Below are 56,790 nucleotides of genomic sequence, written 5' to 3'. Positions count from 1 at the left end.
AATGGGGCTGATCCCACCCTGGGAGCGCTGGTCCTGTCACCGCCTGAACGCGGCACGCGCATGCGTTTCGTGGACATCCCGGTCGATACCGAGGACTTCCTTGCCAGCGGCAACAGCAAGATGCACGAAGCCTTCAGCCAGATCGGCGAGGCTTCGGCCTCCACCGTGCAGGCCGACTCCCCGCACCCGCTGATGCACCGGACCGAATCGGTGGACTATGGCATCGTCATCGAAGGCGAGATGACACTGGTATTGGAGCGTGGCGAAGTTGCCCTGAAACCCGGCAGCGTGGTGGTACAGCGCGGCACCAACCACGCCTGGGCCAATCGTTCGGGAAAGCCCTGCCGCATGCTGTTCATCCTGGTCGATGGCGAGTATGACCCGGCCATTGCCGCGCAACTGGGCAAGGGAGCATAAGCCATGAAGTTCGCTACCCTGCGCGACGGCTCGCCTGATGGCGCGCTGGTACTGGTCGCGCGTGATGCCGCCACTGCCTTGCCGGTGCCGCAGATTGCGCGCACCCTGATCGATGCGCTGGCACGCTGGGACGAGGTCAAGCCTGCACTGACCGAGCGTTATGAGGCCCTCAATGAAGGCCGGGCCGAGGGTGTCATCAGCTTCGATGCGCAGCTGTGCATGGCACCGCTACCGCGCGCACCGCAATGGCTGGACGCATCCGCCTTCCTCAATCACGGACGCTTGATGGAAGAAGCCTTCAAGACGCCGCCGATTCCGTATTTCGATACCGTTCCCGTGATGTACCAGGGGGCCAGCGATGATTTCCTCGGGCCGCAGCAGGACGTGCCGCTGCGCTCGGAAGCCGAAGGCATCGACTTCGAGGGCGAGTTCGGTGTGGTGGTCGGCCCGGTCGCCATGGGCGCGACACCGGACGAGGCCCTGCAGGCCGTGCGCCTGGTGGTGCAGCTCAATGACTGGAGCCTGCGCGCACTTGGCCCGCATGAGATGAAGACCGGTTTCGGTTTCCTGCAGGCCAAGCCCTCGACGGCATTTGCACCTATTGCCGTCACGCCCGATGAACTGGGCAAGGCCTGGCGCGATGGCCGTGTGCACATGCACTTGCATGTGCAATGGAATGGCGCGCGTTTTGGCGAACCGCACGGCGGCGAAATGAATTTTTCCTTCGGTCAGTTGATTGCCCATGCGGCGCACAGCCGCCGTCTTACGGCGGGTTGCATCATTGGCTCGGGTACCGTTTCCAATGTTGCGCGCGCGGCCGGTTCGGCTTGCATCGCCGAGCGGCGTGTGATCGAGAAGATCGATCACGGCGAGATCCGTACCGGCTTCATGCACTTCGGCGACGAGGTGCGCATGCAGGCGCATTACGAGGATGGCAGTGCCGGTCCCTTCGGCATCGTGCAACAGCGCGTGGTGCGGGCAGCATGAAGGTCCTGGTCACCGGCGCGGGCGGCTTCATCGGCGCGACCCTGCTGCGGTTGCTGCAGCAGACGGGGCAGGTCGGCACGCGACGCATTGCGCGGCTGGCGGCCATGGACAAGCACTTGCCATCGCTGCCAGATACCGTTGAAAGTATCGAGGGGCAATTGCAGGATGCGCAGGTGCAGTCACGTCTGGCGCAGTTCGGTGCTGATCTTTGCTTTCATCTGGCCGCGGTTCCGGGTGGCGCGGCCGAAGCCGATCCGGCCTTGAGCCGCCGCGTCAACCTGGATGCCACGCTCGATCTGTTCAACTTGCTGGCTGAGGGCAGGGCCGCAGCAAGTGCAGCGCCGGTGGTGGTGTATGCCAGCACCATCGCGGTGTACGGTACGCCCTTGCCCGACCCGGTCGTTCCGTCGACGCCCACGCGACCGGCCCTGATCTATGGCGCCCACAAGCGGGCCTGCGAAATCCTGCTGGCCGATGCCACGCGGCGCGGTGTGCTCGATGGTCGTTCGTTGCGTTTGCCGGGCATCGTGGCCCGCCCGCGCACTGCATCCGGACTGGTCTCGGCCTTCATGAGCGAACTGCTGCATGCAATGGCAGCAGGTGAATCAGTGACCCTGCCGGTGGGGCCGCAAGCGACCGCGTGGTGGATGTCGGCGCAACGTTGTGCAGAAAACCTGCTGCATGCGGCGACCATGGATCCGCTGCTGGATAAGGAAGGCCACATGGACCGCACCTGGGCCTTGCCGGTGTTGCGGCTGTCCATGCAGGAAGTGGTCGAAACGCTCTCGGCCTTGTATGGCGTTGATGGCAATGCGCTCGTGCGCTATGCACCGCAAGAGCCGGTGGAGGCGGTCTTTGGCCGCTATCCCGTGCTCGATGACCGCATTGCGCGCAGGCTTGGCTTGCGTGATGACGGGACGGCGGCGGAGTTGGTGCAGCGAGCCCTGACCTTCCTCTCCTGAACCTCAGGGACGGCCCCTCTCCGCCGTCACGGTTCTTGTCCCTGCTTGCCTGCTCTGGCGGCTCCCTTCTCCACGGATCAGTTGAGACAAATAATGTCTCTTCCCGGTGCGATCATTCATTCCTTCAGCAACAAGGAGGCCCCTTGCAATCCGATTGCCAGGGACCGGGACATGAACCGTAAAAGGAGCCAGAAGATGCCGGTATTGATTGAACACATTGATGCGATCGCAAGGAAACGTCAGCGTGATGTGCTCTACCTCTCATTTGTCTTGGAACGCGATTCACACAGGTATTTACAATAATGTTGGCCTGATCGGGCTTGCTGGTGAAGAGCGGGCTGACCCATAGCGCGATCGGGAAGTGAAAGCATATCCTCGATGACACAACGTTTTGAACAATTGCAGAGGGCTGCAGGTTGGATAAAGGAGGCAGACGGGCTTCTGATCACGGCCGGGGCAGGTATGGGCGTCGATTCGGGGTTGCCGGACTTCCGGGGAGAGGAAGGGTTCTGGGCTGCGTACCCGGCGCTGGGCCGGGCCGGTCTCTCCTTTGAAGACATCGCCAACCCGCAGGCATTCTTGTCCGATCCTCGGCGCGCATGGGGCTTTTATGGACACCGGCTGGCGCTCTATCGCGCAATCGTGCCGCATCACGGTTTTACCCTGTTGAGACAGTGGGCCGACAGGATGCCATCTGGCGCCTTCGTCTTCACCAGCAATGTAGATGGTCATTTCGGAAAGGCTGGTTTTTCCGATCCTCATGTTTGACGATGTAGACTGGCATCATACGTCGGCAGTGCAGCAGCGATGGCGCCTGGAGCAATGGATCGCTGCCACACGGCACCTTGTGGTCATCGAAATCGGAGCGGGCTCCGCACTTCCGACCGTGCGACGCTTCGGCGAACGATACGGTCCGCGCGTGATCCGTATCAATGCACGCGAAGCAGCCATTGCCCCGCACATCGGAACGGGAATTGCCGGTTCGGCGATAGATGTGCTGCGCGAGCTGGACAGCTTTTCCCAGGAGAGATCCTAGCGCTTGAGAGTGGCAAGGGCGTTGAGGACCTTCAGAGCGTTGAACAGCGCTAGTGGTCTTGTTCATAGAGTCGCGCGCTGGCCTTGGCCTCTGCAGCGAATTCCTTGCGCAGGCTCCGGGGTTCCAGTATTTCGGCATGGGGGCCGAAGGAGCGCAGCCACCAGCGCAGTCTTTCGCTGAGAATGACCGTCGCCTGAACGGTGATACCGCCATCCGGATGTGTTTCCACGGTCTGGTCGCCTGAGATGGGGGCTTCCAGAACGGCGTGGTTGCGCCCTTTGGCAAAGCGAACGGCCAGTTTGATATCTCCTTTCGGAAGGAAATCGAATTGCCTCTCTTGCGCGATGTATTTCTCCAGGGAGAAGTCGCGGGGATAGGAGAACGGATCCGGACAGACCTGTGCGCTCTTCATGCGGTCGAGCCGGTACATGGCCGGATCGGGCTTGGAGGTCCGTTTGGCCACCAGATAGACGAACGAGGCCATTTCGACCAGGCCCAGCGGCATGACCAAACGGGCCTCCGGCGTTTTGTCCGGGCTGGACCGGGCGTGATAGACGATCTCCAGAAGCTGCTCGGAAAACAGCGCTTCGGAGACGGACAAGAAGATGGATTCCGGTATCACCGGAGCCAGTAACTGAAAGCCGCTATCGACGATGGCCACTTTCTTGTTCCAGCTGGCATGTCGCCGGGTATTCGATCCCATCCCCTGTTTCAGCCGCTCTTGGGCGACATCGAACAGTCCCGCCAGGGAATTGGCCACTAGCGCCGGGATCTGGCGACTGGCAAAGCGTTTGAGCGCCTGCAATGCAAGGGCCTCGTCAAAGGTCATCATGCCGCCCGCTTTGGCGGCCACGCCGCTGGCTCCTTCCTTTTTCTGCCACGCCAGCGCATTGCCGATCTTGTCGCTGATCACCACACCCTCATCGCGAAACGCCTCCAGGCGGCGTTGAACGGTCTTGTTGTGCTGAACGCTCAGGCCACTGCGTCTGAGTGCATCCGCGACTTCAGGCGTGGTCATCCAGGGATCAGTCGATTTCCTGGTTGGCAGGAGGGCAAGAATGGGGTAGTCGAGGGGGGACATGAGAAAGCAAGGAAATCGAATGGGACATAAAATGTCTCATGGATGAGGGACACTGGCAAGGCTGGTCAGGGGACGAGCAAGAAATGCCGATGCCGATCCCTTCGCTTCATACATTTTCGGGTCAACCACATCAAGGAAAGAGAACAATGAGAGAGCTGATTTCCAGTCTTCAACAGGCGATCAAACAGAACACGCTTGATTCACGTCGTATAAACGATGCGATTGGTCAGCTCCAGGCCCTCGGCCACAAGGCGTATGACGCACACAAGTTCCCGGCGCTCCCCGCGAACACTGCAGAGTTTTCCGGTGACATCGGTGATACCCCACAGAACCTGGCAGAAGCGCTGCTTTGGAAAATGGGCAAGTGGAATACCTACAAAATATTCGTGGAAAATTTCAATGATCTCGACCGGGAAGTCTCATCCGACGGCGGCGTCGTTTTCTCTGCCTTCGCCAGGTATCTTCGGGATCCTGATGCGCCGATTTATGATCAACATGCGATGCGCGCGATTTGGGCGTTAGGCTCGCTGGATGCAACCGAAGAGGAAAAATGCAGGAAGTTTCTTTTCACGGGGAGCGGCGGCTGGAGGCAGACCGGAACTGGCGACAATGACGCCTCCTGCTACCGGCTGTTCGTTAAACATGTCAACGCGATCTGCGACACCAACCAGGTGACGCACGCCGCGCTGGACAAGCTGCTCATGCCGTTGGGGCAAGCACTCAAGGCGCGTACGGGAAATGCGAATGTCAGCGACAGGCAGGCCTTCGTCGAACTTTGCTGGCCAAGCTGAAGTGCGACACTTTGGTACGTTCCGGGAGCTCACGTTTGAATGAACGCCGGGTGGCCGGGGGGGGGGGGCTGCGTGCCCCTGGTTCTCGACGTCGCAAGGCGCGCGTGGGGCGTCAGTTCACGCCGCCAACCCGAATTCCTCCAGCGTATAAGGCCGCCTCTGCTGCAGCACCTCGTTCAATTCCATCGCCTTGCTGAACAGCCATCCCTGCGCATGAATCTGCGGTGCGATGCTGCGAATGAGCTGCAATTGCTCTTCCGTCTCGATGCCCTCGATGACCACCTTCAGCTCCAGCTCGGTGGCCAGGCGCAGCAGGTTGGGGACCACCGAGCGCAGCGGCGATCCGGTGCTAAGGGCGCTGGTGAAGAGCCGGTCAATCTTGATGCCGTCGAACTGCGCATACGACAGGTGCGAGAGATTGGCGCTGCCGGTGCCGAAGTCATCGATCCAGATCGCAAAGCCGGCCTTGCGCAACAGTTCGATGTTCTGCGTGAAGGTGGCCGAACGGATGTCGGCGCGCTCGGTGACTTCCAGGTGCAATTGCGAACGTAGCCCCGGCGTGGCCGCCGTCAGTTCCAGGGCGAACTCGATGAAATCCGCATCCTCGATGTCGGCGACCTCGGTATTGATAGCCAGCATCAGCGCCGGATCGGCCTGCAGCAGGTCGTGCATCTCGCGCACCGCACGCGCCAGCACCACCTTGGCCAGCGCCGCACTGAGCCGGTTCTGCGCGGCCAGCGGCACAAAGATGTCCGGACCGATCTCGGGTTCGCCCGCCGGTCTCCAGCGCGCCAGCGCTTCGTAACCCGTCAGGCTCAGATCCCGTACGCAGACGATGGGCTGGTACAGCAGCACGATCTCGTCACGAGCAATGCCCTCGCGCAGTTTCTCCAGCACACCCTGGTTGCGACGCAGGCGCAGATACATCAGGCAGGCCAGCGCCCCCAGCAGGAAACCGCCAGCCAGCAACGCCAGGAAGCTCAAGGGATGCGCCAGCGCAAACCAGTGCAGGCGCGCCGTGGCATGGGCGCACAGGGCCATGTCGCGACTGCACTCGGTAATGTCGATATGGGGCAGCAGATCCATCGCTCCGGCTGGGTTGTAGCGCAGACCAGCGCGTTGGGCATAGGTGTGCGTGCCATCGCCGTTGGTGATGCGCAGTGACACATCCTGATAAAAACGGTTGAGCTCGAAGGTCGAGGGCGAGGCGATGACCAGGCTGTGATTGAGAGCGACCAGATTGCTCTGGTAGTGCGTCTGCAAGACTTCCTGGTGGCTCCATACGTCGAAGCCGCCGCGCGCGCGATAGTGCGGTGCGGGCAGCCGGGTCGGCTGCTCCAGCTTGCCCCACAAGGCCGTACAGCGCACCACCCCCTGCTCGATGCGACCCAGGTCGGCCACATAACTGTTGGCATAGGCGATGTTGCGCAGCATGGTGAGATCACCCTCGGAACAGGCTTCGAACGGACTGGCCTCGGCCCGGCGCAGTGCATCGGCAGTGGCCCGCCCGGCGTCTTCCGCACGCTGCAAGGCCTGCATCGACGAGGCGTCGATGTGGACAATCTCCGAGACGGTCAGCGCGAGCTGCGCCAGAATGACTCCCCCAAGCATGCAGCTGCAGGCCCAGAGAAGGATTTTCCAGGAGGAAACGCGTCGGAAGACTTTGCGATTCATTGCTCAGAAAGTAATTATGTCGCGCAAGCTTAATTTAAAACGCTGCTTCCTTATCCGGTTTTTTTCGTGGCCGCTTGTTTTGCCTCGTGTTTTGCGGCCATTTCCCAGCGTGCGGTAGACACCCCCATCGCAAGTGATGTGCGCTATCCACGAATCTCGCCAGTCCTCGCGTTGGCGAGGGATGGCTCATCTCATGCGCTATCGGGGAGAACTCAGGATGTGACCTTGACCGCGCGCCCGATGTAGAGAATGGGGCCGGTCGGACGGCCTGTGGGGGAGCCGGTTCCGGGCTCCAGCGTGATCTCGAAGAGCTGGTCCGGCTGCAGTGGCGGCAACTTGTCCAGGGCCACTTCCTGGGTCTTGCCCGGCTTGACGAGGCCCAGCGAGACCGGTCCGTTCCAGTTGCTGCCCTTGGTCCAGAATTGCAGCGCCTTCTCCTGCGGCACCGTGGCCACGCCCAGCGGGATCAGATTGAGACGTCCGCTGCCGCCGGTCTGTACCACCCAGCCAGGCGCCTTGTCCTGCGGTGCGACCAGCACCACCATGTAAGCCGGTGCTCCGGTGGGCGGCCCGGCACGCAACATGATGACGGCCAGCAGGACCGAGCAGGCCAGCGCCGTGGCCGTACTCCAGCGCCAGAATTGCACGCTCTCCCACCAAGCGCGCCAGCCACCGCGCTGACGCACGGCTGCCGGTGCGGGCAGGCTGCGCTCGATGCGCTGCCACAGGCTGGTCGACGGCTGTACCGGCTCTGCCAGCGCGGTCAGGGGGTGCAGCTTCGCTTCCCAGTCGTCGACGGCGGCGCGCAGGGCAGGGTCCGTGGGCAAGCGCCGCTCCACCTCCTGGCGCTGCGCGTAGGGCAGCGTACCCAGCACGTACTGGGCGGCCAGCCATTGCAGATCTTCGTGTGATGCGTTCATCCGATACACTCCCGCAGCGCGGCCAGGCCACGCTTGATCCATGCCTTCACCGATCCCAGCGGGGCCTGGAGACGCTCGGCGATTTCTGCGTGGGTACAGCCATCGACATAGGCGTAGACGATGCTGGCGCGCTTGGCATCGCTCAACTGGCCCAGGCACTCGTCCAGCCGGCCGAGGTCGGCCTGCCACTCGGGCGCTTCAACGGCGGGCTCGGCGCGCTCAGCCAGTTCTTCCAGGTCGTCACCGACGGCGACTTCGTGCTGCATGGCGCGGATGCGATTGAGGGCGGTATGGCGCACCACCGTATAGATCCATCCGCGTGCCGCACCGCGCGCCGGGTCGAAGCTGGCGGCGCGGTTCCAGAGGTTGAGGAAGGCGTCATGCAGGACGTCCTCGGCCAGTGCGCGATCACGCACGATGCGCAAGGCCACTCCCAGCAGAGTGCGGCCCTCGTGCTCGTAGAGCGCCTGCAATGCACGACGCTCGCCGTGCGCGCAGGCGAGCAGGGCGGCTTCATGATCGAACGAGGCGGGGACGTCAGTCACGCGAAAGCAGGCTCCGGGCGATGGTTGCCCGGCCGGAACCTCCGACCGGGGTAAACAGGCCTTGGATTATAGCCAGGGATGAGCCCGCATCAGGATGCCTTCCAGAAAATATAGTCGGCCTGGTAGCCCACCTTCTGCTTGGCACCCGCCGAAGCCATGTCGCAGCGATCAGCCGGGGCCACGCCGCCCTTGGTGGCGACGCGCTGGATATAGGTCGTCTGCGTCATGGCGCCCATGCCGGTGGCCGGATTGGCCTTGACCAGCTGATGCGGGATATTGCCGGTGCCGGCCGGTGCGACCGCCACCTGGGCGCCCGTCACCTTGGAACCGTCGCTGCTCTCCCAGGTGGCCGGCGGGCCATAGTAACGTCCGACCTGCATGCCGTTGCGATCCTTGAGCACGGCATCCGGGCCGACGAAGCTCCACTCGAACTGGCCGGGCATGTCCTTCTTGGCGCGGCACTCGTAGAGGATCTCGCCCACGCCCACGGTCTGCAGCACGACCTTGTTGCCGGCCGGAACCTTGACGGCCTCCGGCAGGCCGTCCTGCGAATACATGGTCGACATGGGCGCGCAGGCCGCCAGCGCCACGGCAGCAGCCAGGGGCAGGGCGATACGGAGGGAACGGGAAGACAGGACGGCAGTTTGCATGATGGGCTCCTTGTTTCTTGAAAGGGATGTTGTCTCGTGCAGCCCGCCGCCGCATGCGCGACAACGGGGCTGACATGAGGTACTACCCGCGAGGAGCCGATCTGGATGCAGTAATCTGAAAATATTTTTTCCGGCCCGACAAATGCGCGTCGGGCCGGCATTGCATCAGTTGCGGGTGGCGATGGAAGGATAGTCGCCGCAGCCTTCCGGCCAGGGTGTGAGGATTTCATAGCCCTTGGCGGTGACCACCACCATGTGTTCCCACTGGGCCGACAGCGAGCCGTCGGCGGTCAGGACGGTCCAGCCGTCGTCGAGCTGGCGGGTATGGCGCTTGCCGGCGTTCAACATCGGTTCGATGGTGAAGATCATGCCTTCCTTGAGCGGCAGTCCGCTGTTGCGCTGGCCGTAGTGCAGCACTTGTGGTTCATCGTGATAGATGGTGCCGATGCCGTGGCCGCAGTATTCGCGCACTACCGAGAAGCCGTCGCGCTGGGCCACGGTCTGGATGGCGTGGCCGACATCGCCCAGGGTGGCGCCCGGACGCACGGCGCGAATGCCTGCACACATCGCCTCGTAGGTGGTGTTGACCAGCTTGCGCGCGGTGGCGTTGGGGGAGCCGACCAAGTACATGCGGCTGCAGTCGCCGTACCAGCCATCCTTGATGACGGCCACGTCGATGTTGATGATGTCGCCATCCTTGAGCACCTGGCCACCCGGGATGCCATGGCAGATCACGTCGTTGACGGAACTGCAGATGGTCTTGGGGAAGCCGTGGTAGCCGATGTTGGCGGGGGTGGCCTGTTGCACCTTGACGATGTGGTCATGGCAGATGCGGTCCAGCTCGTCGGTGGTGACACCGGCCTTGACGTGCTCGGCCACGATGTGCAGCACTTCGGCCGCCAGTTGCCCGGCCACGCGGGCCTGGGCGATTTCTGCGGCGGTGCGCAGCTTCACTTTTCTCATGCTTGTCTGTTCGGTGGGTGCCGCGCGGTGCGCAGCGGTCGTTCGGGCGACTATTTTAGCCGGGCTGGCAGGCGGCTGCCGCATCGCTCCTTGTTCCTGGCGATTTTTCGAGGAGGGATGCAGACTTTTTCAGACAGCGGTGCTGGCGCAGACTTGTCAGTAGAATCGATGCAAACGGCATGATTCATTCATTGCATTGATCAATCCCACAGCATCACCGACCACAACGGACTCCATGGAACTGAGGCAACTGCGCCAATTCATCGCGCTGGCAGAAGAAAAAAGTTTTACCCGGGCGGCCACGCGCTGCCATGTCGTGCAATCGGCGCTGTCGTCCTCGATCCGCCTGCTGGAAGAAGAACTGGCGGCCGCATTGTTCGTGCGCACCACGCGCCGGGTGGAGCTGACGGCGGCTGGCGAAGCCTTCCTGGAGAGTGCGCGCCGTTCGCTGGCGGCCCTGGAGCAGGGGGCTACCGACGTGGCCGACGTCAATGCCATGCGGCGCGGCCGGCTTTGCATCGGCACGGTACAGAGCCTGCCCTCCTTTGTTGATCTGCCGGCGCTGCTGGCACGTTTTCACCGTCGCCATCCGGCGGTGGAGGTGCGGCTGTGCCAGGGGGCGGCGGGCGAGCTGAACGAGAAGATCGATGCCCGCCAGCTGGACCTGGCCATCCTGCCCATCGAGGAAAGCGGGGAGGGTTTGCAGCAACACATCATCGCCTGCGACGAACTGGTGCTGGCCTGCCACCCCGGCCATCGCCTGGGCAAGGCGCGTTCGGTGACGCTGGAACAACTGGCCGGCGAGGGTTTCGTCGATTTTGAAACCGGGTTGGGCACGCGTGCGCTGGTCGATCGCGGTTTTGCCGAAGCAGGCTTGCGGCGGCGCGTGGCCTTCGAGGTGAGTGACCTGGTGACCTTGCTCGATCTGGTCGGCCATGGGCTGGGTGTGGCGCTGTTGCCGCGCGACCTGGTGCGCTCGCGGCGGGGCAAGCTGGCTTGCATCAAGCTGCGCGGGGTGGAGTTGTGCTGGGAACTGGTGGTCACGCACAAAGCGGCGGCCCGCAATGGCGTGCTGGTGCTCGATGCGGCACCGGCGGCGTTTCTTGCCTTGTTGATGGAGCAGGCGCAGGCCCGGGAAAAAAGCTGAATCAGCGGCCCGGCAGGATTGCGCCCTGCTCGGCGCTGCATGTTGGATGACCGGCCCGCGTCCTCGAACAAGGCCGCATGACAACGCGGCGCTACCATCAGCACGCGATGTCCTGCGCTTGGGTGGTTTCAGGGCGATATGAAGACAGCTTCAGGTGGGGGCGCCACCGTAGCCGGTTTCCGTCGCCCCTGTGGGCGTCAGATGAAGCGTTTGACCGCCCGAGGCCCGAACAGCGCCACCACCATCATTACCAGCGCCACCCCCACGAAGCTCACCCGCAGCCCCAGGTGCTCGGCCACGCCGCCGATGCACACCGGCCCCAGCAGCATGCCGACGTAGGCAAAGCGTGCCACGGCGGCGATGCTTTCGGCGGCGGGCATGCCCGGTACGCGGGCCGCTGCCAGGAAGAAGATCGGCATCAGGTTGGCAATCCCCAGCCCGGCCAGCAGCAGCCCGGCCATGGTCGCCAGCGGGGTCGGCAAGGTCGCCGCCAATGCGATGCCGGCAGCACCCGCCACCCCGCTCCAGAGCAGCGTGCGCAAGCCACCGATGCGTGCTCGGATGCGGTCGCCCGTCAGGCGCCCGGCGGCCATGCCGGTAGAAAACGCGGCGTAGCTGTAGCTGACCCAGGCGGCGGGCGACTGGGCGATGTCGCGCATGTATACCGCAGCCCAGTCATACATGCCGCCCTCGCACATGAGCGCCAGGAAGGAGATCACGCCCAGTACCAGCACCATGCGGCGGGCCGACCTGTCGCTGCCGGGCGTGGCTGCCGTTTCGTCGTGGGCATCGTCAGGCAGGGCGAAGGGGCCGATGGACAAGGCCACCGACAGCGTCACCACTGCCACCAGCCCGGCATGGGCCAGGGGCGACAGGCCGGGCAGGGCGCCCAGGGCCGAACCGGCGATACCACCGATGCTGAACATGGCATGCAGGGTGGACATGATGGGCCGGCTGCGGCGACCTTCCACCAACGCGGCCTGGACCGACATCGCGACGTCAAAAGCCGCCATGGCGCTGCCGAACACCAGCAGCAGCGCCACCAGCATCCAGAACTGCGGCGCCAGCGGGATCAGCAGCAGCGTGGCCGCATAGAGGATGCCAGCCTGGCGCAAGGCGCGCGCGCTGCCCACGCGCGCAATCCATTTGCCGGACTGGCCCATGGTCAGCAGGGCTCCCCCGGCCACGGCCAGCATGGCCAGCGACAACACCGCGTCCGACAGGGCGAAGCGATCCTTCACCGAGGGAATCAGGATGCCCCAGGTGGCGAAGGTGGCACCATTGACGAAAAACTGCGCCATGGTGGCGCGGGTGGCGTGGCGGATGCGGTGTGGTTCGGAAGCGGGTGCGGATGAGCTGCCTGAAAGCATGGAGAGGTCTGGCGAAAGTCAAAGAGCGTCACTGTGCCAGTTTTTGATTCATTCGTTAAATGGATTATTCAGATTGGCTTGATCGATTCCACAGATGAATGTGGTGGCTCTCGCCGCAGCGCAGTAGGGCGTGCCGCGCCGGATTTCACTGGAAAGGGCACTTTCAGCGTTTGCTGAAACCCCTCAATCTGGTGAAATGGCACACCGTATTCTTGTCGAACACAAGCTGCCTCCAGCCTCAAGGTACGCAAAAAAACCCGGCCAGCTTGCGCCGGACCGGGTTGAGGGACTACCGAGGAGGAGGTTTCGGCTTATCGCTTTACCATTCGGCAAAGCTGCCATCCTTGTGGCGCCAGATCGGGTTGCGCCAGCGGTGGCCGACTTCGGCGCGCTGACGGACATATTCTTCATTGATCTCGATGCCCAGGCCCGGGCCTTGCGGGATCTTGACGTAGCCGTCTTCATACGCGAACACGTTCTTGTCGCGGATGTAGTCCAGCAGGTCATTGCTTTCGTTGTAGTGGATGCCCAGGCTCTGCTCCTGGATGAAGGCGTTGTAGCTGCCGGCATCGACCTGCAGGCAGGACGCCAGTGCGATCGGGCCCAGCGGGCAGTGCAGCGCCAGCGCCACGTCGTAGGCTTCGGCCATCATGGCGATCTTGCGGGTCTCGGTGATGCCGCCGGCGTGCGAGACGTCGGGCTGGATGATGTCCACGTAACCCTCGGAGAGGATGCGCTTGAAGTCCCAGCGCGAATACAGACGCTCGCCCAGCGCGATCGGGGTCGAGGTCAGGTGGGCGATTTCCTTCAGGGCTTCCGAGTTCTCCGACAGCACCGGCTCTTCGATGAACATCAGCTTGTACGGCTCCAGTTCCTTGATCAGGACCTTGGCCATGGGCTTGTGCACGCGGCCATGGAAGTCCACGCCGATGCCCACGTTCGGGCCCACCGCTTCACGCACGGCTTGCACATTGGCCAGGGTCAGTTCGATCTTGTCGTGGCTGTCGATGAATTGCAGTTCTTCGGTGCCGTTCATCTTCACGGCGGTGAAACCGCGCGCCACCGCGTTCTTGGCCGCAGCAGCGGTATCGGCCGGCCGGTCGCCGCCGATCCAGGAATACACGCGAATCGAGTTGCGCACCGCGCCACCGAGCAGCTGGTGCACCGGTACGCCCAGAGCCTTGCCCTTGATGTCCCACAGGGCCTGGTCGATGCCGGCCAGGGCGCTCATGTGGATGGCGCCGCCACGATAGAAACCGCCGCGATAGAGCACGGTCCAGTGGTCCTCGATGTTGCGCGGGTCCTTGCCGACCAGGTAGTCGGCCAGTTCGTCCACCGCCGCGGCCACGCTGTGCGCGCGGCCTTCCACGATGGGCTCACCCCAGCCGACGATACCTTCGTCGGTCTCGATCTTGAGGAAGCACCAGCGCGGGGGCACGATGAAGGTGGAGATCTTGGTGATTTTCATTGTTCTGTCCGGTTATGCGTTTAATCTGTTGTGCAGATGAATGATCGCCATGCGATCGGTGACGACGATGTATGTCCTGTATGTCTTGTATGTCTTGTATGTCTTGTGAGCGAAATCAGCCCAGCGCCTGCCAGGCGGCCACGAAGGCCTGCGCGCGCGAACGCACGGCATCGGCGCTCAGGCCCGGGGTGTAGAGCGCAGAACCCAGGCCGAAGCCGGAGGCACCCGCCGCGCGGAACACGGCCATGCCTTCGGGGGTGATGCCACCCACGGGCAGCAGGGCGATGTCGCGGGCGATCACGGCACGCCAGGCCTTGACCACCTGCGGGCCCAGCTGCTCAGCCGGGAACATCTTGAGCACATCGGCCCCATTGTCCAAGGCCGCAAAGGCCTCGGTCACGGTGGCCACGCCCGGAGCGCTGTAGAGGCCAGCCTCGCGCGCCGCACGGATCACGGCGCCATCGCTGTGCGGCATGACGATCAACTCACCCCCGGCATCCTTGACCTCCTGCACCTGGGTCGGTTTCAAGACGGTGCCGGCACCGACGATGCAGTCGGCCGGCAGGCTCTTGCGCAGGATGCTGATGCTGGCCAGCGGTGCGGGCGAATTGAGCGGAACTTCGATGATGCGAAAGCCGCTCTCGTAGAGGGCAGCGCCGATGGCTTGGGCTTCCTCATTGCGCACGCCGCGCAGGATGGCGATCATGCCGGTACTGCGCAGGGCGTCGTGGAATCGTTGGGAGTGGGTGGTCATGGTCTTTTTCGTGATGCGGGGTACGTTGTGCAGTGAGGGGCGATCAGGCCAGCAGACCGGCGTGCTGCGCCAGTATCCACAGGCCCGTTTCGGTGGCGGCGTCGGCCTGGCTGGCCGGGCCCAGTCCATACAGGTCCAGGGCCAGCTGGTAGCGGCGGCACAGGCCGGGGTCGCCGATGAGGACGATGTCCGGGGTGGACGGATACAGGCGCTTGAGTGCGGCGATCTCGTGGCCGATCAACAGGCCTGACAGGTAGTCCGGCTGCGCCTCGGCCGCCAGCGCGCCGGTCAGGCCCAGGGTACGGCTGCTGAAGATGTTGGACAGTACGCCGCTCTGGCCCTGCTCGCTCTTTGCCACACCGGCACCGCGCAGAAAGGCTTCGTCGTCGGCCACCTCGGGCTTGTGCATGGTGCGTCCGAGAATGGTGTGGGCACACAGGGCGCCATAGACTTCGCCGGTCATGAAAGTGTCGAAATGTGCGATGCGTCCCTCAAGCACGCGCACCCACTTGGAATGCGTGCCGGGCAGACCGATCAGCAGTTCGCGCTCCTGGCGGGTTTGCAGGGCACCGATGACCTGGGTCTCTTCACCGCGCATGACGTTGGGCAGCGTCCCCTGTTCCAGCAGGCCCGGCACGATCCACAGAGGGCGACCCAGACCGGTATCGACTTCGGTCAGCTGGCGGCCGATCAGCGCGGGGGCCAGCGGTACGTTCAGGTAGGCGGCTTCGCGCCAGCCCTGCTTGCTGCCGACCATGCCGGCGGCAATCAGAGGAGCGGCGGGGGCCGCCTTGAGCCAGTCTGCGCAGGCTGCTTCCAGCGCCGCGCGGTAGGGCGCCTGGGCATCTTCGCCATGGCCGACGGCTGGCAGGTTCATGATGCCCCACGGATGGGCGCGGCGCTCGACCACCTGCCCGCTGCCATCGAAACGATAGCAGCGTAGCGAGGAGGTCCCCCAGTCTAGGGCGATCAGGGCACAGTCTTGATTCAATTCCTGGTTCATCTTCATGAGGGCGCGTCAGCGCGCAAGGCTCGTTTGTCGGGGAGTGCACTGCACCGGGTCCTGGGCGATCTCGCAGACCGTGAAGCGGGTCAGCAGTACCATGTCCTCACCCGGGGCCAGGGCGATCAGGCCGGGTTGCTTGGGCAGGTGGAAGGCATCGATGGGATGCGTGACCGGCTCCAGGCAGAAATACGGCAGGCCATTGGGGCGGAACATCAGCACATAGCCGCTGCGATCCGTGGTGTGCATCTGCAGGCGCAGGCCGCGCGTGGGATCTTCGATCATGGCCAGGCCATCCCAGCCCTCGAAGCAATTGTCGATCAGGCCGCCCTGCAGCGATGCGGCGCGGTTGTAGTCCCAGTCGGCCGGCAGTTCACGCGAGAAAGCCGTCGGGATGCGATCCGGTCCCGACAGCCACACCCCGCGCGAGCGGAATTGCAGGCGGGTTTGTGCGTCATGCAGGAAATACGGATGCAGGCCCAGACCGTAGGGCAGGGTCTCGTCGCCGGTGTTGGTCACGCGCAGTTCGATTTCCAGCGCATTCTCGCGCAGGGTCAGCACCTGGCGCGCACGATAGACATAAGGGTTGCCGTCACAGCGATCCGAGTCCAGTTCCAGGGTCATGCGGTCCTCGGCCTGGGCCACGATGGACCACGCCTGGCGCCAGCTGTCGCCGTGGATGGGATAGGGTTCGCCGGCGCGGTTGGGTGCCAGCGGGTAATGCTTGCCATTGAACTCGAAGCCGCCGCCGGTGATGCGATTGGACCAGGGCAGCAGCGGGAAGCACGCGGTCGCGTACAGTTTGGCCGGGTCGGCACTCCAAGGGCGCAGCAGCGGCAGCCACTTGCGCTCACGCTGCCATTCCCAGCCGGCCAGTGCGCCGCCTAGCGCTGGCAGCACGTGCAGACGCTGGCGCCCCGATTGCAGGGTATGGATTTCCGGCAGCCCCTGGGCGCCTGCGGGTTGGGCATCGCTTGCTCGGGATGGCATGGTGTCTCGTATCTTGTTATGGAGTGCTGCGTGCATCGTCGGCACAGGGACGCGTTGTCCAACGCGTCGTCCCTCTTGGGGCTGTCTGAAGTCGTCGGCAGGAAGAGGGAGTCGGTTCACGTGGGTTCGCGCCCGGTCTTCATGCAGTGCGCTTCAAAAAAAATCTGGCTGATCCTATCACTGCACTCCGATAGGGAATAATGAAAAAAACATCGCAAACGATATCAAAAATGCGCGCCGCATGCCGGCAAGCAAAACGACCGGCCTGCGTGCCCCGGTACGCCTCACGAAGAGACCGGTTGCTTCCAACGATGTGCGAAACGATATCGAGAAACATTAAAAATTCATTGGATACGGATTGGTCGCTTGCCTAATATTGAGCGCGAATCAAGGGCGATCAGGGCTGTCCGCGATTCCAACCGCACCGCGCCGCTTCCAATTCATACCTACAAATCAAACGCATTGCGGCGCAGCGCACCCCACGCATAGAAAAAAGGGAAGTCCACAATTCCCTGCCAACGGAGACTGACAATGAACTCGAAGAGAAGAGCGCTTCTGGGCGCAGCCATTTGCATGAGCCTGGGCAGCAGCGCCGTGAGCTTCTCGGCCTTTGCCGCCGACAAACCAATGACCATGGGCTTCTCGCAGGTGGGTGCCGAAAGTGAATGGCGCACCGCCAATACCGTATCGATCAAGGAGGCCGCCAAGGCGGCCGGTGTCAACCTGAAATTCGCCGACGCCCAGCAGAAGCAGGAAAACCAGGTCAAGGCGATCCGCTCCTTCATCGCGCAAAAGGTCGACGTGATCGCCTTCTCCCCGGTGGTGGAATCGGGCTGGGAAACCGTGCTGCGTGAGGCCAAGGCTGCCAAGATCCCGGTGATCCTGACCGACCGCGCCGTCAATGTCAGCGACAAGTCGCTCTATGTCACCTTCATCGGTTCGGACTTCGTGGAGGAAGGACGTCGCGCCGGCCGCTGGCTGCTGGAAAAGGCCAAGTCCATGCCGGCCGGTGATATCAACATCGTGGAATTGCAGGGTACCGTGGGTTCGGCCCCGGCCATCGATCGCAAGGCTGGCTTCGAAGAAGTCATCAAGAGCGAACCGCGCCTGAAGATCATCCGTTCGCAGACCGGCGACTTCACCCGCGCCAAGGGCAAGGAAGTGATGGAAGCCTTCCTCAAGGCCGAGGGCAAGAAGATCAATGTGCTCTTCGCCCACAACGACGACATGGCCATCGGCGCCATCCAGGCCATCGAAGAGGCAGGTCTCAAGCCCGGCAAGGACATCACCATCATCTCCATCGATGGCGTCAAGGGCGCCTTCGAAGCCATGATGGCCGGCAAGCTCAATGTGACCGTGGAATGCAGCCCGCTGCTGGGCCCGCAACTGATGCAGGTGGCCAAGGACATCAAGGCAGGCAAGGAAGTCCCCAAGCGCATCACCACCGTGGAAGGCGTTTTCCCGGCCGAAGTGGCCGCCAAGGAATTCCCCAACCGCAAGTACTGATCGCGGCATGACGGCCCGACGCGCGCACTGGAGCTTCCAGGGCGCGCGCCGTGCTGGTTTGGCCTGATGCCGGGCGCTGCTTGCGCAGCGGCCCTGCATCGGGGTTCCGATGGTTCTGATGGAGTTGCGATGACGATGTCTGTCGGGGCGCAGGCGCGTCCCATGCTGGAATTGAGCGGTATCCACAAGGCATTTGCGGGCGTGAAGGCGCTCACCGATGTCGGCTTGCGGCTGTTCCCGGGGGAAGTCCATACCCTGATGGGACAGAATGGCGCAGGCAAGTCCACGCTGATCAAGGTGCTCACCGGCGTGCACGAACCCGATCAAGGCAGGATTGAACTGGATGGCCACGCCATTGCGCCGGCCTCCACCCTGGAGGCGCAGTCGCTGGGTATCAGCACGGTCTATCAGGAAGTCAACCTGTGTCCCAACCTGTCGGTGGCGGAGAATATCTTCGTGGGCCGCTATCCGCGCCGCTTCGGGCGCATCGACTGGAAAAGCGTACATGCGCAATCCAGGCAGCTGCTGCAGCAGTTGCAGATCGATATCGATGTGGGCGCGCAATTGTCGTCCTATCCGCTGGCGATCCAGCAGATGGTGGCAATCTCTCGCGCCCTCTCGGTTTCGGCCAAGGTATTGATCCTGGATGAACCGACTTCCAGTCTTGATGATGCCGAGGTCCAGCAACTGTTCAAGGTGCTGCGCCGCCTGCGCGAACAGGGCATGGCGATTCTTTTCGTCACGCACTTCCTGGACCAGACTTATGACATATCGGATCGCATCACCGTACTGCGCAATGGCGTGCGCGAGGGCGAGTATCTGGTTGCTGACCTGTCACGACTGGAGCTGGTCAACAAGATGGTGGGCGTGAGCGCGGTCGATCATCGTCAGGTCGACGCCGGTGCCGAGGCCCTGGCCTCGGAACTGTCGGGCGATGAATCCGGCAAGGGCGAGGTCTTTCTGCAGGCCGATGGCTTTGGCCGCCACGGCGTACTGGCCCCGCAGGATCTGGAATTGCGGCGCGGTGAAGTGTTCGGTCTGTGCGGTCTGCTCGGTTCAGGGCGGACCGAGATGGCGCGCCTGCTGTTCGGTGCCGACCGCGCCGATTGCGGAGAACTGCGCGTCGAGGGCCGCAGCGTGAAGTTCAACGTGCCGCGCGATGCGATTGCGGCGGGCATCGGTTTTTGTTCGGAAGACCGCAAGAAGGAAGGTGCGATCCTCGAATTGTCCGTGCGCGAGAACATCATCCTGGCGTTGCAGGCAAGCCAGGGTCTGTTCCGGGTGCTGCCGCGCAAGCGCCAGAACCAGATCGCATCAGATTACGTCAGGTGGCTGGGCATCAAGACCGCCGACCTGGAAACCCCCATCGGCCTGCTCTCCGGCGGCAACCAGCAGAAAGCCTTGCTGGCGCGCTGGCTGGCCACCGATCCGGGCATGTTGATCCTGGATGAACCCACGCGCGGCATCGACGTGCGCGCCAAGCAGGAGATCATGGATTTCGTCATCGCCATGTGTCGCAAGGGCAAGGCTATTCTTTTCATTTCCTCGGAAATCCCCGAGGTCCTGCGCTGCAGCGACCGTATGCTGGTGCTGCGCGACCGCCGTGCCTGCGGCCAGTATCGGCGCGGCGAGCTCGACGAGCAGTCGGTCTTGCAGGTAATCGCGGGAGAGGCCGCATGAGTGCATCCATGGATTCCAAACTCATTCCCGACAGCGCCGCCACCGGCAGCGCGCCGGTCTTCGCGGTACTGCTGCGTCATCCGCTGATGCGTCCGCTGGCGGCGCTGGCCTTGCTGCTGCTGATCGATTTTCTGATGGTGCCCGGCTTCTTCCGGCTGGAGATCAAGGATGGCCACCTCTATGGCGCGGTCATCGACATCATCAACCGCGCCGCACCGCTGATGCTGGCGGCGCTGGGCATGACCCTGGTCATCGCCACGCGCGGCGTCGACATCTCGGTGGGGGCGGTAGTGGCCATCTCCGGTGCGGTCGCGGCCGTTCTCATCGGCGGCAAGATGGTGGTGGTCAATGGCGTCCCGGAATACGTCAGCAACGTGCCGATGGTGTGGGCACTGTGCGCGGCGATGGCGGCGGCGCTGCTGTGTGGCGCATGGAACGGCCTGCTGGTGGCCGGTCTCGGGCTGCAACCCATCATCGCCACGCTGATCCTGATGGTGGCCGGACGCGGGCTGGCGCAGTTGTTTACGGATGGTCAGATCGTGACGGTGTATTACAAGCCCTTCTTCTTCCTGGGGGGCGGCTATCTGTTCGGACTACCGTTCTCGCTCTATATCGCCGCGGCCATGTTCCTGCTGCTGGCGCTGTTGATGAAGAAGACTGCGCTGGGCCTGTTCATCCAGTCGGTCGGCATCAATCCGGTGGCCTCGCGCCTGGCCGGTATCCGTACCGCTGCGCTGATCTTCTTTGTCTACATGTTCTGCAGCGCCTGTGCCGGGCTGGCCGGACTGATGATCGCCTCCAACATCAAGAGTGCCGACGCCAACAACGCCGGCCTGTTGCTGGAGCTCGATGCGATCCTCGCCGTCACCCTGGGCGGCACGTCGCTGGCCGGGGGCAAGTTCAGCCTGGTGGGCAGCGTCATCGGCGCGCTCATCATCCAGACGCTGACCTATACGATCTATTCGCTGGGCGTGCCGCCTGAAGTCAATATGGTGGTCAAGTCCATCGTGGTGTTCCTGGTCTGCCTGTCGCAGTCGCCGGAGTTCCGCCGCATGTTGAGGATGTCCAAATCATGATGCCTGTTTCTTTCTTGCGGCGTGCTTCGCACGCGCCGTGGTTCACGTCCATGGTCACGGTGGTGTTGCTGGTGCTCATGCTGGTAGTCGGGGCGATGGGCTATGATGGTTTCCTGTCGCCCCAGGTGATGCTCAATCTCTTGATCGACAATGCCTTCCTCTTGGTGGTGGCCATCGGCATGACCTTCGTCATCCTCTCCGGCGGCATCGATCTCTCGGTCGGCTCGGTGCTGGCACTGACCACGATGGTGGCGGCTTTCCTGCTGCAGAACTGGCACTGGCCGCCGCTGCTGGTGATGGCTGCCGTGTTGCTCATGGGCGCCGGCTTTGGCGCGGCCATGGGGGCGCTGATCCATTACTTCCGGCTGCAAGCCTTCATCGTCACGCTGGCCGGGATGTTCCTGGCGCGCGGGCTGTGCTACCTCATCAGCATCAATTCCATCACCATCGATGATCCGCTGTTCGTCACGTTGTCGCAGACGCGGATCGAGTTCGCCGGTCTGTTCATTTCTCCCAGCGTGGTCATCGCGTTGCTGGTGCTGGCCGTGGCGATCTGGATGGCACATGGCACCCGCTTCGGTCGTGCCGTCTATGCCATCGGTGGCAGCGAGCAGTCAGCTCTGCTGATGGGCTTGCCGGTGGGACGCACCAAGGTTCTGGTGTATGCCTTCAGCGGCTTCTGCGCATCGGTGGCCGGCTTGCTGTTTTCCTTCTACATGCTCTCGGGATACGGGCTGCATGCACAAGGTGTGGAGCTCGATGCGATTGCGGCCGTGGTCATCGGCGGGACCCTGCTCACCGGCGGCTATGGTTACGTGGCCGGAACACTGACCGGCGTACTCATCCTTGGCGTGATCCAGACCCTCATTGCCTTCGATGGCAGCCTCAGTTCCTGGTGGACCAGGATCTTCATCGGCGCGCTGTTGTTCGTCTTTTGTGTCGCACAGCGCGTCATTTCTCTGGGAGCCCTGCGCGGCAAACCGGCCGGATCGGCGAAAGCCGCGCCAGCCGGGGCTTAGGCGGGATTTTTTAAGCTTAATTAAGATAACTTTACATAGAGGGAGTTATACCGAAAAACATATCCATTACGCTCAAAAAATCATTAGAAATGTATTGGTAAAGCAATTAATGTAGAGCCCGCAAAACAGTTGCTCTGCATGACATTCATCAGAAATAGCGGCGCTGTTTTAGATAACTACAACACGCCATTCCAACAATGAGACTGGAGACTCGAAGCATGAAAATCAAATCCGTATTGAGCGGTATCGCCCTCGGCCTGGGTGTGACCCTGATGTCCATCAGCGCACAGGTGAGCGCGCAGAGCAAGGCACTGGTCGGTGTGGCCATGCCCACCAAGTCTTCGGCCCGCTGGATTGCCGACGGCAACAACATGGTCAAGGTCCTCAAGGAAAAGGGCTACCAGACCGACCTGCAATACGCCGAAGACGACATCCCCAACCAGCTGTCCCAGATTGAGAACATGCTGACCAAGGGCGCCAAGGTGCTGGTGATCGCCGCCATCGACGGCACCACCCTGACCGACGTGCTGCAGAAGGCCGCCGACAAGGGCGTCAAGGTCATCGCCTATGACCGCCTGATCCGTGGTTCCAAGAACGTCGACTACTACGCCACCTTCGACAACTTCCAGGTCGGCGTGCTGCAGGCGCAGTCGCTGGAAAAGGCTCTGGGCCTGAAGGAAGGCAAGGGCCCGTTCAACATCGAACTGTTCGGCGGTTCCTCGGACGACAACAACGCCTTCTTCTTCTACAACGGCGCCATGTCGGTCCTGAAGCCCTACATCGACAGCGGCAAGCTGGTGGTGCGTTCCAAGCAGATGGGCATGGACAAGGTCGCGACCCTGCGCTGGGATCCGGCAACCGCCCAGGCCCGTATGGACAACCTGCTGTCGGCCTACTACACCAATGCCAAGGTCAACGCCGTGCTGTCCCCGTATGACGGCCTGTCCATCGGTATCCTGTCCTCGCTGCGCGGCGTGGGCTACGGTACTCCGCAACAGCCGTTCCCGTATGTCTCGGGTCAGGATGCCGAAATTCCTTCGGTCAAGTCCATCATCCGTGGCGAGCAGTATTCCACCATCTTCAAGGACACTCGCGAACTGGCCAAGGTCACCGTTGGTATGGTGGATGCACTCATGGGCGGCAAGCAGCCCCAGATCAACGATACCAAGACCTACAACAACGGCGTGAAGGTCGTGCCGTCCTACCTGTTGAAGCCGGTCGTGGTCGACAAGTCGAACTGGAAGCAGATCCTGGTGGGCAGCGGCTACTACACCGAAGCGCAACTGAAGTAATCGTTTGAGGTAATACGCGGGCGGCAGCGTCAATGACGCTGCCGCGCGTGGCAAGAGTGTGTCACCGCCATACCCGACAAGAACAACAAGCAGAAGCAGGCAAGAAGAACAGCATGGTCCCGCTCTGTGCGGGACTAATTCTTTCAGCGTTGCGCTTGCCCCCGTGCAACGCAAACGAGACAGGCAAGTCCGGCTACGTCACCCACGCAAGACCGGCAAAAGAGAGGTCAGCATCATGAGCAACATTCTGGAAATGCGCGGCATCGAAAAGAGCTTCCCGGGTGTGAAGGCGTTGAACAACGTCAACCTGGCAGTGCGCGAAGGCGAGATCCATGCGATCGTCGGCGAGAACGGCGCCGGCAAATCCACGCTGATGAAGGTGCTTTCGGGTGTGTACCCGCACGGCAGCTATTCCGGCGACATCGTCTACAAAGGTGAGGTGCGTGCCTTCAAGGATATTCGCGACAGCGAACACCTGGGCATCATCATCATCCACCAGGAGCTGGCCCTGGTGCCTCTGCTGTCGGTGATGGAAAACCTGTTCCTGGGCAACGAGCAAGCCAGTGGCGGCGTCATCGACTGGGAGCATTCCTACGTGCGCGCCAAGGAACTGCTGGCCAAGGTCGGCCTGAAGGAGTCACCCCTGACCAAGGTCGGCGACCTGGGCGTGGGCAAGCAGCAACTCATCGAAATCGCCAAGGCGCTCTCCAAGGAAGTCAAGCTGCTGATCCTGGACGAGCCCACCGCCAGCCTCAATGAAAGCGACTCCGATGCCCTGCTGGAACTGCTGCTGGAACTGAAGCGCCAGGGCATTGCCTCGATCCTCATTTCGCACAAGCTCAACGAGATTTCCAAGGTCGCCGATTCCATCACCGTGCTGCGCGACGGCACCACCGTCGATACCTTCGACTGCCGCGCCGAGCCGATCAGCGAAGACCGCATCATTCAGCACATGGTGGGCCGCGAGATGGCCGACCGCTATCCGCAGCGCGATCCACAGATCGGCGAGGTCATCTTCGAAGTGCGCGACTGGCGAGTGCATCACCCGCTGCACTCGGATCGCCTGGCCATCAAGGACGTCAACATGACCGTGCGCGCCGGCGAGATCGTCGGTATTGCCGGGCTCATGGGCGCCGGTCGTACCGAACTGGCCAAGAGCATCTTTGGCCGTGCCTACGGCAAGAAGATTACCGGCCAGGCCTTCCTGCATGGCAAGGAAGCGGACCTGTCCACCATCGAGAAGGCCATCGCCAAGGGCATCGCCTACGTCACCGAAGACCGCAAGGGTGATGGCCTGGTGCTGGAAGAAGACATCAAGAAGAACATCTCGCTGGCCAATCTGGGCGGCGTGTCCGAGCGCACCGTCATCGACGAGGCGCGCGAGTACAAGATCGCGGCCGATTTCAAGCAACAGATGCGCATCCGCTGTTCCAGCGTGCTGCAGAAAGTGGTCAACCTCTCCGGCGGCAATCAGCAGAAGGTGGTGCTGTCGAAGTGGCTGTTCTCGCAGCCGGAAGTGCTGATCCTGGATGAACCTACGCGCGGCATCGACGTGGGCGCCAAGTTCGAGATCTACAACATCATCAGCAAGCTGGCCGCCGAGGGCAAGTGCATCATCATGATCTCCTCGGAAATGCCGGAACTGCTGGGCATGTGCGACCGCATCTACGTGATGAACGAAGGCCAGTTCGTGGGCCACCTGCCCAAGGCCGAGGCCACGCAGGAAAACATCATGCGCGCCATCATGCGCAACAAGCGCATCGATGACCCGGGCCTGTCCCAGGCTGCCTGAACGCAAACCATCAAGCCGGAGCCAAACCGGCGGCAACACCCATAAAGTCCATCAAGACCAGAGAGCACCCGAGGAGCAAGACAATGGAGAGCATTGACATGAGCAAGAAACCGGCCGTCGCCAGCGGCGCCGTCGAGAAGAAGGATTACGGCAGCTTCCTGAAGAACAACATGCGCGAATACGGCATGCTGATGTCGCTGGTGGCCATCATGGCCTTCTTCCAGATCATGACCGACGGCACGCTGATGCGTCCGCTGAACCTGACCAACCTGGTCCTGCAGAACAGCTACATCGTCATCATGGCGCTGGGCATGCTGATGGTGATCGTGGCCGGCCACATTGACCTGTCAGTGGGCTCGGTGGTGGGTCTGGTCGGCGCACTGGCCGCCGTGCTGATGGTGAACTACGGCTGGGGCTTCGTGCCGGCCTCCATCGTCTGCCTGATCGCCGGTGGCTTGATCGGCGCGGCGCAGGGTTACTGGATCGCCTACTTCAAGATCCCGTCCTTCATCGTCACCCTGGCCGGCATGCTGGTCTTCAAGGGCATGGCACTGGCGCTGTTGCAGGGTCAATCCCTGGGCCCCTTCCCGCAGACTTTCCAGATGCTGTCCTCGGGCTTCATTCCCGAGCTGACCGGCAGCACCACCTTCCGTACCACCTCGCTGGTGGTGGGCGTGGTCGCGGCCGTGGTGCTGATCCTGGTCAAGCTGCATGGCCGCCGCAAGCAGACCAAGCACGGTATGGAAGATGAACCGGCGGCGTTCTTCCTGCTCAAGAATGGTGTCTTTGCTGCGGCCATCATCGCCTTCAGCTATCTGCTGTCGACCTATCGCGGCATGCCCAATGTGCTCATCATCATGTTCGCGCTGATGGTCTTCTATACCTTCGTCACCAGCCGCACCACCCTGGGCCGTCGCGTCTATGCCGTGGGCGGCAATGAAAAGGCGGCCAAGCTGTCGGGTATCAAGACCGAACGCGTGTCCTTCTTCACCTTCGTCAACATGGGCGTGCTGGCGGGACTGGCCGGTCTGATCTTCGCGGCACGTCTGAACACCGCCACTCCCAAGGCTGGCCTGGGCTTCGAGCTGGACGTGATCGCGGCCTGCTTCATCGGCGGCGCATCGGCCTCGGGCGGCGTGGGCAAGGTCATGGGCGCAGTCATCGGCGCCTTCATCATGGGCGTGATGAACAATGGCATGTCCATCATGGGCATCGGCATCGACTACCAGCAGATGATCAAGGGCCTGGTCCTGCTGATGGCCGTGTGCTTCGACGTCTACAACAAGAACAAGTAATCCGGATCAAGCAAGGCGGGCCTGGCGCCCGCCTTTTGCATTCGGCAGCAAGCGGTTTTCCAGATCCTTCGTTTTCTGTCATTCAGGAATTCAACAATGAGTAGCGACAAAAAAGACAAGAGCCGCACCCTGCGCTCGGCCGGCTGGTTCGGTACCGCCGACAAGAACGGTTTCATGTACCGCAGCTGGATGAAGAACCAGGGCATCCCCGACCACGAGTTCCAGGGCAAGCCAGTCATCGGCATCTGCAACACCTGGTCGGAACTGACGCCCTGCAATGCCCACTTCCGCAAGATCGCCGAACATGTGCGCCGCGGCATCATCGAAGCCGGTGGCTTCCCGGTGGAGTTCCCGGTGTTCTCCAACGGCGAATCCAACCTGCGCCCCACCGCCATGCTGACTCGCAACCTGGCCAGCATGGACGTGGAAGAATCGATCCGTGGCAATCCCATCGACGCCGTGGTGCTGCTCACCGGCTGCGACAAGACCACCCCGGCCCTGCTGATGGGCGCGGCCAGCTGTGACGTGCCGGCCATCGTCGTGACCGGTGGTCCGATGTTGAACGGCAAGCACCAGGGCCGCGATATCGGGTCGGGCACCGTGGTCTGGCAGCTGTCGGAACAGGTCAAGGCCGGTGAAATCACCATCCATGACTTCATGGCCGCCGAAGCGGGCATGTCGCGTTCGGCCGGTACCTGCAACACCATGGGCACCGCCTCGACCATGGCCTGCATGGCCGAGTCGCTGGGCGTGTCGCTGCCGCACAATGCGGCGATCCCCGCCGTCGATGCGCGCCGCTATGTTCTCGCGCACCTCTCCGGCATGCGCATCGTCGACATGGTCTGGGAAGGCCTGACCCTGTCCAAGATCCTGACCCGCAAGGCTTTCGAGAATGCCATCCGCACCAATGCCGCCATCGGCGGCTCCACCAATGCGGTGATCCACCTCAAGGCCATCGCCGGCCGCATCGGCGTGGATCTGGAACTGGAAGACTGGACCCGCATCGGACGTGGCACCCCGACCATCGTCGATCTGCAACCCTCCGGTCGCTACCTGATGGAAGAGTTCTACTATGCCGGCGGCCTGCCTGCCGTGTTGCGCCGCCTGGGCGAAGCCGACCTGCTGCCGCACAAGGATGCCCTGACCGTCAACGGCCAGACCATGTGGGACAACGTCAAGGACGCCCCGATCTACAACGATGAAGTGGTGCGCCCGCTGGCCAAGCCGCTCATCGAAGACGGCGGCATCTGCATCCTGCGCGGCAACCTGGCGCCGCGCGGTGCGGTCCTGAAGCCCTCGGCAGCCACCCCTGAACTGATGAAGCATCGCGGCCGCGCGGTGGTCTTCGAGGACTTCGCTCATTACAAGGAACGCATCAACGATCCCGATCTGGATGTGGATGCCAGCTGCGTGCTGGTGATGAAGAACGTCGGCCCCAAGGGTTACCCCGGCATGGCCGAAGTGGGCAACATGGGCTTGCCGCCCAAGGTGCTGGCCACCGGCGTGAAGGATATGGTCCGCATTTCGGACGCGCGCATGAGCGGCACCGCCTATGGCACCGTGATCCTGCACGTGGCACCGGAAGCCGCTGCCGGCGGCCCGCTGGGCATCGTCCAGGATGGCGACTTCATCGAGCTGGATGCCTACGCAGGCAAGCTGCAGCTGGACATCAGCGAGGAAGAGATGCAGCGCCGCCTGGCCGAGCGCGCCAAGCTGCTGGCCGAACGCAAGCCCGAGATGGTCGGCGGCTACCAGTCCCTGTATGTGGACCGCGTGCTGCAGGCTGACGAAGGTTGCGACTTCGACTTCCTGGTCGGCTGCCGTGGTGCTGCCGTGCCCAAGCATTCGCACTGATCTTCCTCCCTTCATCGTGATGCCGGTGTCGCGCCTTGTGCGCGCACCGGCCAGCAAGGACACTTCATGAGCACTACTCCCCAGAACGTACAACTGGCGCACTTCCCCAGCCTGAAGGGCAAGCGCGTCTTCATCACCGGCGGCGGCACCGGCATCGGTGCGGCCATTGTCGAAGCGTTTGCGCAACAAGGTGCGCATGTGGCCTTCGTCGATATCGCCACCGAGGCCAGCGAAGCGCTGTGCAATGACGTGGCGGCGGCCGGTCACCCCAAGCCGCTGTTCCGTCAATGCGACCTGCGTGACATCCCGGCCTTCCAGGCCACCATCGCCGAGCTGCAAGCGCAACTGGGCGACTTCGACGTGCTGGTCAACAATGCCGCCAATGACCAGCGTCACACGCTGGAAGAAGTGACGCTGGAGTACTGGAACGATCGCATCGCCATCAACCAGCGTCCGTCCTTCTTTGCGGTGCAGTCGGTGGTGGAAGGCATGAAGCGCCGTGGCGGCGGTTCCATCATCAACTTCAGCTCCATCAGCTGGCATCAGTCCAGTGGCGGCTTCCCGGTCTACACCACGGCCAAGGCCTCGACTCTGGGCCTGACACGCGGCCTGGCGCGCGACCTCGGCCCGCACAAGATCCGCGTCAATACCGTGACACCGGGCTGGGTCATGACCGAACGCCAGATCAAGCTGTGGCTGGATGAAGAGGGCAAGAAGGCGATCGCCCGCAACCAGTGCCTGCAGGGCGATCTGTTGCCCTGGCACCTGGCACGCATGGTGCTGTTCCTGGCCGCCGACGATAGCGCCATGTGCACCGCGCAGGAATTCATCGTCGACGCCGGTTGGGTGTGACAGGTTTGACGATGCGCGCCTGCGCTGCGGACCAGAAAGAGTCGCCCAATGGCGACTCTTTTTTTTTGCGCAAATTTTGCGCAAACGCTAAAAGAGTTTGGAAGCGGGAGGTAACCTGGAGAGTTTCCGGAAAAAGCTGTATGACAGCTTGAAAAAACTTAGTTTTTTGCGCGCGTGGGGTGTTGTTTTTTAGCCGCGTTTTTTAAAGTTTTTTTGCGGTGTGATTTTGTTTTTGGTGCCGCGTTGTCGCCCGATTTCAGAGAGTCTTACGTTACCTTACATTTCTTAATAAAACTCGGCGCAGCAAACCGACCCCGGCATGGCACATGCCCGGGCAGGCGGGGGAATCAGTAAATCATCTTCGCCACTTCGCGGATCGCCTGCAGGACCAGGTTGGCCCCGGGCGAGAGCAGGTTGTCCTGGCGCGTGATGATGCCGAAGCCGGCCATGCGGCAGGGCAGTTCGATGGGCAGGATATCCATCAGGCGTGCCTGGGTGTAGTAGCGTGCCACTTCGGTGGGCATTGCGTAGATGAAATCGGTCTGCTGCAACAGGCTGGTGATGAAGAGGATGGCGGTAGTGTCGACCACGTTGGAGGGCGGCGCCAGGCCTTGCTCACGGAACATCTGGTCGCAGCGTGCCCGCAGGATGCTGCCCTTGGGCGCCATGATCCAGGCTTCGCTGGCCAGGTCAGCCAGGCTCAGGTCGGTACGGGTGTGGAAGGGATGGCCCACGCGGGCCACGGCGCACACGGGCTCATCGGCCAGCTCTTCATAGAGCAGGCCGCCACGGGCCTCTTCGTCCAGGATGCGACCGATGATGAAGTCCAGCTCCCCGTGCAGCAGGCGCGAGAGCAGGATGTTGCTGCTTTCCACCTCTACGCCGATGCGCAACATCGGCGCCTGTTCCTTGACCCGTGCGATGGCCGGAGGCAGCAGAGCCATGCCCGGCGAGAGGATCACGCCCACGTCGACCTGGCCGGAGAGGCCCGATTTCAGGGCCACGATGTCTTCATGCGCCTTGGACAGGCTGGTCAGGGCCATGCGCGCATGGCGGATCATGGCCTCGCCATAGATGGTGGGCCGCATGCCGCGCGGCAGGCGCTCGAACAGGGACACGCCCAGCATGTCCTCGAGGTCCTTGAGTTGCTTGGAAGCAGCCGGCTGCGTCATGTTCAGCTCGCTGGCGGCGCGGTGGATGTTGCGGGTGTCGTCGAGAGCGATCAGCAGAAGCAGCTGACGGGTCTTCAATCGCGCCCGCAGAAACCAGTTCGGGTCACTGTTTTTCATAAGTCTCCGGGGACGGTTTTTAGAACCCATTTCGTAAATAGGCACTCACGCCTATTTACGAAATGGGTTCTAAATTTTATCAATCGTTTTTTATTAGGAATTGATGATATCAAATCGCATATCGGAATTGCTAAAGATTTCATTGGAAAGACATGAACTGAATACTTAGTATCTAGCCACATTCCGGGCTGTACAGGAGACAACCAGCGCAGCTACGGGATGAAAGAGAAGACGGTCGGGCAGCATCAAAACAACAAGTTGGGAGACTGTCAGGGGTCCGTCAGGACCCAGGGGTCTGAAGTGCAACGCTGCACGGCCAAGCCCACCGACGAAAAAAATTTTAAACGGCAATATCCACGGAGACTATTCATGAAGCAAGTGAAGCCATCCTTTATTGGAGCAAAGACCCTGTGCGCGCTGGCGCTCATGGGAGCGTTCTCGGCACAGGCGCAGGCGCAAAGCAGTGTCACCATTTACGGCCGTGTCGTGGCCGGTGTCGACTTCCAGACCAATGCCGGTACCAACGGTCAAGGTTCCAAGTGGAGCGCCGCCAACAATCAATGGGGCACCAGCATGATCGGCTTCAAGGGCACGGAAGACCTGGGCGGCGGTAACAATGCCTTCTTCCTGATCGAATCCGGTTTCAATTCGACCAAGGGCGCCCTCAACGGCACCGACACCAGCAACAATGCCCTGTTCAACCGTCGTTCCTACGTCGGTCTGTCCTCGGCCACCGCCGGTTCCATCAAGTTCGGCAAGAACCTGTTCATCAACAATGACATCTGGTATCTGGATCCGACCGGCCAGCAAGCCATCGGTACCGTGACCCTGGTCAACGGCCGCAACTGGCCGGGTGCTTCCAACATCATCGAGTACAACAGCCCCGACATGGCTGGTTTCACCGTCAATCTGCAGACCAGCCTGGGTGAAAAGGCCGGTTCGTTCAACGGCGGCGTGACCAACACTGGCAACAGCGATGGTCGCAAGGACGGCATCTCGGTGGCCTACCAGAAGAACGGCCTGGAACTGCGCGCCATCTATGACGTGATCCGTGATTCCAACGGCGACTACACCAACGTCTGGAGCCACTCCAAGGAACTGATCCTGGGCGGTACCTACAAGATCGACAAGCTCAAGATGTTCGTCGGCTACGAAAACCTGCGTGCGCCCAATGCCGCGGCAGGTGCCCCGAGCCGTGCCAACCAGTACTGGATCGGCGCCAACTATGACGTGACCTCGCAACTGCAACTGGTCGCTTCCTGGTTCCACGTCAATGCCAACAACGCTTCGGTCAGTTCTTCCGGCGTGGGCAATGGCGGCGGCACGGCCAACCTGTACATGGCTGGCGTGAACTACTTCCTGTCCAAGCGTACCCTGCTGTACGTCGACGTGGGCACCGTGCGTAACGGCACTGGCGCTGGTCACGTCCTGGAAAACGGTGCCGACAACGGCGTTTCCGGCTTGAAGCAGACCGGTGGTTACTTCGGTATCGCCCACTCGTTCTGATGTAACGAACAGCAGTATCTGTAATCCTTCCTGAGGTGGTCTTGATGTAGTTGAGGGTGGGCGCAAGCCCACCCTTTTTTGTCTTGGTGGTGCATGGTTGATTGCGCCATTCAAACTATCTATATTGTTTATTTAATTTATTTCATTTTTTCATTTTTTCATTTATTTGATTTGCAGGCGGAACCCCGATGAATGCGCAATTGCTGGTTGACGGACATCATGAACTGGGCGAAGGAGTGCTCTGGTGCGAGCGCTCGCAGACGGTCTTCTGGACCGATATCCACGCATCCCGCTTGTGGAACCATGATCCGGCCAGTGGTGCCACGCGCAGCTGGGGCATGCCGGAACGCCTGTGCTGCTTTGCCTTCACGGCCGAAGCGCAGCGTCTTCTGATCGGACTGGAATCGCGCCTGGCCTTCTTCGACCTGAACACCGGCAGCATCAGTCCGATCTGCCGCATCGAAGGCGATCTGCCGACCACGCGCCTCAATGATGGCCGCTGCGACCGCCAGGGCCGTTTCGTTTTCGGGACCTTGAATGAAGACGCCGGCCGCGCGCCCATCGCCAGCTTCTATCGCTTGAATGCCGACCTGAGCCTGGAACGCCTGGCCCTGCCTGGTATCGCCATTTCCAACAGCATCTGCTTCAGCCTCGATGGCAGGCTGATGTATCACTGCGACTCCATGGCCGGCAAGATCATGGTGTGTGACTACGACACCGACAGCGGCGCCGTCTCCAATGCGCGCCTCTTCGCCGATCTGTCCGGGCAGCCGGGTGGCCCCGATGGTTCCACCGTCGACGCCGATGGTTACGTCTGGAACGCCCAGTGGGGTGGTGCGCGCGTGGTGCGGTTTGCCCCTGACGGCAGGATCGACCGCATCATCGATGTGCCCACCGCGCAGCCGTCCTGCGTGGCGTTCGGCGGTGCCGACTTTGCTACCCTGTTCGTGACCACCGCCCACGAAGGCATGAGCGCCGGACAACGCGCCCAAGACAAGCTGGCCGGTGCCTTGTTCAGCGTGCCGTTGCCTGGTGTGCGCGGCCTGCCGGAAGTGCGCTTCGCCGGCTGAGGCCTTGCCTCGGGTCCGTCCTCAGGACCCGAAACTTGAATCCCCCATCAGCCGCGACAGCCGCGCCGATATTTCCTGGACGATGCCTTGCACCTCGTCCAGGCTGGGATTGACCTTCTTGTCGATGCGTTCGATATAGGGCACGTTCAAGGCCGCCAGCATGCGGTCGTTGGCGCCCATGACCGGATAGGACAGGTTGATCACCCCCCGGATCTGGCGGCTTTCCATGCGCGAGTGACCGCGTTTGCGCGTGTCCTCGATCTGGCGCATCAACTGCGCCGTCTCGATTTCCTGTTCACCATCCATGCGCACGTGCGCAGCCAGCATGCTGGCGCGCTCGGCCTGGTCGCGAAACGCCAGCAGCACATGGCCCGAGGCGGTATCGGTCAGGCTCACCAGCGCACCGACCTTCAGCCCGAAGGCCCAGCGCTCGGGACTGTCGACCTGTGCCACCACGATCACCCGACCGGCTTCATAGACCGTCAGATGGGTCGACTGCATCGAGCGATTGGCCAGCTCGCGCATGTGGGGCAGGGCAGTGCTGACCAGCGAGCGGATCGGTTGATGATGGTGCGCCAGTTCAAACAGTTTCAGCGAGAGCCGGTAATGGTCGTTGTCGGCCACCAGATAGCCGCGCTGTTCCAGCGTGACCACCATGCGGAAGATCTCGTTGACGCTGCGCCCCAGTTGCCGGGAAATCTGGTTCAGGGTCAGCATCTGCTCCGAGCGGCTCAGCAACTCCAGGATGTCCAGGCCCTTGTCCAGCGCCGGCGCGGCGTAGCGCGTCTTGCCACTGGCGCTTTCCTCCTCGTGGTCGGCGGCGGTCTGCACGGCAGGGGCTTCGGCGGGATGGAGTTTCCGGGTTCTGGGCATGGCGTTCTGGTGCAATGGTCGCAAGATCGCAAAAGCGGGCGGTTGATGGGGCCGGATTGTAGGGGATTTTGATGAAAAAACCATTTTATTTGTAAAATAAATTTTCATGAATGACCTCTTGATGCGGCATCGTCATCACGAAATCGATATCGATCGGCGCGGAAACTTCATCGGGACAGCCCTGCATTGGGAGGATAATCGGGGTTATGCTCTGTCACTCACAGATGAAATGAAATTTTATTTGTGAGAGAAATCAAAAAAGGGGCCCGGCCCCGGAGACGATCACCCTGGGCCGTCCGCCACGGACCGCCCGGCCGACGGCAGCCCCTTGGCGCCCCGGCATCCACGTTAGAGACTGATGACCAAGATCACTGCCCTGCGCGTGCTGGACGTGCGCTTTCCTACTTCGCAATCGCTGGATGGGTCCGATGCGATGAATCCGGATCCGGATTATTCGGCCGCCTATGTCATCCTCGACACCGACAATGAACAACTCAAGGGTCACGGCCTGACCTTCACCATCGGCCGTGGCAACGAGATCTGCTGCGCCGCCATCCGTGCCATGGAGCACCTGGTGGTGGGCCTGGAGCTGGACTGGATTGCCGCCGACATGGGGCGCTTCTGGCGCCATGTCACCTCCGACAGTCAGCTGCGCTGGATCGGTCCGGACAAGGGGGCCATCCACCTGGCTACCGGCGCGGTGGTCAATGCCGCCTGGGACCTGTGGGCCAAGGCGGTCGGCAAGCCGGTGTGGAAACTGGTGGCCGACATGACGCCCGAGGAGCTGGTGCGCACCATCGACTTCCGCTACATCACCGATTGCATCACCCCGGACGAAGCGCTGGCGCTGCTGCGCGCAAAAGAGGCCGGCAAGGCCGAGCGCCTGCGCACGCTGGAACAGGACGGCTATCCCTGCTACACCACCTCGGCCGGATGGCTCGGCTATGACGACGCCAAGCTGCGGCGACTGTGCCAGGAAGCCGTCGACCAGGGCTTCAACTACGTCAAGCTCAAGGTTGGCCGCGATCTCGAAGACGACAAGCGGCGCGTGCGCATCGCCCGTGAAGTGTTGGGGCCGGAGCGCAATCTGATGATCGATGCCAATCAGGTCTGGGAAGTGGATCAGGCCATCGACTGGGTCAATCAACTGGCCTTCGCGCAACCGTGGTTCATCGAGGAACCGACCAGCCCGGATGACGTGGAAGGCCATCGCAAGATCCGCGCGGGCATCGGTGCGGTCAAGGTCGCTACCGGCGAGATGTGCCAGAACCGCGTGCTCTTCAAGCAGTTCATCATGCGCGATGCCATCGATGTGGTGCAGATCGATTCCTGTCGCCTGGGCGGCGTCAATGAAATCCTGGCCGTCATGCTCATGGCCGCCAAGTACGGCAAGGTCGTCTGCCCGCATGCCGGTGGCGTGGGCCTGTGCGAATATGTGCAGCACCTGTCGATGATCGACTACCTCTGCATTTCCGGCAGCAAGGACGGGCGCGTGACCGAATACGTGGACCACCTGCACGAGCACTTCGTCGATCCCTGCGTGATCCGCAACGCGGCCTACATGCCGCCCGCCTTGCCGGGGTTTTCGATCGAAATGAAGCCTGCTTCACTGGAGCAGTACCGCTTCCGGGATTAAGGCAGACATTGCCATTGCAAGATGAACGAAAAGAACGAAAACGGAGACTGATGTGGATTTGAACCTGCAAGAGAAGGTAGTCATCGTGACCGGTGGCGCCTCCGGCATCGGCGGAGCGATCAGCCTGCAGCTGGCGGCCGAGGGCGCCATTCCCGTGGTGTTTGCGCGCAGCGCACCAGAGCCGCAGTTCTGGAGCCGCCTGACCGGTCTGCAGCCGCTTGCCGCCCTGTTCCAGCTGGAATTGCAGGACGAGGCAGCCTGCGGCGAGGCCGTTGCCGAGACCGTGCGGCGCTTCGGCCGTCTCGATGGCCTGGTCAACAATGCCGGGGTCAATGACAGTGTGGGTCTGGATGCCGGGCGCAATGAATTTGTCGCCTCGCTGGAACGCAACCTGATCCACTATTACGTGATGGCGCATTATTGCGTGCCCCACCTCAAGGCCACGCGCGGTGCCATCCTCAATGTCTCCTCCAAGACGGCCGTCACGGGGCAGGGCAATACCAGCGGCTATTGCGCATCGAAGGGCGCGCAATTGTCGCTCACGCGCGAATGGGCCGCCGCTCTGCGCGACGATGGCGTGCGCGTCAATGCCCTCATCCCTGCCGAAGTGATGACCCCGCTCTACGAGAAATGGATCGCCACCTTCGAGCATCCCCAGGAGAAACTCGATGCCATCACCAGCAAGATCCCGCTGGGCAAGCGTTTCACCACCTCCGAGGAAATGGCCGACATGGCGGTGTTCCTGCTCTCGGGACGTTCCTCGCATACCACCGGGCAATGGGTCTTCGTCGATGGGGGCTATACCCATCTCGACCGCGCCCTGACCTGAGGCCGCCATGCGTACCGTTCTGGCCCTGGATCTCAAGGATGACCCCGCGCTCATCGCCGAGTATGAACAGCATCACCGCCGCATCTGGCCCGAGATCGCCACGCATCTGCACCGGCAGGGCGTAACCGGCATGGACATCTATCGCCTGGGTACACGCATGGTGATGGTGATGGAAACCGATGACGCCGTCTTCGATGCCGCCGCCATGGCGCAAGCCAGCCAGAGCGACCCCAGGGTCCGCGCGTGGGAAGAACTGATGTGGCGCTTCCAGGCGCCCACGCCATGGACCTCGGCCGGAGAGAAATGGGTGCCGATGACCCGCATCTTCGACCTGGCCGCGCAGCAGGATTGAGTGTGCGCGACGGCAAGCTCCGGTGAGGGCCAGTCAATGGCTTTCCAGGTTTTTCGCAAGACGGTAGAGTAAGCAGTACGCCATTCAGGCAGCACCGAAAAACAGCGACCGCAGAGTCGTGCAAACGATGGTCAGGAGCCAATCCGGCCAGCAGTGCATCCACATCCGAGGTGAGCATGCAGCAAGAACACGAGACACAAGCCCGCGTAGCGGCGACGGCATCGGCCACACCGGTGATCGCCCTGCGCAATGTCAGCAAGCGCTTTCCGGGCGTGCTGGCGCTGGATAATTGCCAGTTCGAACTGGTGGCCGGCGAGGTCCACGCCCTGATGGGCGAGAACGGCGCCGGCAAGTCCACATTGATGAAGATCCTCTCCGGCGTCTATCAGCGTGACAGCGGCGACATCCTGCTTGACGGCAAGCCGGTGGACATCCGCGAACCGCGCCAGGCCCAGGCCCTGGGCATCGGCATCATCCATCAGGAACTGAACCTGATGAACCACCTTTCCGCCGCCCAGAACATCTTCATCGGACGCGAACCGCGCAAGGGCTTCGGCCTCATCATCGATGAAGACCAGTTGAACCGCCAGGCCGCCGCCATCTTCTCCCGCATGCGCCTGGACATGGACCCGCGCACGCCGGTGGGCGACTTGAGCGTGGCCCGCCAGCAGATGGTGGAGATCGCCAAGGCGCTGTCCTTCGATTCGCGCGTGCTCATCATGGATGAACCGACGGCGGCTCTGAACAATGCCGAGATCGCCGAGCTCTTCCGCATCATCCGCGACCTGCAGGCGCAGGGCGTGGGCATCGTCTACATCTCGCACAAGATGGACGAATTGCGTCAGATCGCCGATCGCGTCAGCGTCATGCGCGATGGCAAGTACATCGCCACCGTGCCGATGCAGGGCACCTCCATGGATACCATCATCTCCATGATGGTGGGCCGCGCCCTCGATGGCGAACAGCGCATGCCGCCCGATACTTCCGGCAATGAAGTGGTGCTGGAAGTGCGCGGCTTGAATCGTGGTCGCGCCATCCGTGACGTCAGCTTCAAGCTGCGCCGGGGCGAGATCCTCGGGTTCGCCGGACTCATGGGCGCGGGCCGCACGGAAGTGGCGCGCGCCATCTTCGGTGCCGATCCGCTGGAGTCGGGCGAGATCATCATCCACGGCGGCAAGGCGGTGATCCGCCAACCCGCCGATGCGGTCGCGCATGGCATCGGTTATCTGTCGGAAGACCGCAAGCATTTCGGACTGGCCGTGGGCATGGACGTGCAGGCCAATATCGCGCTCTCCAGCATGGGACGTTTTACCAGAGCGGGCTTCATGGACCAGCGTGCCATCCGTGACGCAGCGCAGGGTTACGTGCGCCAGCTGGCCATCAAGACACCCTCGGTGCAACAGCAGGCGCGCCTGCTCTCGGGCGGCAACCAGCAGAAGATCGTGATCGCCAAGTGGCTGCTGCGCGACTGCGACATCCTGTTCTTCGACGAGCCCACGCGCGGCATCGACATCGGCGCCAAGAGCGAGATCTACAAACTGCTCGATGCCCTGGCCGAACAGGGCAAGGCCATCGTGATGATTTCCTCCGAGCTGCCCGAGGTGCTGCGCATGAGCCACCGCATCCTGGTCATGTGCGAAGGCCGCATCACCGGTGAGCTCGCGCGCGCCGAGGCCACGCAGGAAAACATCATGCAGCTGGCCACGCAGCGCGTGTCGGCCGTGGCGTAACAAGACCGGCCGCGCATCCAGACCCTACAAGAGAGACAGACCGATCATGGCAAACAATATCCACTCCGCCACCTCCGCATCCACCATGACCAACAACGCTTCCCCCACGGGCCTGCGCGCCCGCCTGTTCAACCCGGCGGCGCGCCAGAAACTGCTGGCCTTTGCCAGTCTGATGCTGATGATCCTGTTCTTCAGCTTCGCCTCGCCCAACTTCATGGAGGTGGACAACCTGGTCAGCATCCTGCAATCCACCGCCGTCAACGGCGTGCTGGCCATTGCCTGTACCTACGTCATCATCACCTCCGGCATCGACCTCTCGGTGGGGACCATGATGACCTTCTGCGCCGTCATGGCCGGCGTGGTGCTGACCAACTGGGGCATGCCGCTGCCGCTGGGCATCGCAGCGGCCATCTTCTTCGGCGCACTCTCGGGCTGGGTCTCGGGCATGGTGATCGCCAAGCTCAAGGTGCCGCCCTTCATCGCCACGCTGGGCATGATGATGTTGTTGAAGGGTCTGTCCCTGGTGATTTCCGGTACCCGTCCGATCTATTTCAACGATACCGAGGGCTTCTCGTCCATCGCCCAGGATTCGCTCATCGGCGACCTGATCCCTTCGCTGCCGATTCCCAACGCCGTGCTGATCCTCTTCATCGTGGCCATCGCCGCCTCCATCATCCTCAACAAGACCGTCTTTGGCCGCTATACCTTTGCGCTGGGCAGCAACGAGGAAGCGCTGCGCCTGTCGGGCGTGAAGGTGGATTTCTGGAAGGTGGCGGTCTACACCTTCTCGGGGGCCATCTGCGGCATTGCCGGACTCATCATCGCGTCCCGCCTCAATTCGGCGCAGCCCGCTCTGGGCCAGGGTTACGAGCTCGATGCGATTGCCGCCGTGGTGATCGGTGGTACCTCGCTCTCGGGCGGTACCGGCACCATCCTGGGGACCATCATCGGCGCCTTCATCATGAGCGTGCTGGTCAATGGCCTGCGCATCATGTCGGTGGCGCAGGAGTGGCAGACGGTGGTCACCGGCGTGATCATCATCCTGGCCGTGTATCTGGATATTCTGCGCCGCCGCCGTGCCTGAGCCAGGGGCGCAAGCGCATGACATGATTTAAACGTAGCAACGCAAGCCCCGCCGGAAGCGCCATTTCCGGCACTCCATCATCGATAACAAAAGGAGACGTACCGTGTTCAAGAACAAGTTACTGGCCGCTGCCCTGGGTCTGGCCTTCGCCGTCGGCACTTCGGCTGCGCAGGCGCAGGAAATCTATGTGCCGCTCATTTCCAAGGGCTTCCAGCACCAGTTCTGGCAGGCCGTCAAAGCCGGTGCCGACCAGGCCGGCCGCGACCTGAAGGTGAAGGTCACCTTCGAAGGTCCGGAAACCGAAGCCATGGTCGACAAGCAGATCGACATGCTCTCCGCCGCCCTGGCCAAGAAGCCTCAGGCCATCGGCTTTGCCGCCCTGGACAGCAAGGCCGCCATCCCCCTGCTGAAGAAGGCACAAGCCGCCAAGATCCCGGTGGTGGCCTTTGACTCGGGCGTGGACAGCGACATCCCCGTCACCACCGCCACCACTGACAACCGCGCCGCCGCGGCCCTGGCCGCCGACAAGATGGCCGAGCTCATCGGCAAGGAAGGTGAAGTCGCCGTGGTCGCGCACGACCAGACCAGCCGTACCGGTGTGGACCGCCGCGATGGCTTCCTGGAGCGCATCAAGTCCAGCTATCCCAAGATCAAGGTGGTCAGCGTGCAATACGGCGCGGGCGACCAGCTCAAGTCCACTGAAGTGACCAAGTCCATCCTGCAGGCTTATCCCAAGATCAAGGGCATCTTCGGTACCAACGAAGGTTCGGCCATCGGCGTGGTCAATGGCGTGAGGGAGATGAAGCGCAAGATCATCATCATCGGCTATGACTCCGGCAAGCAGCAGACGGATGCGATCCGCGAAGGCATCATGGCCGGCGCCATCACCCAGAACCCGGTCGGCATCGGCTACAAGACCGTGGAAGCGGCGGTCAAGGCGATCAAGGGCGAGAAGCTGCCCAAGATCATCGATACCGGTTTCTACTGGTACGACAAGAGCAACATCGACGATCCCAAGATCAAGGCCGTGCTGTACGACTGATCGGATCTTGCGTTCACCGGTTTCCCCGGCAGGGTCCGGGGAGATCAGGGGCGCCGCGCGCTTGCGGCGCCCGCGTTTTTCATTTCCCGTTCCCGCGTTTTTCAGCCAGAAAAAAACCGGGAAATGTGGATGCCCTCATTCTCCTCCCCCTCCCGAGACTGCATCATGAAACCCCTCCGCATCGACGCTCATCAGCATTTCTGGCGCTATCGCGCCGACGACTATCTCTGGATCGGCAAGGGCATGGAACTGCTGGCCTGTGATCGCCTGCCCGGGCAACTGCATCCGGTCCTGGCGGCCGAAGGCTTGCAGGGCTCGATTGCCGTGCAGGCCCGCGCCGGACGCGAAGAAACCGGCTTCCTGCTGGATCTGGCGCGCGCCGACCATCGCATTGCCGGTGTGGTGGGCTGGGAAGACATCTCTTCGCCCCACCTGGCCGCCAATGTGGCGCAGTGGGGGCGGGACAAGCTGGTCGGACTGCGTCACCAGATCCAGGATGAAGCCGACGTCACGGCCTTCGTCGAGGCCCCGGCCTTCAATGCCGGCATCCAATGGTTGCAGCAGCAGGGACTGGTCTATGACGTGCTGGTCTACGCCAGGCAGATGCCGGAGGTGCAGGCTTTCTGCGCACGCCATGACCGCCACTGGCTGGTGCTGGATCACCTGGGCAAGCCGGCCCTGGCGGATTTCGGACGAAATGAAGCTTCCTTCAGCGACTGGAAACGCCAGTTGCGTGCACTGGCCGCCATGCCGCATGTGGCCTGCAAGTTGTCGGGGCTGGTGACCGAGGCGGATTGGCTGCGCGGATTGCGACAGAAGGATTACGACAATATCGTGTTGTGCCTGGATACCGCGCTGGAAGCCTTCGGGCCGCAGCGCCTGATGTTCGGCTCGGACTGGCCGGTGTGCCTGCTGGCCGCCTCCTATGCCACGGTGGCCGGCGTGCTGCGCGAGTGGGCGGCCACCCGTCTGTCGGAAGCGCAAAGCGAACAGCTATGGGGCGCGACGGCGGCGCGCTGCTACGGCTTGTAAGTCAGGCAAGGGCACAGCCGCCCTCGAGCACGGCGGCTGTGCACGTCAGCGCGTGAAACCGTTGAAGGCCACGTGCAGCATGTATTTCACGATCTCGTCATCGCTCATCTTGCTGAACTTCTGCAGGTAATCCACCGCCGGGTCACAGGTGCGTGCGTAGTAGCTGTACAACACCACGTCGCTGGGCAGGGCGGCATCGAGCTCCCCATTCTTCTGCGCTTCCTTCACCAGCTTTTCCAGCTGGCCGTTGAGCTTGAGCACGCGCATGACGTACTTGACGTTGCGCATGAGCATCTCGCGCACATGCGCGCTGGTGGACGGCAGGAACGGCAGTCCGCCCTCCAGCCGCACCCGCAGCGCCCATTCCAGCATCGCTTCGAGCTTGCCGCGCGGGCTGGCGATGTGTTCGAGCTCCGCCAACTGGTCGATGGCACCATCGATGAGGCGCAGCATGGTCTCGCCGATCAGCTCTTCCTTGGACTTGAAATGCTTGTACAGGCTGGGTTTGGAGATACCCACTGCACCAGCCACATCGTCCATGGTCATCAGGTCATAGCCCTTGCTGCCCAGTACCGACGTGGCCGCATCCAGGATGGCGTTCTCCCGTAATTTGAAGGCTTGGTCCTTGAAGCTCAGTTTGCCGAAAATACTCATTGGTAGTTTAAGTTACTAATTAGTAGATTTTATTTTTCTTTGGTAGTAATCTTAGCACCTAAATCAAGGATGAATAGCAAATAAGCGGCGCGACAGGCCAAAAAGGCCGGCCACAAGGCGCCGCCCCGGTCACCAAAGCAGCACGGGCCAGCAGGGCGGGGACGGTTTCCCACGGACTGGCAACGGCGGAACTTCAATAACAAAGACATAGGCGGGCAAGTTTTCATGACTCCAGACGTAGCAGCCAACGCGCCGGGCACAGGACAGCGCATCGCCGTCATCGGCGCCGGCATTTCCGGCCTGGCCAGCGCCTACCTGCTGGCGCGCAAGCATCAGGTGGTGCTGTTCGAGGCCGCGCCCACGCTGGGCGGTCACGCCAATACGGTGGAGATCGCCCCGGAGGGTGTGCCTTTCCCGGTCGATACCGGCTTCCTGGTCTTCAATGACTGGACCTATCCCAACCTGATTGCGCTGTTTGAGGAGCTCAAGGTCGAGACCTACGACACCGACATGTCCTTCGGCGTGTCGATGGATGAAGGGCGCTTCGAATGGGCCGGCACCAACCTCGATACCGTCTTCGCCCAGCGCCAGCGCCTGTTGCAGCCGTCTTTCCTGGGCATGCTGCGTGACATCCTGCGCTTCAATCGTGCGGCCCATACCAACCTGGCCGCCTGCGAAGGCCGACCGGTGAGCCTGCGCCAACTGCTCAAGGAGGGCGGTTATGGTGCCCTGTTCGGTGATGCCTATCTGATTCCGATGGCCGCGGCGATCTGGTCCAGTTCGCCTTCGGACATCCTGGATTTTCCGGCGGCGACCTTTTTGCGCTTCTGCATCAATCACGGCCTGCTGCAGGTCAACAACCGTCCGCGCTGGCGTACCGTGCGCGGCGGCTCGCGCGAGTACGTGCGGCGCATCGCCGCCACCCTGGACGATGTGCGCCTGGGCAGTCGTCTGGCCAGCGTCACCCGCAACGAGCGGGGCGTGCTGGTGCGCAGTGGCGGTGCCGAACCCCGCGAAGAACAGTTCGATGCCGTGGTCTTCGCCACCCACGCGCCCCAGACCCTGGCCCTGCTGCAGGACGCCACCATCGAGGAGCACCAGGTGCTCGCGGCCGTGCGCTACCAGGCCAATACCGCCTGGCTGCACAGCGACGTCTCGCTCATGCCGCGCCTGGACAAGGTCTGGTCGGCCTGGAACTACCTCGGTTCGCGTCACGGCGATGGCAGCCGTGCGGTGTGCGTGAGCTACTGGTTGAATCGCCTGCAGGACCTGCCCTGCAAGACCGACGTCGTGCTCACGCTGAACCCGCCGCAGCCACCGCATCCGGCCACCGTGATGGGCCGTTTCGATTACGAGCATCCGGTCTTCGACCAGCCCGCCATCGATGCCCAGCGCCGCCTGCCCGAGATCCAGGGCAAGCATCGCGCCTGGTTTGCCGGCGCCTGGACGGGTTACGGCTTCCATGAAGACGGCCTCAAATCGGCCCTGCGTGTAATCAAGGATTTCGGCGTAACGCCGGATTGGGCGTCCCCATGACTATTTCGCTGACCTCCCGCACTGACGCGCCCGCGCTGTTGCTGAGCGGACAGGTGATGCACCAGCGCCTGCGCCCGGTGCCGCACAAGTTTGTCTATCCGGTGTTCTGCGTGCGTCTCGATCTGGCGCGCCTCAACGAGACCGGCAATGCCTGGTTCGGCGTAAATCGCCGCCGTCCGATGTGCGTGCGTACGCGCGACTATGGTCCCCGTGATGGCAGCGATCTGTCGCACTGGGTACGCGCGCATCTGCAAGAGGCAGGCTTGCCGCACGATGGGACGATCTGGTTGCAGACCTTTCCGCGCCTGTTCGGCTTCGTTTTCAATCCGGTCAGCTTTTTCCTGTGCCACGACCGTGAGGGCCATCTGCGCGCCGTGCTGGCCGAGGTCAACAACACCTTCGGCGAGACCCAGCACTACCTGCTCTCGGCACCCGAACAGGGTGTCATCGATGAACACACGCGCTTGGTCTGCAACAAGCTGATGCACGTCTCGCCGTTCTGCGAAGTGCGCGGCTTCTATCGCTTCCGCTTCCGCGATCAATTGCGACATCCGGATGCCGGCGGCGATACCGCCTTCGTTGGCATCGATTATTACGACCACGGCCAACCTGCGCAGACAACACGCGGCCTGCAACCCCTGATGCGTACCTCCATCGGTGGCCGTTTGCACCCCCTGACTGCGGCCACGGCCTTCGGTGCGCTGTGTGCACAGCCACTGCTTACCCTGGGCGTGGTCGCCCGTATCCACTGGCAGGCCTTGCTGTTGTGGCGCAAGCGCGTGCCCTGGTTCAGCAAGCCTGAGCGCGCCGCCGCCGCAGGACCTTCTTCTGGAAAGGAAACCCTATCGTGAACCGCAGCCCCGCATTGCAGACTACCGGCCGTCGTGCCGGACCGATTTCGGCTCGCCTGTTCCTGGCGATGCTCGAGCGTCTCAACCACGGCCACCTGGAACTGATCACGCCCCACGGCACCACGCTGACCTTCGGCGATCTGCGCCAGCCACCCAGCGCGCAACTGCGCATCCTCGACTGGCGCGCCTGCGGTGCCATCCTGCGTGCCGGCGACATCGGCTTTGGTGAAGCCTACGGCAACGGCTGGGTGGATACCCCCGACCTGGCCGCACTGCTGCGCCTGGCCATGCGCAACCGCGCGGCGCTTTCCAGCGCCGTCGAGGGCGGACGCCTGGCCTCGCTGTGGTACCGTCTGCGTCACCTGCTGCGCTCCAATACACGCAGCGGCAGCCGTCGCAACATCCATGCGCACTACGACCTGGGCAATGATTTCTATCGTCTGTGGCTGGACCCGACGATGACCTATTCCTCCGCCATCTTCAGTGCGCCCGGCCAGAGCCTGGTGTCAGCCCAGGCCGCCAAGTACCAGCGCATCGTCGACCAGCTCGGCCTGCGCGCGGGGGACCGCGTCCTGGAAATCGGCTGCGGCTGGGGCGGTTTTGCCGAACACGCAGCGCGCCTGGGCATCCGCGTGCATGGTGTGACGATCTCGCCCTCGCAACTGGCCTTCGCTCAGGAACGCATGCGCCATCAGCAACTGGAGCATCTGGCGCATCTCGAACTGTGCGACTACCGCGATCTGGACGGCCAATACGATGCCATCGTCTCCATCGAGATGTTCGAGGCAGTCGGCGAGCGCTTCTGGCAGACCTATTTCGATACCGTCTCGGCGCGCCTGAAACCCGGCGGTCGTGCGCTGATCCAGTCGATCACCATCGATGAGGCCGTCTTCGAGCGCTATCGCGACAGTGCCGACTTCATCCGCGAATTCATCTTCCCGGGCGGCATGCTGCCCAGTCATGAGCGTTTCTCGCGCTGCGCCCAGCGTGCCGGCCTGGCCACGCGTGACCGTTTCCATTTTGGCCGTGACTATGCCGAGACCCTGCGTCGCTGGAACGATGCCTTCCAGTCCGAGCGCGAGACCATCGCCGCGCAAGGTTTCGATGAGCGCTTCCGCCGCCTGTGGCAGCTGTATTACGTGTTCTGCGAAGTCGGCTTCGATGAAGGCCAGACCGATGTGGTGCAATTCCTCTTGCAAAAGGAGTGAGTCATGGATGCCAAGCTGATGCGCCGGGACCTGCCCGCGCGCCTGTGGACCTGGTTGGGACTGGCGCTGCTGGCAGTGCTGCTGGGCGGTTGCGCCTCGCAACAATTGTCGGACTATGCAGGCAAGACACCGGTGTTCGATCCGGCGGTCTTCTTCAAGGGCCGCACGGAAGCCTGGGGCATGTTCCAGAAGCGCAGCGGCGAAGTGGCGCGGCGTTTTCACGTGGTCGTGACCGGCACCGTGGAGGGCAATACGCTCACGCTGGACGAGCGTTTCCATTATGACGATGGCCAGACCCAGACCCGCATCTGGACCCTGGTACGCCAGCCCGACAACAGTTGGCGTGGACGCGCCGGTGACGTCATCGGCGAGGCCATCGGCCATACGGCCGGCAATGCGCTGCACTGGAATTACACGCTGCTGCTGCCGGTCGATGACAAGCAATACGAAGTCCAGATGGATGACTGGATGTACCAGATGGACGAGCGCACCCTCATGAACCGCACCAGCATGAGCAAGTTCGGTGTGGAAGTGGGCCAGGTCACGCTGTTCTTCCGCAAGGAGGGCGTATGAACACCCAGTCCAAGCCCTTGACCAAGGAGGCTGTCGGCGCCGCCGGCGAGCGCGCCCCGATCTCGCGCCCGGCCGTGTTGTTTGGTCCGATGAATCAACCGGTCAGTGACCTGCGCGGCCTGCGCATCTGGCTGGTCGGCGCCTCCAGCGGTATCGGCGCCGAGCTGGCCCGCCAGGCGTTGCAGGCCGGTGCCCGGGTGGCACTCTCGGCGCGCCGGGCCGATGTGCTGCAAGAGGTGGCGGCGGCCCACAAGAATGCCTTCATCGCGCCGCTGGACGTGCTCTGCCATGATGCCTGGCGCGACCAGCATGCGCGCATCGTGGAAGCCTTCGGCGGTGTCGATCTGCTGGTCTTTTGTGCGGCCAAGTATCGTCCCGAGCGCAGTTGGGAAGTCCAGGAAGACGAGGCCGAACACACCCTGCGCACCAACGTCGCCAGCGTCTATTCGGCATTGGGTGCGGCCTTGCCCGACATGCTGGCGCGCGGCAGCGGCGGCATTGCGCTGGTGGCCAGCGTGGCCGGTTATGTGGGGCTGCCGGGGGCCACCGTGTATGGGCCGGGCAAGGCCGCACTGATCAATCTGGCGGAAATTCTTTATAGTGATTTGCGGCCCAAGGGTTTGAACGTGTATCTGGTCAATCCGGGCTTCGTAAAGACCGACCTGACCGACAAGAACGACTTTCCCATGCCCGCCATCCAGACCCCGCAACAGGCCGCCACCGCCATCTGGCGCGGCATTGCCGAGGGCCGCTTCGAGATCCACTTCCCGCTGCGCTTCACGGCCTGGCTGAAGATCCTGCGGCTGCTGCCGTTCCGGCTGCGCTTCGTCCTGTTCCAGCGTTTTCTGTTGAGCTGACCATGCAGCACCTGGACCGTTTGCTGGACTGGTATGGCGCGCTGGACCCCGGCAGCCTGGAACGGATTGGTGAATTTTATTCACAAGAGGCCCTGTTCAAAGATCCCTTCAACGACATCAAGGGCCTGCGTTCCATCCGCGCCATCTTCGCGCACATGTTCGAGACCACGGAAGAGCCACGCTTCGTGATCCTGGAGCGCATGGGGCAGGGCGCACAGGGCTTTGCCACCTGGCGTTTCGAGTTCCGGCTCAAGGGCCGGTTCTACACGGTGCTGGGAGCGACGCATTTGCGCTTCGATGCAGCGGGGCTGGTCATCGAGCACCGCGACTACTGGGATGCGGCTGAAGAGCTGTGGCAGAAATTGCCGCTCATCGGCGGGCCGGTGAAGTGGTTGCGCGGCAAGTTCAGCGCTACTAATTGATCAATCGGTCGTACTGGGACTCCAGAACGCCTGTTTCACGGCCGGCAAGGCCAGCAGCCGTTCGACCAGCGCATCGAGCTCATCGCCATCCACGGAAGTGGCTGCCAGGGTGGCTTCGATTTCCACCTCATCATCGGTAAAGGGGCGCACATCCAGGTCGTGCGTAGGATGGCGGCTTTGCTCCAGCATGTCGGTCACGGCGGTCAGCACACGTTTCTGGTGTGCGCTCTCCACGATCAGGTGGAGGGTGTTGGTCACTTCCACCGAGGGCACGTCCAGCGGCTTGCGGTTGATGGTATTGACCACCGGGCGCAGCAGGGTATTGGCGGCCAGCACGAAGAGGGTCGCCAGGATCGCTTCCAGGATCAGGTCCGCGCCCGCTGCCGCACCGACCGCCGCCGAGCCCCACAAGGTGGCGGCGGTGTTGATGCCGCGCACATTGCCTTCCTCGCGCATGATCACGCCCGCGCCCAGAAAACCGACGCCCGAGACCACATAGGCCACCACATGGACCGCGCCGTCATGCCCGCCCAGGCGGTTGGCCATGTCCACGAAGACCGCCGCCCCCAGCGCCACCAGCACATTGGTGCGCAGGCCGGCAGTACGCTGCCGGTACTGGCGTTCCAGGCCGATCAGGCCACCCAGGATGAAGGCGGCGGTCAGGCTGATGGAGGTGTCGAGCAGGGAATCGAGATTGATGTTGGCCAGGATTTGCATGGGACTTCCGGTACGTTCAGGGGGGACGGCGCGCGGTGTGCGCTGCGCCATGGTGCGCGATGATGCCCCTTCAATGCAACAGGGGCATGACAAATCGGGCGCAGACGGAGCCCGGAGGGCCGTTTTGCTGCCGTGCATCGTATTTCATTCTCTTTGTTCAAAAATGCAAAAAAGTATCAGTCCCTCTTCGCTGGTGATGTAGAAGCCCCAGCCAGACGGGCACTAAGATGCAGTACATGGCGAAAACTGACAACAGCGATTTGTCAGATTCCACAAAGAAAATGCTCTCGATTGAGAGGAGACATGATGCAGCCCGACCTGGAACTGGTCCATATCCGCAAGGGGGAATCCTTTGCGGCATGGATGCACGGCTACCCCTTCCGTACCGTGCGCTGGCACTACCATCCGGAGTACGAGATCCACCTGGTGGTGGCGACCTCGGGCCGTTTCTATGTTGGTGACCACATCGGCGATTTCGCGCCCGGCCAGCTGGTGATGACCGGTCCCAATCTGCCGCAGAACTGGATTTCCAATATCGGCCGCGATGAAGTGGTGCCGGTGCGCTCGCTGGTGATCCAGTTCCCCGAGCAACTGGTAGACCAGTGCGCGGCCAGTATCCCCGAGATGGACGCCATCATGCCGCTACTGGAGCGCAGCCATCGCGGCCTGCTCTTCGATGCCGCCACCAGCGATATGGTGCGCCCGCTGATGCAGCGACTGATCGATCAGCGCGGCCTGAAACGGCTGGCGTTGTTCTGGGAAATCCTCGACGTGCTGGCCAATTCGCCCGAACCCGAAGTGCTGGCCAGTCTCTCCTACAAGCTCGATCTCTCCGGCGTGAACAGCAGCGGCCTCAATCGCGCCATCGCCTATCTGCGCGAGCACCTCACCGATGACATCGGCGAACAGGACCTGGCCGACATGGTGGGGCAGAACCTGAGTACCTTCTCGCGCGCCTTCAAGCGGCACACCGGGACCACGCTGGTACGCTACAAGAACCAGCTGCGCGTGGACCTGGCCTGCCTGGCCCTGCTCAACAATCCGGAGGCGCGCATCACCGACATCTGCTACGAGACCGGGTTTTCCAATCTCTCCAATTTCAACCGGCACTTCCAGAAGATCAAGGGCATGTCGCCTTCGGAGTTCCGCAATACCTTTGCCAGCAATGGCCTCTTTGCCGCCACCGGATAGCGTCGGCTGAATCTGCGAAATCATTTAGATCATTTCCCTGATCCGGGGAAACCGCATTCAGGAAAGCCCCCGCTTTCCGGAACAGGACAGGTGTCGCCTGTCACTTCGTAACGAGCATGCCGGGCAATCCCGTCATCAAGCACACGACCAACAACAATGGAGACTGCAATGAAGAAAGCACTGACCGCACTGGCCCTGTCCACCGCCACGCTGGTGGCCTTCACCGCACCGGCAGGCGCGCAGGAACTGTCCAGGCTCAAGATCGGCATGAGCTTCCAGGAAATGAACAACCCCTATTTCGTCTCGATGAAGAAGGCGCTCGATGAGGCCGCCAAGTCCTTCGGCGCCAAGGTCATCGTCACCGATGCTGCCCACAACGTGGCCAAGCAGATCGCCGATATCGAAGACATGTTGCAACAGAATATCGACATCCTGCTCATCAACCCGACCGACTCCGCTGGCGTGGAAGCGGCAGTGAAAGCGGCCAAGGCGCGCAACGTGATCGTTGTGGCGGTCGATGCCAATGCCTCCGGCCCGGTGGACATGTTCGTCGGTTCCAAGAACAAGGATGCCGGTTACCAATCCTGCCGTGCGCTGGCCGATGCCATCGGCGGCAAGGGCGAGGTGGCCATCCTCGACGGTATTCCCGTGGTGCCCATCCTGCAGCGCGTGGAAGGTTGCAAGCAGGCCCTGGCCGAGTACAAGGACATCAAGCTGGTGGCCACCCAGAACGGCCGTCAGGACCGCTCGGTGGCGCTGGGCGTGGTGGAGAACATGATCCAGGCGCGCCCCAACCTCAAGGGCATCTTCTCCGTCAATGACGGTGGTGCCATGGGCGCACTGGCGGCCATCCAGGGTAGCGGCAAGGATATCAAGCTCACTTCGGTGGATGGTGCGCCGGAAGCGGTCAAGGCCATTGCCGATGGCGGCCCCTTCATCGAGACCACCGCGCAGTTCCCGCGTGACCAGGTGCGCGTGGGCCTGGCCATGGCCCTGGCCAAGAAATGGGGCGCGCGCGTGGTGCCCAAGGAAGTGCCCATCGACGTCATGCCGGTGACCAAGAAGAACGCGGCCGGCTTCAGCTGGTAAGCCGCCGGTGCGGCAGCCATGCGTTGCCGCACCTTCCTTTCCCTCGATGGAGGCAGCCATGCTCCAACTGACTGGTATCAAGAAGAACTTTGGCCCCGTGACGGTGCTGCGCGGTGTCGATCTGGAGGTACGTGCCGGTGAAGTCCACGCGTTGCTGGGTGAGAACGGCGCGGGCAAGTCCACGCTGATGAAGATCCTCTGCGGCATCGTCGCGCCGGACGGCGGCGAGATCCGCATCGATGGTGAGCCGCGCCGCTTCGCCCGCTATCACGAAGCCATCGCAGCGGGCGTCGGTGTGGTGTTTCAGGAGTTTTCACTGATCCCCTATCTGGATGCGGTGGACAACATGTTCCTCGCCCGCGAACTGCGCGGTAGGTTCGGCCTGCTGCAACGCGCGGCCATGAAGCGTCGTGCGGCGCAGATCATCGCGCAACTGGGCGTGGAGATTGCTTTGGATGTGCCCGTGTGCAGGCTCTCGGTGGCGCAGCAACAGTTTGTCGAGATCGCCAAGGCACTGGCACTCGACGCTCGCATCCTGGTGCTGGATGAACCGACCGCAACCCTCACCCCCGGTGAGGTCGAGCACCTCTTCAAGGTCATGCGCGGCTTGCGCGAACAGGGGGTGGCGATCATTTTCATCTCGCACCATCTGGAAGAAATCTTCGAGATCTGCGACCGCATCACCGTGCTGCGCGATGGTGCATACATCGGCACCTGCGCCGTGAGCGAAGTGGATCAGGCGCAGCTGGTAGAGATGATGGTCGGACGGCGCATCGAGAACTGTTTTCCGCCCAAGCCTGTGGCCGCGCCCGAAGACGATGTGGTGCTGGAGGTCCAGGCACTGCAGTTGAAACGTCATGGCCCGGTGTCGCGCTTCCAGTTGCGACGCGGCGAGATCCTGGGCTTTGCCGGTCTGGTCGGGTCCGGACGCACCGAGACCGTGCTGGCCATGCTGGGCGCGCATCCGGCGGTGCAGTGCCAGCTCTCCATGCGTGGTGTGCCGCTGCGCTTTGCCGATCCGGCGCAAGCGCTGCAAGCCGGCATCGGTTTGCTGCCGGAGAGTCGCAAGGAGCAGGGACTCATCACCAGCTTCCCCATCCTGCACAACATCTCGCTGAACAACTACGGCAAGTATCGGTGTGGTGGCCTCTTCCTCGACCGTCAACGTGAAGCCGACGCCACGCGCACGGCCATGCAGCGTGTGCGGGTGAAGGCACCGGATGCGCATGCGCGGGTCGATACGCTGTCCGGCGGTAACCAGCAGAAGGTGGTGATCGCGCGCTGGATCAATCACCACATGCAGGTGCTGATCTTCGATGAACCGACGCGCGGCATCGATGTGGGTGCCAAGGCCGAGATTTACCAGCTCATGCGCGAATTCACCGCGCAGGGCTATTCCATCATCATGATTTCTTCCGAGTTGCCGGAGGTGGTCGGCATGGCCGACCGGGTCTGCGTCTTCAAGGGCGGCGGCATCGTGGCCACCGTCGAAGGCGATGCCGTGACCGCCGAGGAAATCATGACCCATGCAACCAGCGGGAGACTTCACCATGCAGCATGACGCAAACGCTCTCGGCGCCGCCCCCGTGCACGCCGCTTCCCGGGCGCGCTGGCGCGCCCTGATCCATTCACCACTGGCGCTGCCGCTGGCCGGGCTGGTGGTGGTGTCGCTACTCATGGGGCTGGCCTCGGACAGTTTCTTTACCGTCTCCAACTGGCTCAACGTGCTGCGCCAGGTGTCCATTGTCGGCATCCTCGCCGTGGGCATGACTTTCGTCATCCTCACGGGCGGCATCGATCTGTCGGTCGGTGCGGCCATGGCATTGGCCGGTACCTTGTCGGCCGGGCTGATCGTCAACAGCGGCCTGCCCGCACCGGTGGCACTGCTGGCCGGGGTGGCGCTGGCGGTGGCTATCGGCCTGCTCAACGGCGCACTGGTGGCCTGGGGCCGCATGCCGGCCATCATCGTCACGCTGGCCACCATGGGCGTGGCACGCGGGGTCGGGCTGATCTACTCGGGCGGCTATCCGATCTCGGGGCTGCCGGGCTGGATCTCGTGGTTCGGCGTGGGGCGCATCGGCATGATCCCGGTGCCGGTGATCCTGATGCTGGTGGTCTATGCCCTGGCGTGGGTGCTGTTGCAGCGCACGCCCTTTGGTCGCCATGTGTATGCCATCGGCGGCAATGAGATGGCAGCGCGTTTGTCAGGCGTGAAGACTACGCGCATCAAGCTGGCGGTGTATGCGATTTCCGGTTTCACCTCGGGGCTGGCGGCCATCATCCTCACGGGCCGCCTGATGTCAGGCCAGCCCAATGCGGGTGTGGGTTTCGAACTGGATGCGATTGCCGCCGTGGTGCTGGGCGGCACGGCCATCGCCGGTGGGCGCGGGCTGGTGGTGGGCACGCTCATCGGTGCGGTGCTGCTGGGCATCCTCAACAATGGCCTGAACCTGATGGGCATCAATCCCTACCTGCAGGACATCATTCGCGGCGTGATCATCCTGCTGGCGATCTATATCGCCAGGGAATGGCGTTGAGCAATTCCATTCCTTTTATTCATACTTGATTTCATTCACAAGGAGACAGAACATGACACTATCCCTGACCGGCAAGATCGCCGTCATCACGGGCGCCGCCTCCGGCATTGGCCTTGCCACCACCGAAAAACTGCTGGCCAATGGCGTGACCGTGGTCATGGTGGACTGGAATGCCAAGGCCCTGGAAGCACTGGCCGCACGCCTCGGTCCCAAGGCCATCGCGCAGGTGACCAATCTGCTGGATGCCGACAGCTGCGCGGCGATGGTGCCGGAGATCCTCAAGAAGGTCGATCACATCGACATCCTCTACTGCAATGCCGGTACCTATATCGGCGGCGAGCTGGTGGACACCACGCCCGAGGCCATCGACAAGATGCTCAATCTCAACGTCAACGCCGTGATGAAGAACGTGCATGCGGTGGCGCCGCACATGATGGAGCGCAAGAGCGGCGACATCATCGTCACCTGCTCGGTGGCCGGGCATTTCCCGACTTACTGGGAGCCGGTTTATGCGGGCTCCAAATGGGCCATCACCTGTTTCGTGCAGACCATGCGGCGCCAGATGATCCCGCATGGCATACGGGTGGGACAGGTTTCTCCGGGACCGGTGATCTCGGCGCTGCTGGCCGACTGGCCCGAAGAGAACCTGCGCAAGGCGAAGGAATCCGGCAGCCTGATCGAGCCTTCCGAAGTGGCCGATGCGGTGGAGTACATGCTGACCCGCAATCGCAACGTGACCATCCGCGATATGCTCGTGCTGCCCACCAATTTCGACCGCGTGTGAGTGCAATGCACGCGGCAGGGTGGTCCCTTCAGGCAACCAGCGAGGAAAGATGGAGACCTATCTGATCGGCATCGATGTCGGCACCGGTTCGGCCCGGGCCGGCGTATTTGATCGTAGCGGCACGTTGCGTGGCAGCGCCCGACATGACATCGATCTTTTCCGCGACGAGCGCCGTGCGCGCGTCGAACAATCCAGCGCCCAGATATGGGATGCGGTATGTCATGCGGTGCGCGCCGCGGTCGCTACGGCCGGCATCGATCCGGCCAGCGTCACCGGTATCGGTGTCGATGCCACCTGTTCGCTGGTGGTGCAAGGCGCACCGGCGGGCGTGGGCGATGCGGACCATCCCGAGCGCGACGTCATCGTGTGGATGGATCATCGCGCGCTGGAGCAGGCACAGCGCATCAATGCTGGCGGGCATGCGGTGCTGTCCTATGTGGGCGGCGTGATTTCGCCGGAGATGGAAACACCCAAGCTGCTGTGGCTGAAGGAACACCTGCCGGCGGTATATCACGGGGCGGCGCATTTTTTCGACCTCACCGATTTCCTGACATGGAAGGCGACCGGCTCCTTGCAGCGCTCATCCTGCACCGTCACCTGCAAGTGGACTTATCTGGCCCATGAAGGGCGCTGGGATGCCGACTACTTCCGTCGCATCGGCCTGGGTGATCTGGCCGACCAGGGGTTTGCACGCATCGGCCAGGAAGTGGTGTGGCCCGGTACGGCATTGCGCGGCGGCTTGTCCGGGCAGGCCGCGCAGGCGCTGCAGTTGCGACCCGGTATTGCGGTGGCTGCCGGACTCATCGATGCGCACGCCGGTGGTGTGGGCACGGTGGCCGCGCGCGGCGGTGCCGGGGATGCGGCAGCCTGCATGGCCTATGTGTTCGGAACCTCGTCCTGCACCATGACCAGCAATGCCGAGGCCGTCTTCGTGCCCGGCGTGTGGGGCCCGTATTACAACGCCATGGCACCCGGCATGTGGCTGAACGAAGGTGGACAGTCCGCGGCGGGTGCGGCCATTGATCACCTGTTGCGGCTGCATCCGGCCACGCCGCAAGCGCGCCAGCAAGCCGCCGCCGAGGGCATGGAGTTGCCGCAGTGGCTGGCCGCGCGGGCGCTTGCCGCTGTTGCACAACCGGCGCAGGCGGTCTGGCTGGCCGGGCAGATCAACGTGGTGCCGGAATTCCTCGGCAACCGTTCACCGCTGGCTGATCCGCAGGCGCGCGCGCTGTTGCTGGGGCTGGGCATGGAACACGACATCGACAGCCTGGTGGCGTTCTACGTAGCCGGTTTGTGCAGCCTGGGCTACGGCTTGCGCCAGATCATCGAGGCGCAGGCGGCGTGTGGGGTGCGCATTGCCAGCATCGCGGTCTCGGGTGGCGCCGGTACGCATGCGCTCACCCGCCAGTTGCTGGCTGATGCCACCGGTCTGCCGGTGGAAATCACCGCCTGCCCCGAGCCGGTGCTGCTGGGATCGGCCATGCTGGCCGCTGTCGCTGCCGGTACCCATGCCGACCTGAAGACGGCCATGGCCGCCATGTCCAGCGTGGCCGGACGCAACGCCCCGGTGGGGGAGGCCATCGGCCAACTGCACCAGGCGCGTTATCAGGCCTTTCTCAACAGCCAGCAACTGGCGCGCGAGGTGCGCGACAGCCTGGCCCCGCTGCTGGCGGCGCAGTCCGCCACCGCGCATTGAACAAGGAAACCCGGATGGAATTTTCAGGAACATCGGTCATCATCACCGGCGCCGGCAAGGGTATAGGACGCGCCTGCGCGCGGCTGATGGCACAACGAGGGGCCGAGGTGATCGCCCTGTCGCGCACCGCCAGCGATCTGGTCAGCCTGCGCGAGGAAATCGGCGCTCGTTCGATCCAGGTCGACCTGGCCGATCCTGCCGCCGCCCGGCGCGCCATGGCGCAGGCCGGCACGGCGGATTTTCTCATCAACAGTGCCGGCATCAACGTGCTCCAATCCAGTACCGAGATGAGCGATGAAGCCTACGAGGCCGTTCTGGGGGTGAATCTGCGCGCCGCCCTCATCACCTGCCAGGCCTTCGCGCGGGCGCGCATGGCCGCCGGGGGAGGCGGCGCCATCGTCAACATCAGCTCGATTGCAGGTCATCGCGGCTTTGCCGAGCATCTTTGCTATGCCGCCTCCAAAGCCGGTCTGGAGGGCGCGACGCGGGTCCTGGCCAAGGAACTGGGGGCCTATGGCATCCGCGTCAATGCGGTGGCTCCGACCATCACCCTGACCGAACTGGCCGAGGCGGCCTGGAGCGATCCGGCCAAGTCGGCACCGATGATGGTGCGCCATCCGCTACAGCGCTTCGCCAGCGCCGAGGACGTGGCGCGCAGCATCGCCATGTTGCTCTCGGCGGATGCCGCCATGCTCACGGGTGCAGTGGTGCCGGTCGATGGCGGCTTCCTGGCGGCGTAGGCCCTGCAGACGCAACAAGGGCGGCCCGAAGACCGCCCTTGCAAGGGGCTGGTAGCCGTCCGGAGTCGGCTCAACGGCCGATCTGATGGCCGATGATGCCGCCCACGGCCGCACCGCCGGCAGTACCGATGCCGCTGCCACCGGTCAGGATGGCGCCGCCCACGGCGCCTACGGTGGCGCCGATGGCAGTGTTCTTGTCGCGGGTGCTCATGTTGCTGCAGCCAGTCATGGCGGTCAGCGCGATGGCAGTGATGGAAATGGCAGCGATCTTGTGCAGTGTTTTCATGATTTTTTTCCTGATCGAAAGTTGGGCTGGTTCCCGAAGTTTTTTGAATGAGGGCCCGGCTCGCGCAGGCTGCCTCAGAGAG

General features: G+C 62.7%; 54 protein-coding genes (1 of these 54 running past the window's edge). 38 read left to right on the top strand and 16 right to left on the bottom strand.

Going from position 1 to position 56,790, the window contains the following annotated elements:
- The 5 genes from ACODSZ_RS11360 to ACODSZ_RS11340 form a co-directional block, all read left to right on the top strand.
- On the top strand, positions 1–417 hold the 3' portion of the coding sequence (locus ACODSZ_RS11360) for a cupin domain-containing protein (protein WP_488927646.1). The gene continues 165 nt to the left of window position 1, outside the view; only the last 417 of its 582 coding nucleotides appear in the window; the start codon falls outside the window, past its left edge; it ends in the stop codon at positions 415–417.
- 3 nt (positions 418–420) lie between these two features.
- Complete coding sequence (locus ACODSZ_RS11355) at positions 421–1,404, top strand: fumarylacetoacetate hydrolase family protein (protein WP_175342763.1); 984 nt, start codon at positions 421–423, stop codon at positions 1,402–1,404.
- A complete protein-coding gene (locus ACODSZ_RS11350; RefSeq protein ID WP_488927607.1) occupies positions 1,401–2,366 on the top strand; it encodes an NAD-dependent epimerase/dehydratase family protein in 966 nt (321 codons plus the stop codon). Before ACODSZ_RS11355 ends, ACODSZ_RS11350 begins: the two co-directional genes overlap by 4 nt.
- Positions 2,367–2,744: 378 nt before the next feature.
- On the top strand, positions 2,745–3,134 hold the full coding sequence (locus tag ACODSZ_RS11345; protein WP_488927606.1) for an SIR2 family NAD-dependent protein deacylase: 390 nt from the start codon (positions 2,745–2,747) through the stop codon (positions 3,132–3,134).
- Positions 3,091–3,402, top strand: a complete 312-nt coding sequence (locus ACODSZ_RS11340; RefSeq protein WP_488927605.1) for a hypothetical protein — start codon at positions 3,091–3,093, stop codon at positions 3,400–3,402. The genes ACODSZ_RS11345 and ACODSZ_RS11340 overlap by 44 nt, the downstream gene beginning before the upstream one ends.
- A 49-nt stretch (positions 3,403–3,451) precedes the next feature.
- Here ACODSZ_RS11340 and ACODSZ_RS11335 read toward each other — a convergent pair whose 3' ends face one another.
- Positions 3,452–4,420, bottom strand: a complete 969-nt coding sequence (locus ACODSZ_RS11335) for a helix-turn-helix transcriptional regulator (protein ID WP_488927604.1) — start codon at positions 4,418–4,420, stop codon at positions 3,452–3,454.
- Positions 4,421–4,629: 209 nt separating this feature from the next.
- Between ACODSZ_RS11335 and ACODSZ_RS11330 the strand changes: the two genes are divergently transcribed.
- Positions 4,630–5,274, top strand: a complete 645-nt coding sequence (locus tag ACODSZ_RS11330) for a hypothetical protein (protein ID WP_488927649.1) — start codon at positions 4,630–4,632, stop codon at positions 5,272–5,274.
- A 117-nt stretch (positions 5,275–5,391) separates the two neighbouring features.
- Here ACODSZ_RS11330 and ACODSZ_RS11325 read toward each other — a convergent pair whose 3' ends face one another.
- The 5 genes from ACODSZ_RS11325 to map form a co-directional block, all read right to left on the bottom strand.
- Complete coding sequence (locus tag ACODSZ_RS11325) at positions 5,392–6,885, bottom strand: EAL domain-containing protein (RefSeq protein WP_488927603.1); 1,494 nt, start codon at positions 6,883–6,885, stop codon at positions 5,392–5,394.
- A gap of 275 nt (positions 6,886–7,160) precedes the next feature.
- On the bottom strand, positions 7,161–7,868 hold the full coding sequence (locus ACODSZ_RS11320) for an anti-sigma factor (protein ID WP_008326055.1): 708 nt from the start codon (positions 7,866–7,868) through the stop codon (positions 7,161–7,163).
- The gene (locus ACODSZ_RS11315) at positions 7,865–8,413 is read right to left on the bottom strand and encodes a sigma-70 family RNA polymerase sigma factor (RefSeq protein ID WP_175342769.1); all 549 of its coding nucleotides are present in this window, start codon (positions 8,411–8,413) and stop codon (positions 7,865–7,867) included. The genes ACODSZ_RS11320 and ACODSZ_RS11315 overlap by 4 nt, the downstream gene beginning before the upstream one ends.
- A gap of 89 nt (positions 8,414–8,502) precedes the next feature.
- A complete protein-coding gene (locus ACODSZ_RS11310) occupies positions 8,503–9,063 on the bottom strand; it encodes a DUF3455 domain-containing protein (protein WP_488927602.1) in 561 nt (186 codons plus the stop codon).
- A 165-nt stretch (positions 9,064–9,228) separates the two neighbouring features.
- Positions 9,229–10,026, bottom strand: coding sequence for a type I methionyl aminopeptidase (gene map, locus ACODSZ_RS11305; RefSeq protein WP_175342771.1), 798 nt, complete (start codon positions 10,024–10,026; stop codon positions 9,229–9,231).
- 235 nt (positions 10,027–10,261) lie between these two features.
- On the opposite strand from map, the gene ACODSZ_RS11300 reads away from it, so the two are divergent.
- The gene (locus ACODSZ_RS11300; RefSeq protein WP_008326061.1) at positions 10,262–11,173 is read left to right on the top strand and encodes a LysR substrate-binding domain-containing protein; all 912 of its coding nucleotides are present in this window, start codon (positions 10,262–10,264) and stop codon (positions 11,171–11,173) included.
- A 197-nt stretch (positions 11,174–11,370) separates the two neighbouring features.
- Here ACODSZ_RS11300 and ACODSZ_RS11295 read toward each other — a convergent pair whose 3' ends face one another.
- From ACODSZ_RS11295 to ACODSZ_RS11275, 5 genes are all read right to left on the bottom strand, one after another.
- Positions 11,371–12,543 (bottom strand): MFS transporter, encoded by a 1,173-nt coding sequence (locus ACODSZ_RS11295; protein ID WP_488927601.1) that lies wholly within the window; start codon positions 12,541–12,543, stop codon positions 11,371–11,373.
- A 319-nt stretch (positions 12,544–12,862) separates the two neighbouring features.
- Positions 12,863–14,011, bottom strand: coding sequence for a galactonate dehydratase (dgoD, locus tag ACODSZ_RS11290; RefSeq protein ID WP_088755358.1), 1,149 nt, complete (start codon positions 14,009–14,011; stop codon positions 12,863–12,865).
- A gap of 115 nt (positions 14,012–14,126) precedes the next feature.
- A complete protein-coding gene (locus ACODSZ_RS11285; protein ID WP_008326066.1) occupies positions 14,127–14,765 on the bottom strand; it encodes a 2-dehydro-3-deoxy-6-phosphogalactonate aldolase in 639 nt (212 codons plus the stop codon).
- Between the two features lie 43 nt (positions 14,766–14,808).
- Positions 14,809–15,768, bottom strand: coding sequence for a 2-dehydro-3-deoxygalactonokinase (locus ACODSZ_RS11280; RefSeq protein ID WP_034349909.1), 960 nt, complete (start codon positions 15,766–15,768; stop codon positions 14,809–14,811).
- A gap of 15 nt (positions 15,769–15,783) precedes the next feature.
- A complete protein-coding gene (locus ACODSZ_RS11275) occupies positions 15,784–16,758 on the bottom strand; it encodes an aldose 1-epimerase (protein WP_488927600.1) in 975 nt (324 codons plus the stop codon).
- Positions 16,759–17,289: 531 nt separating this feature from the next.
- On the opposite strand from ACODSZ_RS11275, the gene ACODSZ_RS11270 reads away from it, so the two are divergent.
- The 9 genes from ACODSZ_RS11270 (at position 17,290) to ACODSZ_RS11230 (ending at position 29,124) form a co-directional block, all read left to right on the top strand.
- Positions 17,290–18,264: an ABC transporter substrate-binding protein gene (locus tag ACODSZ_RS11270; protein WP_488927599.1), complete on the top strand. Its 975-nt coding sequence runs from the start codon at positions 17,290–17,292 to the stop codon at positions 18,262–18,264.
- 129 nt (positions 18,265–18,393) lie between these two features.
- Positions 18,394–19,944, top strand: coding sequence for a sugar ABC transporter ATP-binding protein (locus tag ACODSZ_RS11265; RefSeq protein WP_488927598.1), 1,551 nt, complete (start codon positions 18,394–18,396; stop codon positions 19,942–19,944).
- On the top strand, positions 19,941–21,020 hold the full coding sequence (locus ACODSZ_RS11260) for an ABC transporter permease (protein ID WP_034349819.1): 1,080 nt from the start codon (positions 19,941–19,943) through the stop codon (positions 21,018–21,020). The genes ACODSZ_RS11265 and ACODSZ_RS11260 overlap by 4 nt, the downstream gene beginning before the upstream one ends.
- On the top strand, positions 21,017–22,039 hold the full coding sequence (gene yjfF / locus ACODSZ_RS11255) for a galactofuranose ABC transporter, permease protein YjfF (RefSeq protein WP_008326078.1): 1,023 nt from the start codon (positions 21,017–21,019) through the stop codon (positions 22,037–22,039). The genes ACODSZ_RS11260 and yjfF overlap by 4 nt, the downstream gene beginning before the upstream one ends.
- A gap of 218 nt (positions 22,040–22,257) precedes the next feature.
- The gene (gene chvE / locus ACODSZ_RS11250) at positions 22,258–23,331 is read left to right on the top strand and encodes a multiple monosaccharide ABC transporter substrate-binding protein (RefSeq protein ID WP_175342776.1); all 1,074 of its coding nucleotides are present in this window, start codon (positions 22,258–22,260) and stop codon (positions 23,329–23,331) included.
- Positions 23,332–23,566: 235 nt separating this feature from the next.
- Positions 23,567–25,123, top strand: coding sequence for a multiple monosaccharide ABC transporter ATP-binding protein (gene mmsA / locus ACODSZ_RS11245; protein ID WP_175342777.1), 1,557 nt, complete (start codon positions 23,567–23,569; stop codon positions 25,121–25,123).
- 83 nt (positions 25,124–25,206) lie between these two features.
- On the top strand, positions 25,207–26,418 hold the full coding sequence (mmsB, locus tag ACODSZ_RS11240; RefSeq protein ID WP_175342778.1) for a multiple monosaccharide ABC transporter permease: 1,212 nt from the start codon (positions 25,207–25,209) through the stop codon (positions 26,416–26,418).
- A gap of 96 nt (positions 26,419–26,514) precedes the next feature.
- Positions 26,515–28,272: an IlvD/Edd family dehydratase gene (locus tag ACODSZ_RS11235; protein ID WP_008326085.1), complete on the top strand. Its 1,758-nt coding sequence runs from the start codon at positions 26,515–26,517 to the stop codon at positions 28,270–28,272.
- Between the two features lie 66 nt (positions 28,273–28,338).
- A complete protein-coding gene (locus ACODSZ_RS11230; protein ID WP_175342779.1) occupies positions 28,339–29,124 on the top strand; it encodes an SDR family NAD(P)-dependent oxidoreductase in 786 nt (261 codons plus the stop codon).
- A gap of 347 nt (positions 29,125–29,471) precedes the next feature.
- Here ACODSZ_RS11230 and ACODSZ_RS11225 read toward each other — a convergent pair whose 3' ends face one another.
- Positions 29,472–30,413 carry a LysR family transcriptional regulator gene (locus ACODSZ_RS11225; RefSeq protein ID WP_008326088.1) on the bottom strand — a complete coding sequence of 314 codons (942 nt, stop codon included), beginning with the start codon at positions 30,411–30,413 and terminating at the stop codon, positions 29,472–29,474.
- A gap of 369 nt (positions 30,414–30,782) precedes the next feature.
- Here ACODSZ_RS11225 and ACODSZ_RS11220 point away from each other — a divergent pair, with 369 nt between their 5' ends.
- Positions 30,783–31,919: a porin gene (locus ACODSZ_RS11220; protein WP_241822244.1), complete on the top strand. Its 1,137-nt coding sequence runs from the start codon at positions 30,783–30,785 to the stop codon at positions 31,917–31,919.
- A 188-nt stretch (positions 31,920–32,107) separates the two neighbouring features.
- Positions 32,108–32,989, top strand: a complete 882-nt coding sequence (locus ACODSZ_RS11215) for an SMP-30/gluconolactonase/LRE family protein (protein WP_241822245.1) — start codon at positions 32,108–32,110, stop codon at positions 32,987–32,989.
- Between the two features lie 21 nt (positions 32,990–33,010).
- Here the strand turns inward: ACODSZ_RS11215 and ACODSZ_RS11210 are convergent, their stop codons facing one another.
- Entirely contained in the window at positions 33,011–33,862 is an 852-nt protein-coding gene (locus ACODSZ_RS11210; RefSeq protein WP_034349913.1) for an IclR family transcriptional regulator, read from the bottom strand.
- Positions 33,863–34,220: 358 nt separating this feature from the next.
- Between ACODSZ_RS11210 and ACODSZ_RS11205 the strand changes: the two genes are divergently transcribed.
- From ACODSZ_RS11205 to ACODSZ_RS11175, 7 genes are all read left to right on the top strand, one after another.
- Positions 34,221–35,498, top strand: coding sequence for an L-fuconate dehydratase (locus ACODSZ_RS11205; protein WP_175342781.1), 1,278 nt, complete (start codon positions 34,221–34,223; stop codon positions 35,496–35,498).
- A 52-nt stretch (positions 35,499–35,550) separates the two neighbouring features.
- Entirely contained in the window at positions 35,551–36,327 is a 777-nt protein-coding gene (locus tag ACODSZ_RS11200; RefSeq protein WP_488927597.1) for an SDR family oxidoreductase, read from the top strand.
- A 7-nt stretch (positions 36,328–36,334) separates the two neighbouring features.
- Entirely contained in the window at positions 36,335–36,679 is a 345-nt protein-coding gene (locus ACODSZ_RS11195) for an L-rhamnose mutarotase (protein ID WP_488927596.1), read from the top strand.
- Positions 36,680–36,855: 176 nt separating this feature from the next.
- Positions 36,856–38,409 (top strand): sugar ABC transporter ATP-binding protein, encoded by a 1,554-nt coding sequence (locus ACODSZ_RS11190; RefSeq protein ID WP_175342784.1) that lies wholly within the window; start codon positions 36,856–36,858, stop codon positions 38,407–38,409.
- Positions 38,410–38,494: 85 nt separating this feature from the next.
- Positions 38,495–39,493, top strand: a complete 999-nt coding sequence (locus ACODSZ_RS11185) for an ABC transporter permease (RefSeq protein ID WP_488927645.1) — start codon at positions 38,495–38,497, stop codon at positions 39,491–39,493.
- Between the two features lie 103 nt (positions 39,494–39,596).
- Positions 39,597–40,535, top strand: a complete 939-nt coding sequence (locus ACODSZ_RS11180) for an ABC transporter substrate-binding protein (protein WP_008326152.1) — start codon at positions 39,597–39,599, stop codon at positions 40,533–40,535.
- Between the two features lie 165 nt (positions 40,536–40,700).
- Entirely contained in the window at positions 40,701–41,567 is an 867-nt protein-coding gene (locus ACODSZ_RS11175) for an L-fucono-1,5-lactonase (RefSeq protein WP_488927595.1), read from the top strand.
- A gap of 45 nt (positions 41,568–41,612) precedes the next feature.
- Here ACODSZ_RS11175 and ACODSZ_RS11170 read toward each other — a convergent pair whose 3' ends face one another.
- Positions 41,613–42,221: a TetR/AcrR family transcriptional regulator gene (locus ACODSZ_RS11170; RefSeq protein WP_008326155.1), complete on the bottom strand. Its 609-nt coding sequence runs from the start codon at positions 42,219–42,221 to the stop codon at positions 41,613–41,615.
- 225 nt (positions 42,222–42,446) lie between these two features.
- Between ACODSZ_RS11170 and ACODSZ_RS11165 the strand changes: the two genes are divergently transcribed.
- The 6 genes from ACODSZ_RS11165 to ACODSZ_RS11140 are packed head-to-tail and all read left to right on the top strand — an operon-like array spanning position 42,447 to position 47,668.
- On the top strand, positions 42,447–43,757 hold the full coding sequence (locus ACODSZ_RS11165; RefSeq protein ID WP_488927594.1) for an NAD(P)/FAD-dependent oxidoreductase: 1,311 nt from the start codon (positions 42,447–42,449) through the stop codon (positions 43,755–43,757).
- The gene (locus tag ACODSZ_RS11160) at positions 43,754–44,608 is read left to right on the top strand and encodes a DUF1365 domain-containing protein (RefSeq protein WP_175342786.1); all 855 of its coding nucleotides are present in this window, start codon (positions 43,754–43,756) and stop codon (positions 44,606–44,608) included. Before ACODSZ_RS11165 ends, ACODSZ_RS11160 begins: the two co-directional genes overlap by 4 nt.
- Positions 44,605–45,816, top strand: a complete 1,212-nt coding sequence (locus ACODSZ_RS11155; protein ID WP_008326158.1) for an SAM-dependent methyltransferase — start codon at positions 44,605–44,607, stop codon at positions 45,814–45,816. The genes ACODSZ_RS11160 and ACODSZ_RS11155 overlap by 4 nt, the downstream gene beginning before the upstream one ends.
- A 3-nt stretch (positions 45,817–45,819) precedes the next feature.
- A complete protein-coding gene (locus tag ACODSZ_RS11150; RefSeq protein WP_488927593.1) occupies positions 45,820–46,389 on the top strand; it encodes a DUF3833 domain-containing protein in 570 nt (189 codons plus the stop codon).
- The gene (locus ACODSZ_RS11145) at positions 46,386–47,246 is read left to right on the top strand and encodes an SDR family NAD(P)-dependent oxidoreductase (protein ID WP_175342789.1); all 861 of its coding nucleotides are present in this window, start codon (positions 46,386–46,388) and stop codon (positions 47,244–47,246) included. The genes ACODSZ_RS11150 and ACODSZ_RS11145 overlap by 4 nt, the downstream gene beginning before the upstream one ends.
- 2 nt (positions 47,247–47,248) lie before the next feature.
- Complete coding sequence (locus ACODSZ_RS11140) at positions 47,249–47,668, top strand: nuclear transport factor 2 family protein (protein ID WP_008326161.1); 420 nt, start codon at positions 47,249–47,251, stop codon at positions 47,666–47,668.
- On the opposite strand, the gene ACODSZ_RS11135 is transcribed toward ACODSZ_RS11140, so the two are convergent.
- Positions 47,669–48,385, bottom strand: coding sequence for an MgtC/SapB family protein (locus tag ACODSZ_RS11135; RefSeq protein WP_488927592.1), 717 nt, complete (start codon positions 48,383–48,385; stop codon positions 47,669–47,671). It lies immediately after the preceding gene.
- Positions 48,386–48,688: 303 nt separating this feature from the next.
- Between ACODSZ_RS11135 and ACODSZ_RS11130 the strand changes: the two genes are divergently transcribed.
- The 7 genes from ACODSZ_RS11130 to ACODSZ_RS11100 all read left to right on the top strand — a co-directional run bounded on the left by ACODSZ_RS11130 (position 48,689) and on the right by ACODSZ_RS11100 (position 56,422).
- On the top strand, positions 48,689–49,576 hold the full coding sequence (locus ACODSZ_RS11130; protein ID WP_237713505.1) for an AraC family transcriptional regulator: 888 nt from the start codon (positions 48,689–48,691) through the stop codon (positions 49,574–49,576).
- A 168-nt stretch (positions 49,577–49,744) separates the two neighbouring features.
- Positions 49,745–50,665, top strand: coding sequence for an ABC transporter substrate-binding protein (locus ACODSZ_RS11125; RefSeq protein ID WP_008326164.1), 921 nt, complete (start codon positions 49,745–49,747; stop codon positions 50,663–50,665).
- Between the two features lie 58 nt (positions 50,666–50,723).
- Positions 50,724–52,226, top strand: a complete 1,503-nt coding sequence (locus ACODSZ_RS11120; RefSeq protein ID WP_175342790.1) for a sugar ABC transporter ATP-binding protein — start codon at positions 50,724–50,726, stop codon at positions 52,224–52,226.
- Positions 52,216–53,202 carry an ABC transporter permease gene (locus tag ACODSZ_RS11115; protein WP_034349824.1) on the top strand — a complete coding sequence of 329 codons (987 nt, stop codon included), beginning with the start codon at positions 52,216–52,218 and terminating at the stop codon, positions 53,200–53,202. The genes ACODSZ_RS11120 and ACODSZ_RS11115 overlap by 11 nt, the downstream gene beginning before the upstream one ends.
- 52 nt (positions 53,203–53,254) lie before the next feature.
- Positions 53,255–53,986: an SDR family oxidoreductase gene (locus tag ACODSZ_RS11110; protein WP_175342791.1), complete on the top strand. Its 732-nt coding sequence runs from the start codon at positions 53,255–53,257 to the stop codon at positions 53,984–53,986.
- A gap of 49 nt (positions 53,987–54,035) precedes the next feature.
- The gene (locus tag ACODSZ_RS11105) at positions 54,036–55,682 is read left to right on the top strand and encodes an FGGY-family carbohydrate kinase (RefSeq protein ID WP_488927591.1); all 1,647 of its coding nucleotides are present in this window, start codon (positions 54,036–54,038) and stop codon (positions 55,680–55,682) included.
- A 14-nt stretch (positions 55,683–55,696) separates the two neighbouring features.
- On the top strand, positions 55,697–56,422 hold the full coding sequence (locus ACODSZ_RS11100; protein ID WP_488927590.1) for an SDR family oxidoreductase: 726 nt from the start codon (positions 55,697–55,699) through the stop codon (positions 56,420–56,422).
- Positions 56,423–56,492: 70 nt separating this feature from the next.
- On the opposite strand, the gene ACODSZ_RS11095 is transcribed toward ACODSZ_RS11100, so the two are convergent.
- Positions 56,493–56,708 carry a YMGG-like glycine zipper-containing protein gene (locus ACODSZ_RS11095; protein WP_008326171.1) on the bottom strand — a complete coding sequence of 72 codons (216 nt, stop codon included), beginning with the start codon at positions 56,706–56,708 and terminating at the stop codon, positions 56,493–56,495.
- Between the last annotated feature and the right edge of the window lie 82 nt (positions 56,709–56,790).

The organism is Herbaspirillum sp. FG34, assembly GCF_057809315.1.
Note: the sequence above shows the minus strand (reverse complement) of the source record. Positions and strands in the feature narration are given on the sequence as shown.

Coding starts and splice junctions, on each gene's coding strand:
- ACODSZ_RS11355 (WP_175342763.1), top strand. CDS start 421: ATGAAGTTCGCTACCCTGCGCGACGGCTCGCCTGATGGCGCGCTGGTA.
- ACODSZ_RS11350 (WP_488927607.1), top strand. CDS start 1,401: ATGAAGGTCCTGGTCACCGGCGCGGGCGGCTTCATCGGCGCGACCCTG.
- ACODSZ_RS11345 (WP_488927606.1), top strand. CDS start 2,745: ATGACACAACGTTTTGAACAATTGCAGAGGGCTGCAGGTTGGATAAAG.
- ACODSZ_RS11340 (WP_488927605.1), top strand. CDS start 3,091: ATGGTCATTTCGGAAAGGCTGGTTTTTCCGATCCTCATGTTTGACGAT.
- ACODSZ_RS11335 (WP_488927604.1), bottom strand. CDS start 4,420: ATGACCACGCCTGAAGTCGCGGATGCACTCAGACGCAGTGGCCTGAGC.
- ACODSZ_RS11330 (WP_488927649.1), top strand. CDS start 4,630: ATGAGAGAGCTGATTTCCAGTCTTCAACAGGCGATCAAACAGAACACG.
- ACODSZ_RS11325 (WP_488927603.1), bottom strand. CDS start 6,885: ATGCTTGGGGGAGTCATTCTGGCGCAGCTCGCGCTGACCGTCTCGGAG.
- ACODSZ_RS11320 (WP_008326055.1), bottom strand. CDS start 7,868: ATGAACGCATCACACGAAGATCTGCAATGGCTGGCCGCCCAGTACGTG.
- ACODSZ_RS11310 (WP_488927602.1), bottom strand. CDS start 9,063: ATGCAAACTGCCGTCCTGTCTTCCCGTTCCCTCCGTATCGCCCTGCCC.
- map (WP_175342771.1), bottom strand. CDS start 10,026: ATGAGAAAAGTGAAGCTGCGCACCGCCGCAGAAATCGCCCAGGCCCGC.
- ACODSZ_RS11300 (WP_008326061.1), top strand. CDS start 10,262: ATGGAACTGAGGCAACTGCGCCAATTCATCGCGCTGGCAGAAGAAAAA.
- ACODSZ_RS11295 (WP_488927601.1), bottom strand. CDS start 12,543: ATGCTTTCAGGCAGCTCATCCGCACCCGCTTCCGAACCACACCGCATC.
- dgoD (WP_088755358.1), bottom strand. CDS start 14,011: ATGAAAATCACCAAGATCTCCACCTTCATCGTGCCCCCGCGCTGGTGC.
- ACODSZ_RS11285 (WP_008326066.1), bottom strand. CDS start 14,765: ATGACCACCCACTCCCAACGATTCCACGACGCCCTGCGCAGTACCGGC.
- ACODSZ_RS11280 (WP_034349909.1), bottom strand. CDS start 15,768: ATGAACCAGGAATTGAATCAAGACTGTGCCCTGATCGCCCTAGACTGG.
- ACODSZ_RS11275 (WP_488927600.1), bottom strand. CDS start 16,758: ATGCCATCCCGAGCAAGCGATGCCCAACCCGCAGGCGCCCAGGGGCTG.
- ACODSZ_RS11270 (WP_488927599.1), top strand. CDS start 17,290: ATGAACTCGAAGAGAAGAGCGCTTCTGGGCGCAGCCATTTGCATGAGC.
- ACODSZ_RS11265 (WP_488927598.1), top strand. CDS start 18,394: ATGACGATGTCTGTCGGGGCGCAGGCGCGTCCCATGCTGGAATTGAGC.
- ACODSZ_RS11260 (WP_034349819.1), top strand. CDS start 19,941: ATGAGTGCATCCATGGATTCCAAACTCATTCCCGACAGCGCCGCCACC.
- yjfF (WP_008326078.1), top strand. CDS start 21,017: ATGATGCCTGTTTCTTTCTTGCGGCGTGCTTCGCACGCGCCGTGGTTC.
- chvE (WP_175342776.1), top strand. CDS start 22,258: ATGAAAATCAAATCCGTATTGAGCGGTATCGCCCTCGGCCTGGGTGTG.
- mmsA (WP_175342777.1), top strand. CDS start 23,567: ATGAGCAACATTCTGGAAATGCGCGGCATCGAAAAGAGCTTCCCGGGT.
- mmsB (WP_175342778.1), top strand. CDS start 25,207: ATGGAGAGCATTGACATGAGCAAGAAACCGGCCGTCGCCAGCGGCGCC.
- ACODSZ_RS11235 (WP_008326085.1), top strand. CDS start 26,515: ATGAGTAGCGACAAAAAAGACAAGAGCCGCACCCTGCGCTCGGCCGGC.
- ACODSZ_RS11230 (WP_175342779.1), top strand. CDS start 28,339: ATGAGCACTACTCCCCAGAACGTACAACTGGCGCACTTCCCCAGCCTG.
- ACODSZ_RS11225 (WP_008326088.1), bottom strand. CDS start 30,413: ATGAAAAACAGTGACCCGAACTGGTTTCTGCGGGCGCGATTGAAGACC.
- ACODSZ_RS11220 (WP_241822244.1), top strand. CDS start 30,783: ATGAAGCAAGTGAAGCCATCCTTTATTGGAGCAAAGACCCTGTGCGCG.
- ACODSZ_RS11215 (WP_241822245.1), top strand. CDS start 32,108: ATGAATGCGCAATTGCTGGTTGACGGACATCATGAACTGGGCGAAGGA.
- ACODSZ_RS11210 (WP_034349913.1), bottom strand. CDS start 33,862: ATGCCCAGAACCCGGAAACTCCATCCCGCCGAAGCCCCTGCCGTGCAG.
- ACODSZ_RS11205 (WP_175342781.1), top strand. CDS start 34,221: ATGACCAAGATCACTGCCCTGCGCGTGCTGGACGTGCGCTTTCCTACT.
- ACODSZ_RS11195 (WP_488927596.1), top strand. CDS start 36,335: ATGCGTACCGTTCTGGCCCTGGATCTCAAGGATGACCCCGCGCTCATC.
- ACODSZ_RS11190 (WP_175342784.1), top strand. CDS start 36,856: ATGCAGCAAGAACACGAGACACAAGCCCGCGTAGCGGCGACGGCATCG.
- ACODSZ_RS11185 (WP_488927645.1), top strand. CDS start 38,495: ATGACCAACAACGCTTCCCCCACGGGCCTGCGCGCCCGCCTGTTCAAC.
- ACODSZ_RS11175 (WP_488927595.1), top strand. CDS start 40,701: ATGAAACCCCTCCGCATCGACGCTCATCAGCATTTCTGGCGCTATCGC.
- ACODSZ_RS11170 (WP_008326155.1), bottom strand. CDS start 42,221: ATGAGTATTTTCGGCAAACTGAGCTTCAAGGACCAAGCCTTCAAATTA.
- ACODSZ_RS11165 (WP_488927594.1), top strand. CDS start 42,447: ATGACTCCAGACGTAGCAGCCAACGCGCCGGGCACAGGACAGCGCATC.
- ACODSZ_RS11160 (WP_175342786.1), top strand. CDS start 43,754: ATGACTATTTCGCTGACCTCCCGCACTGACGCGCCCGCGCTGTTGCTG.
- ACODSZ_RS11150 (WP_488927593.1), top strand. CDS start 45,820: ATGGATGCCAAGCTGATGCGCCGGGACCTGCCCGCGCGCCTGTGGACC.
- ACODSZ_RS11145 (WP_175342789.1), top strand. CDS start 46,386: ATGAACACCCAGTCCAAGCCCTTGACCAAGGAGGCTGTCGGCGCCGCC.
- ACODSZ_RS11140 (WP_008326161.1), top strand. CDS start 47,249: ATGCAGCACCTGGACCGTTTGCTGGACTGGTATGGCGCGCTGGACCCC.
- ACODSZ_RS11135 (WP_488927592.1), bottom strand. CDS start 48,385: ATGCAAATCCTGGCCAACATCAATCTCGATTCCCTGCTCGACACCTCC.
- ACODSZ_RS11130 (WP_237713505.1), top strand. CDS start 48,689: ATGATGCAGCCCGACCTGGAACTGGTCCATATCCGCAAGGGGGAATCC.
- ACODSZ_RS11125 (WP_008326164.1), top strand. CDS start 49,745: ATGAAGAAAGCACTGACCGCACTGGCCCTGTCCACCGCCACGCTGGTG.
- ACODSZ_RS11120 (WP_175342790.1), top strand. CDS start 50,724: ATGCTCCAACTGACTGGTATCAAGAAGAACTTTGGCCCCGTGACGGTG.
- ACODSZ_RS11115 (WP_034349824.1), top strand. CDS start 52,216: ATGCAGCATGACGCAAACGCTCTCGGCGCCGCCCCCGTGCACGCCGCT.
- ACODSZ_RS11110 (WP_175342791.1), top strand. CDS start 53,255: ATGACACTATCCCTGACCGGCAAGATCGCCGTCATCACGGGCGCCGCC.
- ACODSZ_RS11105 (WP_488927591.1), top strand. CDS start 54,036: ATGGAGACCTATCTGATCGGCATCGATGTCGGCACCGGTTCGGCCCGG.
- ACODSZ_RS11100 (WP_488927590.1), top strand. CDS start 55,697: ATGGAATTTTCAGGAACATCGGTCATCATCACCGGCGCCGGCAAGGGT.
- ACODSZ_RS11095 (WP_008326171.1), bottom strand. CDS start 56,708: ATGAAAACACTGCACAAGATCGCTGCCATTTCCATCACTGCCATCGCG.